The following is a 55,758-nucleotide window of genomic DNA, read 5'->3' as shown; positions in this document are numbered from 1 at the left end:
TGCAGCTCATCGTTATCATCATAGACCTGAATGAGGCGAGCGAACCGGCCGCCCGTCAAATCGGAAAACACCTCACCGGCGCGTGTCATGACAGGATCGGCCTGCTGCTGGCGATAGGTTTCCATCGAATGGGAAAGCAGCGACCCTGCGAGCTTCAGCACCACCCAGCGACGGGCGAGCTCCTTGGCTTCCTGCTCGGCCGCCAGTTTCTCGAAGACGGCGCGTTCGGCGCCGGTGCCCTTTTCCAGCTCCTGCCTGCGCCGCAGATTATCCGCCTCGCCAGCGCGCAGATCGGCAAGACGATTGACCTGCCTGCTGTCTTCGGCCTCCAGCCGCTCGATTTCGACAACGGCGGATATCCTGTCAAAATCGACCAACGCGGCTCTCACCGCCTCTTCGTCCAGACCATCCGCCTGCTCGATAAAACGATTGCGGCAGAGTTCCTCGCTCGCGAGAAGCTTTCTGCGCTCCACAAGGTCCACAAGCACCGCAGTGAGTTGATCCGGCTGAACGGAAGCGGCACCTGCCAAGTTCTGCCGTTGGGCATCCAGCCCGACTGCCTCGGTGATGTAACGGGCATGGGCAAGCTCGTTGCGCTCCAGAGCAGTCGTCAGCGTCTTGCGCTGGTTATCGGCAGCGCGCGCCTTCGTCACACGGTCATTCAGCATGCCAGCCGCAACATCTGCCGGGATGGAGCAGAGATCCGGCGCAAGCGAGCCCGACAGGGTGGCTACCTCTCCCTCGAAGGCTTCCATGTCGCGGGCCATGCCGCGCACACGCCGATTGCGGTTCTGTCTCTCGGAAAGAAGGTCCGGCAGCGTGCGCCAGATATCCAACGCAGCATTGGCCATATCGATCGTCGCATCTTCGGCAAGCCCGGCTGATGCGGCAGCGGCAGCGAAACCGGATCGCCAGAGATCGACCTTTTTGCGCAGATCCGTCTCGTCGGCTTCCAGTCGTGCCAGCGTCTGGCTTGCCGTATCGCGCATCCGCTCGATGGTGCGTCCCTCGCTCCACTGACGGCTGATTTCCTCCAGGCGAGTCGAAATTTCCCGTGCAAGGCTACGCGGTGGCAGGACACCGGAGGATGCGCCTGTGGCGTCTGCCAAAGCGTCCAATGCCGGCCGCACCGCCTCTTCCCGTGAACGCAGGATCTCGTAGTCGTCTTCCGCGGCATTCAGGGTGGAGGAAAGCGCCAGCAATCCATCGACCATACGGCGCCATTCGATCATGCGCTCGGGCGCGCCGGGCGTCACCGGAACGGCGTGGAAAAGATCTTCGAACTCGGTCACCGCATCGGAAGCGGCAATAGCAGCCTCTTTGGCCGCGCGTTCGGCCGCGGCAATCGCATCGGCAATTTTACGCTGTTGCAGTGTCAGTTGCGCATGGCGCGAGACGCGTTCGGCATCGGAAAGCGCCATATCGGCTAGCCGATCCGCGTCCTGCACGGAAGACTTTGCTGCCTGCAAAGCCACGTCTGAAGGGTTGGAGGCCAGAGCCTCGATGAGGCCATCGCGTTCCTGTCGTGCAAGCTCGATCGTGTCGCGCGAAACGATCCTGCCCTCGCCTTCGAGAAGCGCAAGCTGGGCCTGAAGCTCATCCGCGTCACCCTTCAGACTTAAGAGCTTTTGCACTGCCTGCGCATTTTCCTGCCTTGCAGCTTCGATCAGGCGGCGATGATGAACAAGCGTCTCCATGTCCGGCAGCGGAACGGATAGAAGAAGGCCCAGATCCCGCACAGGAGGATCAAGGCGTGCTGACGCTGTATCGAGATCGCTCCTGGCGCGGGCGGCGCGTACTTTCAGCGTTTCGAGATTGGCGAGTTCCTCGATCTCGGGACGCAGGGCGGCAAGCTGGTCGCTCAGCGGCTTGGGGTCGACAATGCGGGCGAGCGGCGCATCGGCTTCGAGCTTGCGGAGCGCATCGGCTTCCTCGTCGATGCGCTTGCGGAGCTGCCGCATCTCGCGATCGAGTTCGCCGCCCTCTTCCACCAGTTGGCGAAGGCGGACAAGATCGGCATCGGCCGGCTGCATGCGCTCAAGATCGGAAAATTCCCTGAAGCCGAGACGGCGCGAAGCCTGCAGCAGTTTCTGGTCAAAATCGTCCACTTCGGCACGAACCCGCGCGATGTCCTCCCTCGCCTTGAGATAGACGCCGCTGCGGCCATAGGCTGCCAGAATGTCCGGTGCAGCGACGAGTAGCGCGTCATCCACCTTGATGGCGTCGATCTCTTCACGAAGCCTTGTCAGCTCGTTTTCGGAGGCAACAAGCGCGTCGGCATTTTCCTGCCCGGCTTTAAGCGTCGTCGCTAGCTTTTCCTCGAAACCATCCGGCAGGCTGGCCAGCTCCTCGTGCTGCGCCAGAAGCGCACGTTCGCGGTCCAGTTCGCGTAATAGAGGTTCAAGCGCGATTTGCCGGCGCAGACGGTCGAGCGCGCGCCTGGTCTCTTCGCGCCCGTGCTGGAGCGTGTGGATCTCGGAGCCGAGTTCCGCCTCCTCCTTAAGCAGCGCCTTCCAGTCGCCGGCCTTCAGCTCGTTGTCGCGCTCCGCCTTGCGGGCTGCATCATGGGCATCGAGAGCCTGATAAAAGCTGCGGTCCTTCGACCGGCGCTGAGAATAGATGGCGTCCGCATCCGCATCCAGCGACTTGCGCAGGCTGGACAGGCCGGTCAGGCCCGAAGCGGCGGAGAACAGCAGGCTGCCGATCTCGCCACCGCTTTTAAGCATGGTCTCGCCACCGGCGCGCAGCGAATCCGAATTGAGGCCGAAGGCGCGTTCGAACACATCGCGGGAAAGATTTCCGAGATAGGGTGCGAGCGCATCGTCAGCGAGGTTCTCTTCCGCATCGGAATGTCCGAGCAGCGTGTTCTTGCGCCCCTTGCGGCGGCGGAAGGAGAGCTCCTGCCCGTCGCGTGCAGTCAGCTGCGCTCCGATGCGCAAAGAACCGACATCATGCAAGAAACCGTAAGTCGAGCGTTCGGGAAAACCGAAGAGCAGATCGGAGATGGCCGAGAGCGCGGAGGATTTGCCCGCTTCGTTCGGTCCGTAGACGATATGCAGCTTGGCGCCGGGGCGGAAGACGAGCTGGCGGTCAGTGAGCGCGCCATAGCGCAGGATGTCGAGACGATCGAAACGCATGGTCAGCCGGCCTCCGCGGCGCGGGAAACGAGAAGGTCACGCGCCTCGGCAAGAAGCACATCGATATCATCGCCAAGCGGCAGATCCCCTGCCCCGCTGCCACCCGGCAGTCTGGCGGCGATTTCGGCTATGCGGGCAGACGCCTCCTCCAGAAGTTCCGGCGGGAAGCCTTCCATGGTCAGAAGGCCATCGAGGCCAAGCGTGCCGGTGTTGCGCTCGGATGTTCGGTCATCGGGCTCAAGACGCAGGTCGAGCTTTTCGAGCCAGATATCGGCATGGCCGCGATGGCAGGCGGCCTGCACTTCATCGCGAAAATCCTCGGCCTTCGACAGGAGCTGCTTTCGAACACGGCTCTTGCCGGTGATGCGGACACGCAGCGCCAGCGGCCGGCCTTCCATGGCATCGGCGATAGGCTCGATTGCATCCTCGATACGGCGCAGCAGGGCTGCAGCCGTGTCGTCGCTTTCCACTGCGATCGTCAGTTCGGCAAAGCGGGCGCTGTCGGTGATCAGGCGCTCATAGGCAATGCGGCCATCCTCGACCGTCACGAGCACGGCGCCCTTGGCTCCGGTCTCGCGGATCGAGCGGCCCTGCAGGTTGCCCGGAAAGACCACGAGCGGGTCTTCCGCGACGATTTCGAAATCATGGACATGGCCGAGCGCCCAGTAGTCGTAACCGCGCGAGCGCAGGTCTTCCACGGAACATGGCGCATAGGGCGCGTGCGGCTCACGGCCGGTCAGCGACGTGTGCAGCACGCCGATATTGAACCATCCGGCCTCGGGCCTTGGATAGGCGAGCGCAAGATTTTCATTCGCCGAGCGTTCGGCGAAGCCTTGTCCGTGCAGCGCGACCTTCAAATGCTCCAGCCGGAAGGTGCCGGGCTTGCCGGTCGGGAACTCGCTAACATTCTTCGGCAGCGTGATGGTTCTGGTGATCACACTCTCGGCGTCGTGATTGCCCTTGAGCAGAAAGACCGGGATGCCGGCGCGTTCCAGCCGCGCCACTTCGCGGTTGAAGAACAGGCCGATCTTGTTGTCCTTCCAGTCGCCGTCATAAACGTCGCCGGCGACGATAAAGAAATCAACCTTGCGCTCCACCGCTTCATCGACAAGCGCCGAAAAGGCCTTGCGGCTTGCCTCGACAAAAAGCTCGGCGAGATCGGCATCCTTGAGGGCCAGTCCCTGAAAAGGGCTGCCGAGATGCAGGTCTGCGGCATGGATGAAGCGGAAGGAACTCATCGAATCGTCTCATGCGAACACATCAGGAACGCCAGACTTAAGGTAGCAGGCCCCAAGAAAAAAGGCCGGGTGCGCAAACACCCGGCCTTTTCCTGTTGAAGATGGAGATCCGTCAGTTGGTGACCTTGAGGGTGACCGGCAGGAACAGGGTCTCGCCGGATGAGTCGTCAACGCCGTCATTGTCGGTGACCATGAAGGCCTTGCCGGACTTGTCGAAGGCAAAGCCTTCCAGCTTGTCGAGAACGTAGCCGTTGGTGGCGTTCTTCAGGTCCGGAAGGAAGTCATGGACCTCTTCCTTGGCAACGAGCTGCAGTTCACCGCCGATCTTGGCAGGCTTCATGTCCTTGAGCGAAACGCGGTAGAGCTTCTTCAGCTTGGCGGCGTCGCCGATCAAGTTGTCGCGTTCGACGATATAGAGATGGTCGCCATTGGCGGTGATTTCCGAGAGACCGACCCAGCCCTTTTCAGCCTTTTCGAGCGGATAACGGACGGCTGCCCATTCCTTCGACTTCGGCTTGTAGGAAAGAAGCTTCACCTGGCCCTTGGGATCATCCTTCCATTCGCGCTGGATTGCCATCCAGAGCGTCAGGTCGTCACCGGAACCGGTCGTGGTGACGCCTTCGAGACCGTAACGGCTTTCGCCGGCCAGAAGTTCGGCAGGCAGGCCGATCTCGGCCTTGATCTCGCCCTTGGCATTGACGTTGTAGATACCGTGACCGACCAGCTTGTCGCTATCGCCTTCCGATGCCAGCCAGAAGCCGCCCTTGCCATCGAGTGCGATGCCTTCGATATCGAGCTTCTGCGCCGGCTGGCCGTTGCGGGTGATGCGGACGACATTGGTGATCTCGGCCGGCTTGCTTGTCGTGTCGATGGTGAAGATCGACGGCTGCATGGCATAAACGGAATCGTTCACCGCATAGAGGATGCCGTCCTTCTCGGCGTCACCAACGAGACCCGACAGCGCGCCCCAACCGATCAGCTTCCCATCGACATCCTTGGAAACGATGGTCGGATAGGCCTTCTTGCCTTCGGCAAGCTCATAGATCATCACATGCGAGCGGGGACCTCCGTCTTCGCCGAGATCGGCTTCATTTGCGGATGCAAGCAGGTTGCGGCCCGGAATGGCGACAGCGCCTTCAGGCGATACGCCCGACGGCAGAAGCTGCACGAGCTCCGGCTCGCCACCGGTATCCTTGTAGACCGCAATCATCGAACCGCGCTCCGAGAGCACGAAGAAATACTGCCGGCCATTGAAGATCGCGGCTTCCATGCCTTCCGGCTCGATGCCCTTGTTCTTGGCGCGCTTTTCCGGGAAATGACCGTGGCGGGCAATCTCGTGCTCGAGCGTCATGCCCGCATCGTAGAGAACCTTCCCGGTACGGTCGAAGATGGTGAAGCCGCGCGAACCGCCCTTGTAATCGCCTTCATTGGCGATGACGAGGCGATCAGTGCCGAGCCACTTGACGGCGTCAGGCTCGCGCGGAACAGCGGTCAACTTGCCCGAAAAATTCAGCGAACCATCGGTCTTGGCATCGACGCCTTCGAGATCGACCCTGCCGGCGGTGAAGTGGCTGGTAACCTTGGCGGTCTTGCTATCGATGATGATGACGTGGTTGTTTTCCTGCAACGTCAGGGCGATCTCGCCATTGGCGTTGATGTTGACGAATTCCGGCTCCGGATCTTCCGGGGCGACTGTTGCAAGTCCGGTCACGTCGACGCGCTTGATGCTATCGCAGGCAGGAACTCCGTTTTTCAACGAGACGATCAGAAGTTCGCCTGCCGGAAGTTGCGGCAGGGCGCCGTCATTCAGGTCTTCGTCACGCTGGTTTTCGATGGCGATGGCGGCAAATGTGCCATCCGGCGCCACGACGACAGAATCCGGCTGGCCGCCTAGATCGCAGGTTGTTTCAAGTTTTTTCGAAGCAATATCGATGACACCCAGTTGGCCGGCCGGCTTCGTCAAGTCTTCGGTCTTGTCGATGGTGATGAGTGCCTTCGGACCGGCTGCAGCAACCGAGTTCGGTTCGCCATCTATGGCGATGGATCCACCTGCCTTCGGGGCCTTGGCGTCGGTGATGTCGATGAAGCCGATCGTGCCTCCCGGCGCGTCGGAATAGATCAGTGTGTTGCCATCCGCAGTCGCGGTGATGATTTCCGACGATGTCGCCTTGTCCTCGCCCTTAGGCAGGTTGGCGGCGACCGGGAAAGAAGCGATACGGTTAAAGACCTGCTCGGCGCTGGCGGGAGCTGCCACCGAGGCAAGAAGGATTGCCGTCAAGGCGGCGCGTGTCGAGAATGTCATGGGAAGCCCTCCGTGAAACCACAGGTGGGCTTTTGGGCCAGCCGCATGACACGACAATGACAATTTCATCATCATGAGTTGTATTATCGGCTGATTGAGCCCGCAGCATTCATCGCAATAGAAAAGGCCGGGCAAGCCCGACCTTTTCTATTGCGTAATCGGAAGTGGAGCAGATCACTTCTTCTTGGCGTTGTAAGCCTTGATGGCTTCCGAAACCTCACCCTCAGCATGCGCAGCGTTGTCAAAGCCGTTAAGCTCGACAGCCTTGCGGCCAGCCGGAAGCTGTTTGTAGACGCGGAAGAAAGCCTGAAGGCGTTCCTGCTCGATCTGCGGCAGATCGGTGATTTCCTTGATGTTATCGTAGGTCGGGTCGATCTTGCTGGTCGGTACGGCAACAATCTTGTCATCGACCTCGCCGCCATCGATCATCTTCAGAACACCGATCGGGCGAACCTTGATGATGGCGCCCGGAACGACTGGCTCGCGGGTGTAGACGATGGCGTCGAGCGGATCGTTGTCGCCACCGAGCGAAGAGGTGATCGAGCCGTAGTTGCCCGGATAAACGACCGGCATGGACTGGTAGCGGTCAACCACGACATGGCCGGTCTTGGCGTCGATCTCGTATTTGGTGAAGCTGCCCTGCGGGATCTCGATGGCGACGGCGAATTCCTTGCCGTCATCGGTTTTCTGCGGATAGTCGAGATAGGAAACGTATTCGGCAGAAGCTACGCCCGCGGTAACGAGAAACGCGGCGGCAGTCAGAAGCAATTTCATGGCAGGCCCTTTTCATGATGAGACGTCCCACCTAAGCGAGCTCTGTGACAACGCCGTGACAGATTCCCGTCTACAAAGTTTACCTCTCATACTGAAAAGGCCCGGCATAAACCGGGCCTCGTCCATCGCGAGTATTCCTTAAAAAATCGGCTCAGAACTTGACCGTATAGTTGCTGCGCAGCCAGACGGTCGGGTCCTGCCCCTTCGTCGTGGCGTTGACCATGAAGGAAGCGACCCCCTTGCCGAGATCAAATTCGGCGCCGAGACCGCCACGAGCCCAGAACTGCTGCAGATCCTGACCTTCGAGACTGAAGTCGCTGATCCCGGTCAACGTGCCGCTCGTAGCCGTCGAGCGGTTTTCGAACTGGTAGTCAAGCTCGGCCTTGGCCAGCAGACGGACAGTGTCGTTCAGCGGACGAACGAAATCGGCACCGAGACGGGCGATCGTCGAATGATCGCTGCTGCCGTCGAATTCGACCGGGAAGGAGCCGCCGGTTTCCGTATAGGCGTCAACCTTGGTATGCGCATAGGAAAGGCCGACATAGGGGGTGACAGCCGTGTTGTCGATCGTCACCGCATTCAGCCAGTCGAAGCGGATCTTGGCGCCCCAGGTTTCGGCATTGGTGTCACCTTCGGAATAGTCGGTCACTGCACCGCTCAGATAACCGCGATGGCTATCGATGCTGCTACGTCCCCAGTAACCACCGACCGTCACGTAAACGTTCTTGCCGAGATCGGCGGAGACTTCCGGGGAGAGATAGAAACCGCGCTGGCGCACATCACCGCCGGCATCGAGATCCTGATCGGTATAAGTACCACCTGCCGCGAAGCGCGCCGTCACACCATCGGCAATACCGTAACCGAAGCCGAATTCGCCAAGAGCCAGGCCGCCATCGGCGTGATCGCTGTTGTCATAACCGCCATCGATCGTGCCCCAGACGGATCTCTGGCCGGCGGTCAGCAGATTGCGCATCGGCGCTCCCTGCGCACCGAACATGATTGTGTCGGCACTGTTGACACCGCTCTGAACGATGACGTTGTTGGCCATCGCGACAGTCGGGAAAAACTCGGCGGTATCGATGATACCGCTTCCGCCTTCGCAGACGTCAGCGTTGCATTCGTTGCCGCCTTCCTCGCCCTGGCTTTCGATGACACGCGCGATATAGGTGGAGCCGGTAGTGGTCTCGCCGATGATGACATTGCCGTCAGCCGATACGAGATCGGCGGTTTGCGTCATAGCATCGCCGATGGTGGCACCTTCGGCTGCCAGCCAGTCTTCGACAGTCACCATGCCGGTCGCCTGCGTCCAACGAAAGCCGTGGCTCGTGGACTGGGCGTCTGTTGCCGATCCGACCACGACGCCGCCGTCGGCATTAACCGCACTCGCCGTGGATGAAGTGCCACCGAGAGTTCCGAGATCGGTCATCACGTCTGTTGACCCGACATACCGGTAGGCGTGAGACGACGTGTCGCCGGTCAGGTAGGAACTGCCGACCAGAACATTGCCATCGCCGCTCATTGCGTTCAGGAACGTGTAAGAACCGCCCAAGCTTCCGATGTCGACCATCTCGGTCTCTTTAGTCCATCGGAATACGTGGTATGGCGACGACGAGGATGTATATCCAGATCCGGCGACCACCGATCCGTCGTCGCTGACAAAGTCAGCGCTGGAGTTGTCATAAAGCGTATCGATGTTCTCCATCGTGCCGCTGTCTACAGTCCATCGAAATGCGTGATAATTTCCGTCTAGTGTGTCGGCCTCGCCGACAACAGTTTTCCCGTCGGTGCTCACAGCGTATGCGTACGAATCCCGCCCACCAAGCGTGCCTAGACCGATCATTCCCTCAGAATATGTCCAGTAAAAAGCTTCGGCCATGAAGCTCATGACGCTTACGTATCCCGCAACGGCGGTTCCGTCGCCACTTACAGACTGAGCAAAGCTACCGGTGGTGTCAGTGTCAACTACACCCAAGTCGACGAAACCATTCGCTGCAGTCCATACGAAGGATGTCTTGCGACCGGTCACGGCATCAGAATAGTAGCCCGTCACGGTCTTACCGTCGGCGCTCAAACCACTCAAATTGAGATAGGTGACGCCGGACGGTGGCGTGATTGACTGAATGTCGCCGGTTGCTGTCGATATAAGTGAATAGGTGTAGGTCCCGGCATTCTGGTCGTAATCAGTTTTGAGTACGACCGAACCATTACTGCTCAAACCGATAACTTCGGGTCCGGAGGCAGCATGTGCAACGGAAGCAACACTGACCATAGCCGAGAGAGCAGAACTCGCAAGAAGACAAAGGGTCTTTGATTTAAGAAACATTTCTGGATGACTCGCTGATCGTTTAAGACGGATGCCGTCAGCGACGCCGAGATATGAAATGCCTCATAAAAATAAGAACTAATCATATTTCTAAATTAAGAATCGCTTGTGCCCCCACTGACGAATTGGCCGTGATGCACTCGATCTGACAAGTAGTTCGAAATCTACCGGCCGGCGTTTCTCTGACAAATGACAACAAAGCGGAAGCACTGTTGCCGGGCGGCACCACTGCCCAATAACCGTTAATTGTTGCAAGTCCGCAGCATCCACCGGGAGTGGAGATGATGTGTTATGCAACAAAAAACCCCGGAAGTTATCCGGGGTTTTAAGACCATGGCAGGGATACTGCCCGGTGAAGTCTTACTTGCCGTTTACGGCGTCCTTCAGGCCCTTGCCGGCCGAGAACTTCGGAACGTTGCGAGCCGGAATATCGACTTCTGCGCCGGTCGACGGGTTGCGGCCCTTGGAGGCTTCGCGGCGGGATACGGAGAAGCTGCCGAAGCCAGCGAGGCGAATGTCGCCGCCGTTCTTCAGTTCGCCCTGTACGGTTTCGAATACTGCGTCCACGGCGGATGCGGCGTCAGCCTTGGAGAGACCAGCCTTTTCGGCAACTGCGGAAACCAGCTCGTTCTTGTTCATGTTTCCATCCCTTTCTACGGTTTTGGAACGACTCGATTAGTCGGCGCCGACAATAGTTTTGCGTCGGTGCTTGGCAACCCAAAAGCTCTGAGATCGCCTGAAAAACAAGGGGTTTCATGCATTTTTCACAAAAAAAGCCGGCTTTCGCCGGCTTTCTCCACAATTCAAACTCGGTTGACCCGAGGGATCGCTCAATGGGCGATGCCTGTCACACCGTCCTCGGCCCCCTCGACCGTTGCGATAACGGGTGTCTCAACCGTACCATCCCACTCGATCGGTTCAGGACGACGAACCAGAGCATGCTTGATCACCTCGCCCATGCGGGACACGGGGATGATCTCCATGTTGTTCTTCACGTTGTCCGGAATGTCCGCCAGATCCTTGGCGTTTTCTTCCGGGATCAGAACCGTCTTGATGTTCCCGCGAAGGGCTGCAAGCAGCTTTTCCTTCAGGCCACCGATCGGCAGGACGCGACCGCGCAGGGTAATTTCGCCTGTCATGGCGACATCCTTGCGAACCGGAATGCCGGTCATGATCGAAACGATCGCCGTTGCCATACCGACGCCGGCAGACGGGCCGTCCTTCGGGGTGGCGCCTTCCGGCACGTGAACGTGAATGTCCGACTTGTCGAAACGCGGCGGCTCGATGCCGAAATCGACGGCACGGGAGCGGACATAGGATGCCGCAGCCGAGATCGATTCCTTCATCACGTCCTTCAGGTTGCCGGTAACGGTCATGCGACCCTTGCCCGGCATCATGACGCCTTCGATGGTCAGGAGCTCGCCGCCGACTTCCGTCCACGCGAGACCGGTGACAACACCGACCTGATCCTCACCTTCCGCTTCGCCATGGCGATAACGCGGAACACCGAGGTAATCCGAAATGTTGGCAGCCGTGATGGCGACCGACTTCGTCTTGCCCTTTATGATCTCGGTCACGGCCTTGCGGGCGAGCTTCATCAGCTCGCGCTCGAAGGAGCGAACACCGGCTTCGCGGGTGTACTGCTGGCTAATCGCCATCAGGGCATCGTCGGAAACCGAGAATTCGTTCGGCTGCAGTGCATGTTCCTTGATCGCCTTCGGCAGAAGGTGACGCTTGGCGATCTCGCGCTTTTCATCTTCGGTGTAACCGGCGATGCGGATGATCTCCATGCGGTCCATCAGCGGACCCGGGATGTTGAGCGTGTTCGCCGTGGTGATGAACATCACGTCGGACAGGTCGTATTCGACTTCAAGATAGTGATCCATGAAAGTCGAGTTCTGTGCCGGATCCAGGACTTCGAGCAGTGCCGCCGACGGATCGCCGCGGAAATCCGAGCCCATCTTGTCGATTTCATCGAGCAGGAAGAGCGGGTTGGACTTCTTGGCCTTCTTCATCGACTGGATGATCTTGCCAGGCATCGAGCCGATATAAGTGCGGCGGTGACCGCGGATTTCGGCTTCGTCACGAACGCCACCGAGCGCCATGCGCACGTATTCGCGGCCGGTCGCCTTGGCGATCGACTGGGCGAGCGACGTTTTACCGACACCCGGAGGGCCAACGAGGCAGAGGATCGGGCCCTTGATCTTGGTGGCACGCGCCTGAACCGCCAGATATTCGACGATACGCTCCTTGACCTTGTCCAGACCGAAGTGATCCTGCTCGAGGATTTTTTCGGCGTTGTTGAGGTCGGCCTTGATCTTCGACTTCTTGGCCCACGGAATACCCAGCAGCCAGTCGAGATAGTTGCGCACGACGGTGGCTTCCGCCGACATCGGGCTCATCTGGCGCAGCTTCTTCAGTTCGGCATCCGCCTTTTCGCGGGCTTCCTTGGAGAGCTTGGTCTTGCCGATGCGTTCTTCCAGTTCGGCCATCTCGTCACGGCCTTCTTCGCCGTCACCGAGTTCCTTCTGGATCGCCTTCATCTGTTCGTTCAGGTAATATTCGCGCTGGGTCTTCTCCATCTGGCGTTTTACACGCGAGCGAATGCGCTTCTCGACCTGAAGGACGGAAATCTCACCTTCCATGAAGCCGAGCGCCTTTTCCAGACGCAACTTGATCGACACCGTTTCCAGCATTTCCTGCTTTTCGGTGATCTTGATCGACAGGTGCGAGGCGACCGTGTCAGCAAGCTTCGAGTAGTCCTCGATCTGGCTGGCGGCGCCGACGACTTCCGGCGAGATTTTCTTGTTCAGCTTTACGTAGTTCTCGAACTCGGAGACGACCGAGCGAGACAAGGCCTCGACCTCGACTGCGTCCTCTTCAGGCTCGTCGAGAATGTCGGCCTTGGCCTCGTAAAACTCCTCGCGGTCCGTATAATTGCTGATCTCGGCACGTGCTCGACCTTCGACGAGAACCTTGACGGTGCCGTCGGGAAGCTTGAGGAGCTGCAGCACGTTAGCGACCGTGCCGATTTTGTAGATCGCATCAGGCTCCGGATCATCATCGCTGGCATTGATCTGGGTGACGAGCATGATCTGCTTGTCGGAGCCCATAACCTCCTCAAGCGCGCGGATGGATTTCTCACGTCCGACGAACAGGGGAACGATCATATGCGGGAAGACCACAATGTCGCGCAATGGCAGGACCGGATAGGTCGCAGAGCCGGATGCTGCAGACGTTGAACTTGTCATCTTGTTTCCTTTCCATCGCCCCGTTTCCGGGATGGCTTGAGCAATTACCCAAGCACTTCACTCCCGCTCAAGGTGGAGTTTTCCTATGTCATTTTCAAGCCTTGCAGCAGCCCAGTCGTCGCCAACATGACAGGGATATTACAAAGCACTCGCATAAATGTTTGACGTTGCCATTATCCGCCCGACCAGCTCCGGCCATCGACGGAAACGTGAATGGCTTTCAACCTCACACCGAAGCCGAAAAACCGAAGCAGCGAGAACAATCATGATCTGCGTGCTTCACGTCTAAAGCAAGCTGAATATCGCGCAACCGTCCGCATTAGGAATTTCCCCAGAACGCAGCGAGCAACCACAGCTTACCTACGAAAAGAGGCCCCAATACGGGGCCTCGATCAAATCTATACTACTGGTCCCGGCTTAGGCCGAGACATTGGCTTTCTCGTCCTGGCGATCCGCATAGATGTAAAGCGGACGGGCATTGCCCTTCACCACATCGTCGGAGATGACGACCTCGCGGACGCCATCAAGGGCCGGAAGCTCGAACATCGTGTCGAGCAGGATCTTTTCCATGATCGAACGGAGGCCGCGGGCGCCGGTCTTACGCACGATCGCCTTGCGGGCGATTTCGCGAAGGGCGTCCTCGTGGAAAGTCAGTTCCACGTCTTCCATCTCGAACAGGCGCTGATACTGCTTGATCAGTGCGTTCTTCGGCTCGGACAGGATCTGGATCAGCGCATCTTCATCGAGATCCTCGAGCGTTGCCAGAACCGGCAGACGACCGATGAATTCCGGGATGAGGCCGAACTTGACCAGATCTTCCGGTTCCAGTTCGCGCAGCACTTCGCCGACGCGGCGGTCGTCAGCAGCCTTGACCGATGCACCGAAGCCGATCGAGGTCTTCTCGCCACGGGCCGAAATGATCTTGTCCAGACCAGCGAATGCACCGCCGCAGATGAACAGGATGTTCGTCGTGTCGACCTGCAGGAATTCCTGCTGCGGATGCTTGCGGCCACCCTGCGGCGGAACCGAGGCAACCGTGCCTTCCATGATCTTCAGAAGCGCCTGCTGCACGCCTTCGCCAGATACGTCGCGGGTGATCGACGGGTTGTCCGACTTGCGCGAGATCTTGTCGACTTCGTCGATATAGACGATGCCGCGCTGGGCGCGTTCGACATTGTAGTCGGCGGCCTGCAGAAGCTTCAGGATGATGTTTTCGACGTCTTCACCAACGTAACCGGCTTCGGTCAGCGTCGTTGCATCAGCCATCGTGAAGGGAACGTCGATGATGCGGGCGAGCGTCTGGGCAAGATAGGTCTTGCCGCAGCCGGTCGGGCCGACGAGCATGATGTTCGACTTCGCAAGCTCTACGTCACCGCCCTTGGAGGCATGCGCGAGGCGCTTGTAATGGTTGTGAACGGCGACCGACAGGATGCGCTTGGCCTGCTGCTGGCCAATGACGTACTCGTCAAGAACCTTGATGATGTCCTGGGGCGTGGGAACGCCGTCGCGGGACTTGACCATCGAGGTCTTGTTCTCTTCGCGAATGATGTCCATGCACAGTTCGACGCATTCATCGCAGATGAATACTGTCGGTCCTGCAATCAGCTTGCGGACCTCGTGCTGGCTCTTTCCGCAGAAGGAGCAGTATAGGGTATTCTTGGAGTCGCCGCCGTTGCCGCTGCTGACTTTGCTCATATCACTTTCCTTCCAGCACTCTGCGCTCACGTAAAGACGGGCGCAGTCCACTCAACCGCTGCCGGCACGTGACACCGACGGGCTTCACGTGCCTGCCCTGTTCCGGGGGTACTCTACCGGTCCAGATAACGGTCCGGCGGCAACGAAACCCCTAAGAAACGAATGCTATGTCATAAAAGTTCAACACAGCATTAATAGTTACTAATAGCGCTTTCCGGTCGACTTGAAACCCCTTTTTGCTCACAACAGGGTTACAGTGACCGAAAGGCTACAACCCGATCAGCCTTCCGAGCCGCCTTCGAGTTCCTGGCGCGAGGTCAGGATCTTGTCGATGACACCCCATTCCAGGGATTCGTCGGAGGTCATGAAGTGGTCGCGATCGAGGGTCTTTTCGACTTCCTCGAGGGTGCGGCCGGTATGCTTCACATAAACTTCGTTCAGGCGGCGCTTCATCTTGAGGATGTCGCGGGCATGACGCTCGATGTCGGACGCCTGACCCTGGAAGCCGCCGGACGGCTGATGCACCATGATGCGGGCATTCGGCGTTGCAAACCGCATGCCCTTTTCACCTGCGCAAAGGAGCAGCGAACCCATCGAGGCGGCCTGGCCGATGCAAAGCGTCGAAACGGCCGGCTTGATGAACTGCATCGTGTCGTAGATCGCCATGCCGGCGGTGACCACGCCACCCGGCGAATTGATGTAAAGCGCGATTTCCTTCTTCGGATTTTCGGCTTCGAGGAAAAGCAGCTGGGCGCAGACGAGCGACGCCATGTGATCTTCCACCGGACCGGTCAGGAAAATGATGCGCTCCTTCAACAGGCGCGAATAGATATCGTAAGAGCGCTCACCGCGATTGGTCTGTTCGACGACCATAGGCACCAGGGCCATTGCGGTATCAACTGGATTTTTCATGTCCGTCCTTTGTCAAATGCCTTGCCGAAGGCAACGTGGCGCTCCGGAATCATTGGAATGGGTCAATCCCTACATAGAGTGTCAATGACCGGTACTTCAAGACGGAGAGCCCGATATCCTTAACTCACGATCGTCCTGCCACCCATGCCGGGCTGATCGCATCTGCGCTGTCGCGAATAAATCGCTTCGGCTCAATGATACGGCGGCCCTGCCCACGGCCTTTTTTACCACCAAGGTAAAGCGAAGGTAAATCACACCGGACAATATCGCCCAACGCCAACTATAACGCCAAAAGCGAGCGCCCGGCGCAAACCCGACCTTAAACTTTCGAGGTTATACACACGCCAAGCCGAGGTTCGGCGGGGAGTATTGCGTTGGATATTGTAACGGGTTTCATGATCTGGGCCGCAGAGGCCAGCACGATCGGTGTGCTTTTATGGACACGCTGGTTTTACGAGCGCCAGCCGTTTTACTTCACCTGGGGAACCGGCTTCCTCTTTCACGGCATCGGCGTCGGCATGGTCGCGCTGCGCGGCACCCTACCCGATTTCGTCTCGATCGAGATTGCCAATGTCATGGCGCTTAGCGGCATCGGGCTTTGGGTTGCCGGAATGCTGCAATTCGACAAGCGGCGCGTGGAAGCGTTTATCGCCATTCCATCCCTGATCTTCGTCGCCGGCATGCTGCTTGAGCCGGTGCGGACCAACTTCAGCTATCGTGTCGCCCTGTTCCATGGCGCTGCATCGGTAGGATATCTTATGCTGATCGCCACCGTTCTTTGGGGCGAAAACGGCCGCTCGCAGACCCGCAGGGTTTTCGCCGCATGTGTCGGCGTCCAGGTTCTGTCGAGCACGGTAGTCGCGATATTTGCCCTGATCAGCAAACCGCAATCCTTTGCGGCAGGCAACAATTCCTTCCTGCTGCTTCTCGTCGCCGCCTTGTGCTTCATCGCCGCTATCATGAGCGGCAGCAAGCTCATCAACGAGCGCAATGAAGCCAAGCTGAAACTGCTCGCCGTCACCGACCCACTGACCAACCTTCTCAATCGCCGCGGATTGATCGACCAGTTCCACACGCTGAAGCGAATCCACTCGGGCGAAGGCGGATTACTGGCTCTGATCCATCTGGACCTAGACGGTTTCAAGCAGATCAATGATCTATACGGCCATCAGGCTGGCGACGAGGTGCTAGTCGCCTTCGCAAAAATCGGCACGGCCGCGCAGCGGGGACGCGGATCATTCGGCCGCATGGGCGGCGAGGAATTCGCATCAATCATGTATGTCGCCAACATGATAGAGGCCGCAAGCGTCGCAGAGGCGATCAGGACTACGCTGAAACAGCAGCCGATCAACGTCGGAGACCATCAGATACCCGTTACCGTCAGTATCGGCATTGCGCTGGCGGAAATCCGATCGGCCAACCTGGACACGCTTCTCAGCACGGCAGACCGCGCACTCTATGTAGCCAAGACAAACGGCCGCGACCGCACGGCGATCGGCACCGAGAGTGATGTATCGATCGTTCCCGCGATCGACCACGCTGATACGCAGGATGCACCGGTCCAGGCCAGCATGACGCAACAGGTAGCTGCACTGAGACGGATCGTGGCGATCGGCAAGTAAGCATTATGCATCGAAGGAGGCGGCTCCGTTTTTCGGCGCCGCCCTCTTGTCTTCGTCCACCCGATCACCCAAATCCCTCCCACACAAAAATGAGAGAGCGGGATATGGCGAAGAGACTTTACGGGGCTGTGGTCATCAGCCTGCTATCGATTTCGTCCGCACCTGCGCAGCAGGCCTCCGACACGGTTGCCCCCGAGAAAGCCACCGGCACTGCAAGCGCCAGCCGCGTGGAAGCGCGAGACTTCATGGTCGCAGCCGCCAATCCGCTGGCAGCGCAGGCGGGTCGTGAAATTCTCGCCAATGGCGGCAACGCCATTGATGCGATGGTGGCGGTGCAGGCTGTGCTCGGCCTTGTCGAGCCGCAGAGTTCCGGCCTCGGCGGTGGCGCTTTCCTCGTCTATTACGACGCGGCCGCGAAACGGCTGACCACATTCGACGCCCGCGAAACGGCGCCGATGGAGGCGACGCCGAAGCTTTTTCTCGACGATGCAGGACAGCCGCTGAAGTTCATGGACGCCGTTGTCGGCGGCAGGTCGGTCGGCACGCCCGGCACGGTGCGGCTGCTGGAGGATGTCCAGATCCGCTACGGCAAGCAAAGCTGGCCGGCCCTCTGGAAACCCGCCGCCAAGCTGGCCCGCGAAGGCTTTGCAGTCTCCCCTCGCCTCGCTTCGCTGATTGCGACGGAAGGCGACGCGCTGAAACGTTACGAAGGTGCAAGGAACTATTTCTTCGATGAGACCGGTGCGCCGCTGAAGGCGGGGCATATCCTGAAAAACCCCGAATATGCGAAAACGATTGAGGCGATTGCGACGGGCGGTGCCGATGCATTTTATCGCGGACCTATCGCCGAAGATATCGTCAAGACGGTGCGCGGTGCGCGCGACAATCCAGGTATTCTGTCCCAGACCGACCTTGCCATCTATCACATCAAGGAACGGGAGCCGGTCTGCTTTGCCTATCGCGCTCTCGACATCTGCGGCATGGGACCACCGTCTTCGGGCGGAATTGCTATCGGTCAGATGCTGGGCATGGCAGAGAATTTCGACCTCAAGGGCCTTGGTCCGGAGAATGTCGAAAGCTGGCGGATCATCGGCGACGCACAGCGCCTCGCCTTTGCCGATCGCGAGCGTTACGTCGCGGATACAGATTTCCAGCCGCTGCCGATCAAGGGGCTTCTTGAGAAGACATATCTCGGCGAACGGGCAAAGCTTTTGGATGGCGACAAGGCGCTTGCCAAGGATGCCGTCAAGGCAGGCGAACCCGAATGGGATCACGCCATGCTGCTCGGCCGGGATGCCGCGATCGAACTGCCGTCCACCAGCCATTTCGTCATCGTCGACAAGGAAGGAAACGTCGTCTCGATGACGACGACGATCGAGAACGGCTTCGGTTCTCGGCTGATGACGCATGGCTTTCTGCTCAACAACGAGCTGACCGATTTTTCCTTCAAGACCCATGATGGTGCACTCGCGGTCGCCAACCGTGTCGAACCCGGCAAACGGCCACGCTCCTCCATGGCTCCGACGATCGTGATGAAGGACGGCAAGCCGCTGCTCGCGATCGGCTCGCCGGGCGGTAGCCAGATCATCGGCTATGTGGCGCAGGCGCTGATCGCCTATATCGACTGGGGGATGCCGGTGGAACAGATCGTCGCCCAGCCGCATCTGATCAACCGTTTCGGTACCTACGACATCGAAGCGGGTACGACAGCCGAGAGGTTCGCCGAGCCACTGAAGGCGCTTGGCTATGAAGTCAAACCGGGCCAGATGAATTCCGGGCTGCATGCCATCGAGATCACCGGCACCGGGCTTGTCGGCAGCGCCGATCCGCGTCGCGAGGGCGTTGCTCTTGGCGAGTGACGGCAACCAGCTTATCCCGATTGCGCAGCGCCGGAATTTCGCGCTACGCATCGGGAATGACATCGCTTCCTGATTTTCTCCGTATCGATACCGCCAGCCGGCATGTTTCGCTTGATGGCCGCAATCCGGCTTTCTACAGCGACCCGAACCAGGTCTATTCAGCCCTGCATCAGCATTGTCCCACCTTCTACTGGGAGGAACAGCGGCAATGGTTCTTTACCGGCTATGAGCATGTGAATGCACTGTTGCGTGAGAGGCGTTTCGGGCGACAGATCCTGCATGTGGCAAGTCGCGAGGAACTGGGGCTGCCGGAGCCGCAGGCGCATCTTGTGAATTTCGATCTCGCAGAGCGCCATTCGCTGCTGGAAATCGAGCCGCCGGAACACACGCGGCTTCGAACGCTCATCAACCGCGCCTTCGTATCCCGTCATATCGAGAGGCTGAGGCCGGAGATTGCCGATCTGGCAGAAAGGCTGATCGACGGTTTCGAAAAGGATGGAAAGACTGAGTTGCTTTCCTCCTTTGCCGACATCATTCCCGTCACGATGATCTCGCGGATGATCGGCATTCCGGACGAGATGGGACCGCAGCTCTTGAAATGGAGCCACGCCTATGTCGGCATGTATATGTTCAAGCGCTCGAAAGAGGACGAATATGCGGCCGACCGGGCGGCGAAGGAGTTTGCCGATTACGTCAGGACGCTTATCGCCGAGCGCCGCAGGATACCTGCGGAGGACCTGCTCAGCCATATGATCCACACCGAGCATAAGGGCCACCACCTTACCGACGACGAACTGGTATCGACGACCATCGTGCTGCTCAACGCCGGGCATGAGGCGACCGTGCATCAGATCGGCAATTCGGTTCGGGTCATTCTCGAAAGCGGCCTTTCTCCGGCCGAACTTTTTCGAGATGAAACAGCCACGGAACGGACGGTGGAAGAAACGCTGCGCATCTGCGCACCCGTCCATATCTTTCAGCGATGGGCCCTGGAGGATTTAGAGATCGATGGCGTCAGCCTGAAGCGCGGCGACAAGGTCAGCCTGATCCTGGCGGCGGCCAATCTCGACCCGAAAGTGTATTCTGATCCGCTCACCTTCAAGCCGGAACGAAAGGAAGCTCAGAACCTCTCTTTCGGAGCGGGCATCCATTTCTGCATAGGCGCGCCGCTGGCGCGGCTGGAGCTCAATACGGTTCTGCCGATCCTGTTTCGACGCCTGCCCGACTTGAGGCTGGAGACGAAACCCATGGTCAAAGATGTCTATCATTTCCATGGGTTGGAGCGACTGGATCTCGTCTGGTGATGCAAAATCAGGCATCGAGCGACAGTACGCCACATCGAAAACACATGGCTCTTATGCAATCTGTTCGATTGTTTAGCGGAAACAGTACCTTATAGTACGGCTGAGGGAGGATCGTTGAACAGGACCCCTTCCGTGACCAAGCGCAAGACCGCGATTTTCCTGCATAAAAGCCTCCACGGCAACCGTTTCGCACAGGTTGCGCTGATCGTGCTTCTTTGGCTTGCCGGTGAAGCCGTGTCGCGCGGCACAGGTCTGCCGATCCCCGGCAGCGTGCTTGGCCTGTTTGCACTCCTCTATCTGCTGATCACCGGCACTATCCGTCTTTCCACCATGCGGCGCGGTGCCAATGTCCTGCTGGCAGACATGCTGCTCTTCTTCGTGCCCGCCGTTCTTGCCGTCCTCGACCACTCCGAATTTCTCGGCCTTGTCGGGCTGAAGGTTCTTGCGGTCATCTTTGCCGGGACGCTGATGGTCATGTGCATGACCGCGTTGGCGGTCGATGTCGGCTACCGGTTGATGCTCCGCATGGAGAGCAGACATGCCGTCTCTTGAGACGATACTGATCACCGTCTTCTGGTCGGCAGCAACGATCGCTATCTATCTTCTGTCCAAGCGAACCTATCGCCGCTGGCCGGCAATCTGGTCGTCGCCGCTGGTTTTGACCCCGGTCCTTCTCGCTGCGCTGGCGCTGTCGCTGCACACGACCTATAGCGAATATATCGGCGCCACCCGCTGGCTGATGGCCATTCTCGGCCCGGTGACCGTCGCGTTCGCAATCCCGATCTACGAGCAGCGGGCGATGATCATGCGCTATTGGCCTGTGCTGGCATTCGGCATCGTGGTCGGCAGCGGCACCGCAATCCTTACCGCCTGGGCCCTGGCGAGCCTGCTTTCCATTGATGGCACGCTTCGCCTGAGCCTGCTTCCCCGCTCGGTCAGCTCGCCGTTTGCCATGGCGATTTCGGAGAAGGTTGGCGGAGTGCCGGACCTGACGGCATTGTTCGTCGTCATAACCGGCGTGGCGGGCGCTGCACTGGGTGAGAAGCTGTTGCGGATCCTGCCGCTGAAATCCTCGCTGGCGCGAGGCGCGCTGTTCGGCATGGGAGCGCATGGCGCAGGCGTGGCCAAGGCCAACCAGATCGGCGCCGAGGAAGGCTCGGTCGCCGGACTGGTGATGGTGCTGGTCGGCCTCGTCAACGTGCTTGCAGCACCGATCCTCGCCTATATCCTGCGATAGAGCATTTCCGCCTTTCTTCGAAACGCGAAGCTGCTCTATCCTTTTGGCTCAGCGCGATTCCGCACGCAAAGCCGGTTTCCACTTTTGCTGGAATTGCGTTAGCTCGAAACGCCGTAACGGGCAGCCGGCTTGCGCAGCGACAGATGCGGGCCGAGAGCACCGCGGGCGGCCAAATAGGCATTCCAGATGCCGTCATCCGCAAGTGCCGGTATCGTTACAATCTCGCCCTGATCGAAACCTGCGAGCGCGGCATCCACCAGATCGGTGACATCCATGACCATTCCCTGATCCAGATCGTCGAAGGAGCGGCCGACACGATCGAAGATTTCGGTGCGCGTCAGGCCCGGCAGGACGGCCTGGATGCGGACGTTCTTGTCCTTGAGTTCGGTGGCAAGAGATTCAGTCAGGCTCAGGACGAATGCCTTAGTCGCAGCATAAGTGCCGTTGAATATCTGCGGAGCAAGAGCCACGACGGAGGCCGTGTTGATGATCGCCCCTGCCCGGCGCCTGGCAAATGTCTGGGCGGCAGCGACGGCAAGACGATTGGCGGCCGTGACGTTGAGCGCCACCATCGTGTCCAGATAATCGACATCGCTTTCAAGCAATGACGTAACAGGCCCAATGCCGGCGTTATTGACGAAAAGCGTGATCGCCTCATCCGTCCTCAACCGATCCTCGACCTTGAGGACGTCGGCGCGATCGCTGAGATCGGCGCGCAGTACATCGGCTCTGATGCCGTAGGCCTTTGCCAGTTTGTCGGCCAGCTCCCCGAGCCGAGCGGCATCACGCGCGACGAGGATGAGATCGTAACCGCGGCGGGCAAGCCGATCGGCATAGGTTGCGCCGATCCCCGAAGATGCGCCGGTTACGAGTGCAGTTCCAAGCTTGGATGTCATGGCAATTCTCCTGTTTCGATGATGACTGGAATTTGCTGGTATATGCCACTATATTTGAGCGAGGATTTTGCGAGTGCAAGTAGGCAGATGAAATTTTGTGGAGCGTCGGATGGAACAGAGCTTCTCAGACGTTGCCTGAACCGACAAGGTCGGGAATGATCGGAACATGGAAAAGCAGGAAGACAGTATCTGGGCGCATTGCAGCAGCAGTTCCGTCCGCCGGGCATCGCGCCAGCTTGGGCAACTCTATGACGATGCGATGGGTCCGAGCGACCTGCGCGGCACGCAGTTCTCGCTCATCACCCAGATAGCCTACCTCAAGGAGCCAACCCAGAAGGAACTGGCGAAGGCGATGGTCATGGACCTGTCAGCGCTCGGTCACACGCTGAAGCCACTGATCCGCGACGATCTGGTGGAACTGGTGCCGGACGAGAAGGATCGTCGCGCCAAACGGGTGCGGCTGACGCCACGCGGTCGCGAAAGGCAGGCGGAAATGGTGGCGAACTGGCGGGAGGCCCAGAGGCGCTTCGACGCCGTGCTGGGCGCGGAAAAATCGGCGGAGCTTCGCCGAACGCTTGCCTTCATCGCTTCGGAGGATTTTGCGAAGGCCTATGCGGCTGCGGGCAAGAAGGGCGACTGAACCGTCGCCCAAAGTCTCAGGGGCTTAAAGCCAGTTGCGCCCATCGTCACCGGCCTGGCAGCCGTATGGCGGCAGGACATTGCCGAATGTGGCATGCAGCCTGTCGCAGCCCCATTTGCGCAATGGCGTCGGAAGGCGACTGTTGATCTCGATGCCGACCTCGTCATAGGGGCTGTCGGTGTTACCGACATAACGGTACCAGCGGAAGCCGATGACGACCGAGATGGCTATGACCACGGTCAGGAGAAGTCTCAGAATGCGCATTGCAATGTCCGGATTGTTATCGATCCCGGATGTCTATCGCGATCGATATCGGGACAAAACCCTTGGCCCAAGCTTTCCCCAGTTCGCGCCGAAGCATGATAATTCTAAAGCCGGATGACGTAATCCTTACGAGTCGTTTCAACGACTTGCCAGGTTCCCTTGAAGCCCGGCCTGAGCACCATGCGGTCGCCGGCGCGAAGATGGAGCGGCTTGCCGCCCTCCTCCGTCACGATGGAATGGCCGGAGAGAATGTGGAAATATTCCCACTCGTCATAGACGATCCGCCAGGTTCCCGGCGTTGCCTCCCAGACGCCCGCATAGATACCGCCTTCGGCCTCATCGACATTCCAGGTGCGGAACTGCGGGGCTCCCTCGATGAGCCGATCGGGTGCCGGAGCGCCGTCTTCCGGCTCTATTGCTGCGAGATCGAATGTCGTCCAGGCCTGCATCGTCGCTCCTTGTTTCCGCTATTGCTTCCGCCCAACGCGGCCCACGGTCAGGCGGCGCTTTCCAGGCGGCTTTTGAGACCTTCCGCGGCTATCGCAGCCATGACACGCAGGCGGGCTGTCGGCATGCCGTTGCGGGCGCTGGCCGACAGGCCGGCAAGAGACATCATCACATAGTCGGAGGCAAGATCCGCATTGCCTGCATCGAGGCTTAAAATCCTCTGATGGATATAGGACCGGCTGGCCTCCATGCGTTCTCGCGCCTTTTCGCCGGCGGCCGCATCCGCCGTGCCCCTCGCCGCCTCGATCACCATGCAGCCGCAGGCGTCTCCGCTTGCATATGCATCCGCCGCGTAACGCAGGAGCTTTGCCACGCCATCGGAAAGCGGCGTACCTGGCGCAAGAGCCGTATCGACGTCCAGCCCCTCGGTCTTTTCGTAGCGCCGCAATGCTTCATCATAGAGTTCAAGCTTGCTGCCGAAAGCGGCGTAAAAGCTTGGAGGGTTGATGCCGAGTGCCTGCGTCAGGTCGGCGACGCTCAGCGCATCGTATCCCTTCGCATGAAACAGGGCCTGAGCCTTGGCTAGCGCCTCTTCACGATCGAACGCGCGGGGTCTTCCTCGCCTCGCCGTTGCCTGGGTATTTATTTTTGTATCACTCACTACAAAATCCTTGACGCAGTCAATCCGTAGATTTATGTAATGCCCACTACATTAAATCTCAAGCCTGATACAGGGAGAATGACAATGACAGACTTCCATGGAAAGAAGGTACTGGTTCTCGGCGGCAGCCGCGGCATCGGCGCCGCAATCGTTCGCCGCTTCGCAAATGACGGTGCCGAGGTGACGTTCACCTATGCCGGATCCAAGGATGCAGCCGACGCCCTTACAGCCGCGACCGGTGCCAAAGCAGTGAAATCCGATGCAGGTGATCGCAGCCAGACGATCGAGACGGTCAAGGCCGCTGGGCCGATCGATGTTCTCGTCGTCAATGCCGGGACGCTGGTTCTCGGCGATCCGCTCGAAACCGATCCCGATGCAGTCGACCGGATGATCGACATCAATGTGCGCGCGCCTTACCATGCCTCGGTGGAAGCCGCCCGCCTGATGCCGGAAGGTGGCCGCATCGTCATCATCGGATCGGTAAACGGCGACCGGATGCCTTTTGCAGGTGGTGCTGCCTATGCGCTGACCAAATCGGCAGTTCAGGGCATGGCGCGCGGGCTCGCCCGCGATTTCGGTCCGCGCAACATCACCGTCAACGTGATCCAGCCCGGCCCGATCGATACCGACATGAACCCGGCCGACGGCCCGATGAAGGACACGATGCATGGTTTCATGGCGCTGAAACGCCATGGCCGCCCGGAAGAAATCGCAGGCCTCGCCGCCTATCTCGCCGGCCCGGAAGCAGGCTTCATTACCGGCGCGATGCACACGATCGACGGCGGCATGGGGGCCTGACCCGACGCCTGATCTTCAACGATAACAGGGTGTTCGACTATGTGGGAACACCCTGCCGAACCTGTCTTCTCGAAAAAATGAACAATGTCCCGATGCAATTGTGGCAATAATCGGCTATAGCGCTTCGCCATGGACAGCCGATTGCGTGTGTCCGGCCTGACTGTCCAATCGAAATCGGCAAGGACATCGGACCGGACGTTCCACATTCCAGGTCGAGAGACGACCGCGCCCCGACGAAAGCCGGGAGCGCCCAAACACGCCATCCCCTCTATTCATAGTCTGCTGCCGTCCCCGTTCTGGGGCGGCATTTTTTGTTTTCCCTTTCAACCACAGAAGGATTGGCCACCAGAAACGGTGCGCCGCTTGTCATCATGATATTCGAATGGATGTCCGACCCCGCCGCATGGGCGGGTCTCGCCACCCTTATTGTTCTAGAAATCGTTCTCGGCATCGACAATCTCGTGTTTATCGCGATCCTTGCCGACAAGTTGCCCGAACACCAGCGGGAGAAAGCACGCCTTATCGGCCTCGGCCTGGCGCTCGGCATGCGCCTTATATTGCTTGCCTCCGTCGCCTGGATCGTGACGCTGACGGCACCGCTTTTCACCGTCGCCGGCCTCGAAATTTCCGGCCGTGACCTGATCCTTCTGTTCGGCGGCGTGTTCCTGCTGTTCAAGGGCACGATGGAACTGCATGAGCGGCTCGAAGGTCATTCCGGCCACAAGGAAGGCAAGATCGAACATGCGGTGTTCTGGCAGGTTCTGGTGCAGATCGTCGTACTCGACGCGGTCTTCTCACTCGACAGCGTTATCACCGCCGTTGGCATGGTCCAGCATCTTTCCGTCATGATGATTGCCGTCATCGTTGCCGTCGGCCTCATGCTTTTGTGCTCGAAGCCGCTGATGGCCTTCGTGTCGAAACATCCGACCGTCGTCATCCTCTGCCTCGGCTTCCTGATGATGATCGGTTTCTCGCTGATCGTCGAAGGCCTCGGCTTCCATATCCCGAAGGGCTATCTCTACGCCGCGATCGGCTTCTCGGTGCTCATCGAAGCCTTCAACCAGATCGGCCGTCGCAACCGCGAGCGCTTCATGAGCACTGGCGACCTGCGCGACCGTACGGCCAGCGCCGTGCTTTCGCTGCTCGGCAGCCGCCGCAGCGAGACCTCGCTGGGTGACACTGCCGACGTGATTGCCGAACGCGCTTCGGAAAACGAGCTGTTCACGCCGGTCGAACACGAGATGATCGAAAGCGTCCTGACGCTTGCCGATCGTCCAGCGAAGTCGGTCATGACCCATCGGCTCGACATCGACTGGCTGGATATCGAAGACAGCGACGAGGAACTTCGCCGCAAGGTTCTGGAATCAGGCCATTCCCGCTTCCCGATCGCCCGCGGCAGTCTCGACGAGTTCCTCGGCGTAGCCCTTGCCAAGGACCTGCTGCGCGACTTCATCGAAACCGGCAAGATCGATTTTGAACGCTCGCTGCGCCAGCCGCTTGTAGTACATGAAAGCGTCAATGCGCTGCGTCTGCTCGAACAGCTGCGTCAGTCGCCGCTGCAGGTGGCGATCGTGCTCGACGAATACGGTTCCGTAGAAGGCATGGTCACGGCAACCGACCTGCTGGAAGCGATTGCCGGTGATTTTGCCGATGACGACGAGGAACAGTTGACGGTGGAGCGGGGCGAAGACGGCTCGCTTCTGGTCGATGGCTGGATCGACATCCGCCACGTGTCGCGTCTTCTCGACAGCGATCTGGTGGACGACGCCGACCGCTACTCGACGCTGGCGGGCCTCATCCTCTGGCGCCTCGGCCATCTTCCGGAACAGGGCGAGACATTCACCTTCGGCGGCCTGACCTACGAAGTCGTTTCTCTCGACGGGCGCAATATCGACAAGGTGCGTATCAGGGCGGAATCGTCCGTCAACGCAATGGCCGAGACGGCGTAAACGAAAATCTGAAAACAAAAAATGCCGCGGAACGATTTCCGCGGCATTTTCATTTGTCGAGACAAAGATCAGGCGCTCTGACGCTGCGCCTGCCCGGCGGCACGCTCCTTGGCCTTCAGCACACTTCCGACGGTGGAAAGCAGCAAGGCTGCGGTGCAGGGCTTTGCCAGCTTGTGCGCGACATCCGGGAGGCCGTCCAGATCACGGTGGCTGCGGGCCGACGATACGATGATGCTGATTTTCGGTGCGCATTCGGCAACCATTTTCGCCAAATCGATGCCGTTCAGGCCACCCGGCATATCGATATCGGTGAGGACAAGATCGATATGTTCGTGCTGGCCGAGCTTGCCGACGGCTTCCAGAACAGTTCCCGCCTCCAGCACCGCATAACCCGCATCCTCAAGCGCATCCGCGATCGCAAAACGGATAAGCGCCTCATCCTCCACGACCAAAATCGTCTTCTGCCGGAAGCTGTCCATATGCAATGCCCTCGCTCTAGGTTCTGCCTATCAACGCATATGGATGGGAAAGGATTACGGCAGAGCCTGTGCCAATTCGAAACATGTTTAATAAAATGCGAATGAATGACTTCAGCGACCGATAGGGGTGGCGCTCAGTCCGCCCATTCCGGATCGCCGGTGAAGACGATTGTCAACCAGCGATCAGGCCCCTCGCCGCCGATCGCCTCGCCGATCTCGTCACGGATAGCATCCCACTCGGAGAGATGACGCGGCGGCCAGTCGGATGGGGCGATGAAGAAGAGCTCGATCTGCCGGCCGCGGCCGACACGGGCGACATAGGCGCGATAGGAGAGAAACCCGTGGCGCTCGACAATGGCTTCTGCGACCGCATCGACATGCTGTTTGAGCTCGACCGGTGTGACCAGAAGGATGTCGGCAACCGCCTGGCGAACATTCGAAAACGGCACCGGCGCGATGATCAGGCAGATGAGCGCGAGCGCACCCGGATCGATATAGGGGCTGAGCCATTCGAACTCCGTCCCCTCGATTGCGTGGCCGACCGCAAAGGCGACCAGCAAAGCCGAGGTCAGTGCTGCGGTCATCGCCCATGCCTGACTGTCGAGCGCGACGAAGCTGGAATTCAGCGCCCGGTTGGCGCGACGGCAGAACAGCCACATGGCGAAGGAGACAGTCACGGTGACGATCGTGAAGATAACCGCGGGGCCGAAATCGATCGGCCGTCCGCCAGAAAGCAGGCTGCCGACGGCGCTGATGAAAGCGTAGACCGCAGCGCCCATCAGAAGCGTACCGTTCAGGCCAAGCACCATCGGCTCGAGATGCCAGAAGCCGACGCTGAAGCGATCGATCAGCTTTCCTTTTGCCGTCGGCTCCGCCGACGTGACGATCAGCCTTGAGACCAGCAGGGCCAAGATCGTCATGAAGGCGTCGGTCAGGGAATAGAAGCCATCGAAGACGATGGCGAAAGAGCCGGACACGAGACCGACGGTAATGCCGAATGCAGCCAATAAGGCCGTGACGGCGATGGACAGCCGAAGAAGTGACTGCTCGCTCACGGGTATTCTCCATTGGAGCAGCGGCGCACGCCCCTGCCCTTTCTCTGATTTTTCCTCTGCAGTCTGCCAATTCCCCTCTGGCCTGCCGGCCATCTCCCCCACAAGGGAGGAGAAAACCGCCGCAGCCGCCTTGGCTCATTTGAGCCTCTGCGGCGCAACGGGGTTGGCCCTCCCCCTTGTGGGGAGGGTTGGGAGGGGACTTTCACAGAACCGCACAGTCAGCCGATAGCGGCCGACCATGTAGAAATGATAACATGAGCGGCTTCTATAGAAGCGTCAGCTCACTTTCGACAAGGCCTGTTCGATGTCGGCAATGATATCGGCGGCATCCTCGATGCCGATCGACAGGCGCACGACATCCGGTCCGGCACCCGCCGCGATCTGCTGCTCTTCGGTCAACTGGCGATGCGTCGTCGATGCCGGATGGATGACGAGCGAGCGGGTGTCGCCGATATTGGCAAGATGGGAGAAGAGCTGCAGTCCTTCGACAAAACTCTTGCCGGCCTCATAGCCGCCTTCGATGCCGAAGGTGAAGACCGAGCCTGCACCCTTGGGCGAATAATGCTTCTGCAGCAGATGGTTGGGATTGTCCTCAAGGCCCGCGTAATGGACCCAGGCGATTTTCGGATGCTGTTTCAACCATCTGGCAACCGCCAGCGCATTGTCGCAATGCTTCTGCATCCTGAGCGGCAGGGTCTCGATGCCGGTCTGGATCATGAAGGCGTTAAAGGGAGAGATTGCCGGTCCGAGATCGCGCAGGCCAAGCACACGGGCAGCGATCGCGAAGGCGATATTTCCGAAGGTCTCGTGCAGGACGATGCCGCCATATTCAGGCCGCGGCTCCGACATCATCGGATATTTGCCGGATTTCGACCAGTCGAAGGTTCCGCCATCGACCAGAATGCCGCCCATCGAATTGCCGTGGCCGCCGAGGAATTTCGTCAGCGAGTGGACGACGATATCGGCGCCGTGCTCAAGCGGCCGCAACAGATAGGGACTTGCCATCGTATTGTCGACGATGAGCGGCAGGCCGCGGCGGTGAGCGATGTCGGCAATTGCCGAGATATCGACGAAGGTGCCGCCCGGATTGGCGAGGCTTTCGATGAAGATCGCACGGGTCTCCCCGTCGATCGCTGCTTCGAAACTTGCCGGGTCATCGGTATCGGCCCAGCGCACATGCCAGTCGAAATTCTTGAAGGCGTGGCCGAACTGGTTGATCGAACCGCCATAAAGACGCCGTGCGGCAACGAAATTCGCGCCGGGCTGCATGATCGTATGGAAGATCAGCATCTGCGCCGCATGGCCGGATGCGACGGCAAGTGCCGCCGTGCCACCCTCAAGCGCCGCCACCCTCTCCTCAAGGACGGCCTGAGTGGGGTTCATGATCCGTGTATAGATGTTACCGAACTGCTGGAGGCCGAAAAGTGCTGCCGCATGGTCGGCATCGTTGAAGACGAAAGACGTCGTCTGGTAGATCGGCGTTGCCCGCGCGCCGGTGGTCGGATCAGGCGCCGCACCGGCATGGACGGCAAGCGTGGAAAATCCCGGATTGAATGGCGGCATTAGACCCTCCCCAAAATGTGACTTGTTTTATCTTGTCGCAGCAAAGCGCGGACGTTGACGGGGATCAAGGAATATAATTCCTCCGGGCGCATCTTTCTGGAAACGAAGGAGGACGTCATGGGAAGGATGGCATACGAGGAACATACCAGCATTTCGCGGAGGTTCCTGAGCTGGTGCGCGGAGGCATGGTCGGCTGCGGCGGAAGCCGAGGAAATCGCGATGCTGGACGAGGCAACGATCCGGCAGATTTCCAAGGATTGCGCAATTGCGCCGGATGATCTGCTGCAGCTGGTCAAGGCAGGACCACACGCTGCGGATGAAATGATCGAGATGATGCGTGCCCTCAACATCGATCAAAGCGATGTCGCGGTCCTACATCCGGCTCTATATCGGGAGATGCAGCTGACCTGCACCAAATGCAAATCCAAGACCCGCTGTCGCCACGATCTCGAGGCCGAAGTCGCCGGCCAGGAGTTCGTTGGTTACTGCGGCAATGCGGTCAACCTGAACACGATGCGCGCCGACCCGGAACTGCTGCAAGGCTGAAACATGCCGCGTTCAATGCGAGCAGTGAGGTTGAATTAAAGCGTGCCGACGATCCGAGGAATCCCGGCACGCCTCTACGTTGTCAGCCAACAAGTCTCGGATATTCGATCGCCGGGCAACGGTTCATCACAACCTTGATGCCTGCCGCTTCGGCCTTGGCGGCGGCTGCGTCGTCACGCACACCGAGCTGCCCCCAGATCGCAGCCGGCTGTGTTTCCAGCGCCAGCGTTTCATCGACCACGCCATCCAGATATTCCGGCGCGCGAAAAACGTCGATCAGGTCGATCGGCTCCGGGATATCGGCAAGCGTCGCATAGGTCTTGCGGCCGAGAATATCCTTGCCGGCCTGCCCCGGATTGACCGGATAGACATTGTAACCCCGTTCGAGCAGGAAACGCATGACGCCATAGCTCGGCCGATCCGGCTTGGGCGATGCCCCGAGCAGCGCAATCGTGCGGGCTTCCTTCAATATCCCGGCTATATAGTCGTCGTCATAACGGTCATGGTTCATACACGGCTCTCCCGGCGGTTCTGTCCGCCTATCTGGTCGTTTGTGTGCTCTATCTAGTCTTTTGACTGCGCCATCGCCAACATGTTGCGGCGCTTCACATAGTCGCGAGGACCAACCAAGGGATGCATTCAGGAATTTGCCTCATTTGTTGCGGGAACATTCCAGCTTTGTTCGCAACACTTTAGCGGAGCCTAACAGTCTAACGAAAGATTACCGACATGGATGGATTGCCGCCGCTCTCAGTCCCCTTACAAGGATGAAAGGCCGGCAATCTCAAGTCGACAAAATTGCGGTATTAAAATACCACATAATTAACTAATTGTTTTTGCTTGATTTATTTTTCGAACCCTCGGATCACCAACATTGACCGTCTGCGCGCGTCACGCTATAAGCGCGCCAGATTGCGGACCTTAACGGGCCCGCATTCTTTTTGGCGCCTGAAAGGCTGCCAATACAAGCAACAAGAAACGCCCCGGCGACCGGTTTCCGGCCTCGGGGATCAAACGAAAGAGAAAACCATGTCTACCTTCGTTCAGAAGCCTGCAGAGGTGGAGAAGAAGTGGGTGATCATCGACGCCGAAGGGCTCGTTGTCGGCCGCCTCGCCACCATCGTTGCCAACCGCCTGCGCGGCAAGCACAAGGCTACCTACACCCCGCACGTTGACGACGGCGACAACGTCATCATCATCAACGCTGAAAAGTGCGTCCTGACCGGCAAGAAGTACACCGACAAGAAGTACTACTGGCACACCGGTTACCCGGGCGGCATCAAGGAGCGCACCGCACGCGCCATCATCGAAGGCCGCTTCCCGGAGCGCGTTCTCGAGAAGGCTATCGAGCGCATGGTTCCGCGCGGCCCGCTCGGACGTCGCCAGATGAAGAACCTGCGCGTTTACGCCGGCTCGAACCATCCTCATGAAGCACAGCAGCCGGTCGTTCTCGACGTGGCTTCGCTGAACAGCAAGAACACAAGGAGCGCCTGATAATGGCTGATCTTTCCTCTTTGAAGGACCTCGCTCCGGCTGAAGGCCAGGCAGCACCGGTTCACGTCCGCAAGGTCGATGCGCAGGGCCGTTCCTACGCAACCGGCAAGCGCAAGAACGCCGTCGCCCGCGTTTGGGTCAAGGCTGGCTCCGGCAAGATCATTGTCAACGGCAAGGATTTCACCGCCTATTTCGCACGTCCGGTTCTGCAGATGATCCTGCAGCAGCCGCTGGTTTCGGCTGCCCGTAGCGGTCAGTTCGACATCATCGCGACCGTTGCCGGTGGTGGTCTTTCCGGTCAGGCCGGCGCCGTTCGTCACGGCCTGTCCAAGGCCCTCACCTACTTCGAACCGGGCCTGCGCTCGGTCCTGAAGAAGGGTGGCTTCCTGACCCGCGACAGCCGTGTTGTTGAACGTAAGAAGTACGGTAAGGCCAAGGCTCGCCGTTCATTCCAGTTCTCCAAGCGCTAATCGTTTCGGGATTTATACCTATCGAAAGGCGGAGCTTCGGCTCCGCCTTTTTCTTTGGGCGCTCGACAGCTCAGCAAGCGGTATAAATGAAAAAGCCGCCGCCCTCCTTTCGGAAGGCAACGGCCAGAATAACAGGCACGACCTGACGTGGTCAGTTGATCAACCGCACGGCGCTCGAACTCGAACTTGAACCCGGCTGACTGGAGGACGAGCCTCCTTCATAAGGCTCGATATTCCAGTTGGACGAGTTCATGATCATCGTGTTGACGACCATGTTGATGCGGCTCGTCTGGTTCGTCTTCGAATTATAAGTGACGTTGCGGTTCGGCAGATAGATGATGCCGCTCAAAGTCTCGCTCACCGATCCGTTGAAAATATACTGCTGCTTGTTCGAGTTGTTCGAGGCGCTGCTGGTCGACTCAAACATCAGAAGGCCGCCATAGGGCCCTGAGGTGGGGGCTGACGCATTGAAGGTCAGGCCGCCATTGGCGCGGATCTCGCTGTTGACGTCCGGGAAGTAGAAGGTTGCGCTCTCTGCGTTTACCGTCGCCCCGGAATTGATGATCATCCGGCCCTTGATGATGTGAAGGCCGGGCAGGAAGGTGATCTTCGGGCTGCCGTTGAAGGTCACATCACAATGCATGCCGGCCTTCAAAGTGAAGGTCGAGCCGTTCGGCACGCCGGACGTCTCACATTTCGATGGTAGCGTCGGCTCCGCAAACCTACCGGCGTAAGGGTCGGCGGCGGCAGCACAACCGGTCTTCAGGTTGGTGAGCGTGCCGCCATTCTTGATGTAGTTCGTGCCCTTGACGCAGAAGCGCGGCGTCTCGATCTTGGCTCCGGCATTCATGATGAAGGCCGGGTTGGAAGTGGAAAGAACATCCACTCCACAGTTCTCCGATTTCACGTTCGCACCGGAATTGATCAGCACGGCCTGAGACGTGTTGGCAAGCACGTGAATACATGCCGCCCCGTCATTAACGGCCTCCCCTCCAGATTTGCTGGTTGCCATGGCCGTCGCGGTGACAACCAGCTTGAAATTGTCGATGCCGACAATACCGAGAAAGGAATTCGGCATCGTGTAGGTATAGGTGCCGGTTACACTGCCATCGCTGTTATTGGTGACAACAAGAGGGTTTTCGCCCGTGCCGGCCGATGCGGCAGGCATGAAACCTGCCGCAGTGGACTGGCGCTTGGCACTGTCGCTCTGACCGGCTGCGGCCAGAACGGCTGCATCGAGTTGCCCCTGGATCCTGCTTCGCTCTAAGTAGGCGGAAGATGCATCAACAGCACCGCCACCGGCCACAATCAGGACCGGCAACATGACCGCAGTGGCGATTGCAAAGTTGCCGCTACGATCGCCGCTCAATCTGCGCACACCGGTCAAGGCTACATTCAAAAACGCTAACATTATCAACACCCAACCCGAAATCATGATATGGTGTCCGAATAAGCGGGAGGCTTTAAATGTGCCTGAATGAAATATTTCCGATTTTAAGCTTCATTACATTTTAACCATCAGACACGGCGGAAACCGATGAAAAGGTCTCGCTCCGATACAGAAATCGAGGCGAGCAAGGTGGTGGTTTGCCGCTTCCGATCCATCAAGATTTGAGATTTGCTTATCACGCCCCGATCGCCAACGTGACGGATTGCGAAACGATGAAAGAGCGATACATGTCCAGCCTGCCGGCCACTTCTTTTGCCCAACTTCCCGCCCCGCCCTATTATGTCGTCGCCTTCTCGTCCTGTCGCACCGAAGGCGACAATGGATATGGCAATATGGCCGATGCCATGGTCGAGCTTGCCAGCCAGCAACCGGGCTTTCTCGGCGTAGAGAGTGCGCGTGGCATTGACGGTTTCGGAATAACCAATTCCTATTGGAAGGACGAAGACAGTATCAGGGCATGGAAGGCCGTGGTCTCGCATGCCGCGGCCCAGAAACTGGGTAGGGAGCGCTGGTACGAGGATTACCAGGTGCGGATCGCACGGGTGGAACGGGCATACGGTTTCGAGAGATAGGATGGGGATGGCAAGCAAATCGATCGACAACGCCTTTACGGCGAAAGCTTTTCGGGGCGCGGCGACCGACCCGACCTATGCGGGCGCACTTTCCTTCATGCGGCGGCCTTATTCCAAGGATGTCGAGGGTGCCGACGCGGTAGTGCTCGGCATTCCCTTCGATGCCGCCGTCTCCAACAGGCCCGGCGCCCGTTTCGGGCCGCAGGCGATCCGTCGCGCATCGGCGATCTTCGACAATGATCCGCAATATCCCTTCGCACGCGACCTGTTCGAAGCCATGGCCGTGGTCGATTACGGTGATGTCCTGCTCGACTATGGCAATCACCAGAAGACGCCGGGACTGATCGAAGAGACGGCATCAGAGATCATCACCTCCGGTGCCTTCCTGTTGTCGCTGGGCGGCGATCATTTTGTCACCTGGCCTCTTTTGAAGGCCCATGCAGAAAAGCACAGCCCCCTCGCCCTCGTTCACTTCGATGCCCATCAGGACACATGGGATGACGATGGTGAGCGGATCGACCATGGCTCCTTCGTCGCCCGCGCGGTGCGGGAGGGCGTGATCGACGCTGCGCACTCGATCCAGATCGGCATCCGCACCCATGCACCGGAAGATTTCGGCATCCGCATCCTGCACGGCTATGATGTGGAGGACATGGGGGCGCAACAGATCGTCGATGCGATCCTTGCGCATGTCGGCAACCGCCCGGCCTATCTCACCTTCGATATCGATTGTCTCGACCCGGCGTTTGCGCCCGGCACCGGCACGCCGGTCGCCGGCGGGCCGTCGAGCGCGAAGATCCTGTCAGTCTTACGCAAACTCGGCAGCCTCGATATCCGCGGTGCAGACGTGGTGGAGGTGGCGCCGGCCTATGACCATGCCGATATTACCGCCATTGCCGGGGCAACCGTTGCAATGTATATGCTCGGGCTCAGGGCCGAGCGTCTGTCCCGGCTTTAACAAACTGATTCAACGGGCTGGTAAAGTGATTCCGGCTCCTTCTCCAGGGCACTGATTTAACAGGATAAAGGCAATGACACCGAAGATCTTCATCGATGGCGAACACGGCACAACGGGACTGCAGATCCGCACCCGCATGGCCGGCCGCCGCGACGTCGAGCTTCTGTCCATCCCGGAAGCCGAGCGGCGCAACGCCGCGATGCGCGAAGATCTGCTCAACAGCGCCGATATCGCCATCCTCTGCCTGCCGGACGATGCTTCGAAGGAAGCCGTCGGCATGCTGTCCGGCAACAACAGCGTTCGGATCATCGACACGTCGACCGCCTACCGGATCGCGCCTGACTGGGCCTATGGTTTTGCCGAGATGGACAAAGCTCAGACAGACAAGATCAAGGCCGCCCGGCATGTCGCCAACCCCGGCTGCTATCCCACCGGCGCGATCGGCCTCATCCGCCCCTTGCGCGCTGCCGGTATCCTGCCGGACGGCTATCCGGTCTCGGTCAATGCGGTCTCCGGTTACACCGGCGGCGGCAAGCAGATGATTGCACAGATGGAAGACCAGTCCCGCGAGGATGCGATTTCTGCCAACAATTTCGTCTACGGCCTGCCGCTCAAGCACAAGCATGTACCGGAAATGAAGACCCACGGCCTGCTCGACCGCGCACCTCTGTTTTCGCCCTCTGTCGGCCGTTTCGCACAAGGCATGATCGTGCAGGTGCCGCTTTTCCTCGACGATCTTAAGGACGGCACGACGATCGAAAGCATCCATGCGGCACTGGTCGCGCATTATGCCGGCCAGGATATCGTCACCGTCGTGCCGCTTGCGGAGAGCACCAAGCTCGGCCGCGTCGATGCGGAAGAACTGGCCAATACCGATCGCATGAAGCTCTTCGTGTTCGGCACTCCGGGCGGCGCGCATGTGAACCTCGTCGCCCTGCTCGACAATCTCGGCAAGGGCGCGTCGGGTGCAGCCGTGCAGAACATGGACCTGATGCTGTCCGCCTGATGACAATTGCGACCCCATCCCTCCCCGCAGATCTTGTGGAGCGATGGGGCATCCGGTCTTCTGCACTGATTGCGGATACGCGCACGAGCCTCGTCCATCGCGTTCTTCGACGAGATGGCTCTCGGGCGATCACCAAGCAACTGAAACCCGAAGGACTGCACGAACTCTCCGGCATCGACTTTCTCGACTGGCGTAAAGGGTGCGGCAGCGTGCTGGTTCTGGATCGCCGGAACACGGCCTGCCTGCTTGAAGACGCCGGAACGCTGATGCTGAAGGATTACAGGCTTCAGCATGGCGAGGATGCCGCCAACAACATCATTCTGTCGGTTCTGGGAGAGCTGCATTCGGCCACAGTCGACGCGCCGCCTGACAGCCTTATTCCGCTGCGGTCGCATTTCCAGCCCTTGTTCGAGCGGACATCCGGGGAAGATAAGCCCGATCTTTCGGCAGCTCTTGCCTATAGTGCATCGATTGCAGATGACCTGCTCTCGTCGCAGAGCGACATCCGCCCGTTGCATGGCGACCTGCATCACGAGAATATTGTCAGCGGATCGGAGCGAGGCTGGCTTGCCATCGACCCTCAGGGGCTTCTCGGCGATCCGGCCTATGATGTCGCCAATGTCTTCGGCAATCCGGACGGCGCTTTTGCGGATATCATCGACCCGCAGCGGATCACCCGACTGGTCGACCTGTTCGCGCCGGCCATCGGCTGCGAGCGGGAGAAAATCCTGCGTTACGCCATCGCGCATGCTGGTCTTTCGATCTGCTGGTCTCTGGAGGGTGGCGACAGGATTTCGGGAGACGGCAATGCGATGGAGCGCCTTGCCTTCCTGAACGTCGCAAACAGACTGCTCGACGAGCGCGCCTTTAGCCTCTGACTTCGATCGCTGCTTCCCGCTGATACTCGCCGAAGAAGGCGCGGAAATGCGCGACGGCGAAGCCGAGGACGATCAGCGCCATGCCCTGATGCGCAAGCGCCATGTCGAGCGGGACTTGAAAGATGAGTGTCGAGATGCCGATTACCGCCTGAATGAGGACAAGGATGAACAACAACACGGCACGACGGGCATGGGTCGTCGCCGGGGCCTTCGACAGCGAAATGATCATGTGCAGGAAGACGGCTGCGAGGAGAACGTAGGCGCCGCAACGATGCACAAACTGCACCGTCTTGGGGTTCTCGAAGAGATTGATCCACCAAGGGTTCTGGATGAACAGGTCGCCGGGAATGAAGGCGCCATCCATCAGCGGCCAGGTATTGTAGCTCAGGCCGGCATCGAGACCGGCGACGAGTGCGCCGAGATAGATCTGGAAGAGCACAAGGAAGGCGATCGCGCCGGCAGCCCATTTCGACCGGTCCGTCGGCGCGCGGTCCTTCGCATGGGGCGCTAGCCCCCGCATGATCCAGACACAGGCGGAAAAGATCAGACAGGCGATCACGAGATGGGTGGCAAGACGGTATTGCGAGACGCTGACCAGCTTGGTGAGGCCGGACGAGACCATCCACCAGCCGATGAAACCCTGAAAGCCGCCAAGCGCCAGCGTGCCGAGCAGCGGCAGGCGCACCCGCCTTTCGATACGGCCGGTCAGCCAGAAAAAGGCAAGCGGAAGAGCGAAGATGAGACCGATGGACCGGGCGAGGAAGCGGTGTGCCCATTCCCACCAGAAGATCGACTTGAATTCATCGACCGTCATATGGCTGTTGAGCAGCTGATATTGCGGAATGCGCTGGTAGAGTTCGAACTCTTCCTGCCACTCGGCAGCATTGAGCGGCGGGATGACGCCGTGGATCGGCTTCCATTTGGTAATCGACAGGCCGCTGTCGGTGAGCCGCGTGGCGCCGCCGACCAGGACGAGACAGAAAAGCGTGAAGATGACGAGACCCAGCCAGATGCGGACCGCCTTGCGGTTCCGGTCCAGCCGTCCGGTTTCGCGCGTCGCTTCGATGATGATCGTGTCCGTTGCCGACATGGTGACGACTCCTGCCATTCATGGCTTCATTCGGGCCGCAATCGGGGGTGCTCATCGGCCCGTTTTCATGGGACGCCGTGAGACAACGCGCCACAGCGGCAGATCGTCTCCGGTTTCCACGTTGCTTTGCCCCATGGACCCGTGCAAAACAAGCCCCAAGGCTTTGCGGCATCCGGTCGCGGCCATAGGGCATGGAGGATGTTCGGTGCCGCGTTGGAGAAGTTTTGTCGGTACCATCCTGATCATCATCCTGGTGATCACCTATGCGCTTGCGGCAACGACGATTGCAACGCTGACACTCGCCACCTCCCCGTGGTGGGTGCATTTCCTTTATTTTCTTCTGTCCGGCCTGCTGTGGATTCTGCCTGCGATGCTGATCATCAAATGGATGGCCGGTCCGAGACCGAAGCGATAGACGTATACCGCAGGTTAACCAGACCCAACGCTTCCGAGCGGCCTGTCAGTGGGATAAACTCATTCTTCTTGCTCACCGCCCAATATAGCAGCGATCATATGGGTGATGGATGACCGCAAGGGCAAATCATAACGACACGCATACTCCAGTGGCTCTCTCCGGGACGGTGGAGAAGCCGGTGGCGCGTTTCGATGAACTCGACATCACCCTGATATGCGACATCTCTTCCATCGAAACCGAATGGCGGCGCCTCGAAAACCGCGAATGGAATTCACTCAATCAGGGCATCGATTGGTGCCGTGCCTGGACTTCGGCGCATCAGAGTCCGCTTTTGGCTGTCACCGGCTCGGTCGGCTCCAGCATCCTGTTCCTGCTGCCGCTGGAGATCTCCCAAGGCAGGTTCGGGCGCATTGCGCGGTTACCGGGCGGGCGGTTCAACAATCTCAACACGGGGCTTTGCAACGAGGCGCTTGCTTCTCCGGATGCGAATGCGTTGCGACGGTTCAGAACCGATATAACGAGGTCGCTGCGTGGTGTTGCCGATCTTCTGGTGATCGATGAAGTGCCACTGTACTGGAAGGGCATCAATCATCCACTCGGTGATCTGGCCTCGATCGAAAACCAGAACCATTCGTTTCAGTTGCCACTCCTCGACACGATGGAGGCAACGCTTGCGCAGATCAACGCCAAGACACGGCGCAAGAAGTACCGCGTCCAAGTCCGCCGGCTGGAGGCGATCGGCGGTTTCGATTATGTCGTGGCCACTACGCCGGACGAACAGCACACGCTTCTTGAGCGGTTCTTTTCCCAGAAAGGCGAAAGGCTAAAAGCTTTTGGCCTACCGGATGTGTTTGCCCCTGCCCCGACACGTGATTTCCTGCACCGGCTGCTCGATACACCGGCGCAGGGCAATCACAAGCCGCTATCCATGCATGCGATACGCCTGAAGGGAGAACATGACGGCCATATCGCCGCCGTGACCGGCCTTTCGCGCAAGGGCGGTCACGTGCTTTGCCAATTCAGCTCCATCGACGACAGCATCGGAGCCGAGGCAAGCCCGGGGGAGCTGCTTTTCTGGCTGGCGATAGAACGCTGCATCGAAGACGGGGCGACGCTTTTCGATTTCGGCATCGGCGACCAACCTTACAAGCACAGCTGGTGCAACCAGGAAACCGTGCTGCACGATATGCTGCTGCCAATCAGCACCAAGGGCTCTGTGATTGCTGGCCTGTATCTGGCGCAGACCGGCATAAAGACTGCGATCAAACGGAACCACAGGCTCTATGCGCTGGCCCAGCGCTGGCGTTCCCGCCGCGACGGTCAGGATTGACAGAGTTTCAAGCGGCGCTGCGGCGGCGTGATGACGGCGACTGGCTGTCGTCCGGCTGAGCCATGACGAGCAGATTGCGGAAACCGGCATCGGCATAGGTGACGACAAGCTCGGCAATGGCATCTTCGGTAAAGCCCGGAACAGAAAGAATGATCTCCGTTCCATCGGCGCGCACAAGACGCTTCAGGCTGCCTGTATCGGCAGGACCACATTCGATCAACACAAGGTCATAGGCGTCGGAAAGCGCATCGATGATCATCGTCAGGCGATCTGCGGCACGCATCGCACGAACAGGATCGGAGATGCCCTGCGGCACGATATGGGCTTCCGAGAGTCGATCGGGATGGATAGCCTCGCCGAAGGCGGTTTCTCCGCAGAGAAGATCAGTGATCCCCGGTAGCCGGTCATGCTCGGCCATCAGACGCGTCGGGCAGGCCGATCCGGTCAGATCGATAAGGATCACGTTTCGGCCGGCTTCAGCCACTGCGCGCGCCAGCATGACGCTGGCCGTCGAGCCGCCATCACCATTCGGAGATACGGCGACAGCAACAGGGACAGCGTGACGCTGGAGGTAATGAGCAACGGAGCCGATCGTGAAGCCGGTATCGACGACGGGAACGACTTCATTCTCGTCGGATCCGACAGGTTGCGGGCTGGCTACATTGATCTCTTTTGCCGGTGGAGCGGCAGCCGGTGCGGGCGGTAGGACGGCGGTGCGAACCTCCTCCTTCCGTTCAATCACGGCTCTCTGTTCCGCCAGCGCCGTGGTTTCGACCCGCGTTTCGCGCGAGACGGTGGCGACGGGTGGCGCAGCGGCCGGCAACGGCGCTTCTGCAATCTTCTCCCGTTCCTGAACCGGCGCAGGCTCCAACGAAACCTCGCGATTGATCGGCCGTAGTGCCCGACCGCTGAACAGTTCGGAAATCATCACAATCAGGCAGCTGACGATGAGTGCAGCGAGCGTCACGACGGTGACGATCGGGATAACCTTGGGGAAATAGGGCTCGGACGGCTCAACTGCTTTCGAGACGACGCGGGCGTCGGCTGGCGAAGCATTGCCATCAAGCCGGGAAGTCGCCTCACGATAACGAGCAAGATAGGTCTCAAGCAATTGCCGCTGGGCGGCGGCCTCGCGCTCCAGCGCGCGAAGCCCCACCTCTTCCTCTCCGGCGCGAGCGGAATCTGCCTTCAACGTATCGAGCTGCGCCATCAGCTGCTGCTCGCGCAGGCGAGAAACCTCGGCCTCGCTGTCGAGGCTCGCCAGAACTTTACGGGTTTCGCTGGCAATCTGCTGTCGGATTTGCGCCAGCTGTGCCCGCAGGCCCTTGATCCGGGGATGGCCGTCGAGAAGCGATGTCGCCTGATCCGAAATCTGCGCCTGAAGATTTGTCTCAGCTTCCTTGAGCCGCTGGATGACCTGCGATCCTGCAACATCCGCGATTGTGTCGGGTGCGCGTCCCGCACCCAGCGCGGTGCGAACATTTTCCACTCTCGCCTCGGCATTGGCCCGCTCTCCGCGCACACGGGTGAGTTCGGTCGAGATATCGTTCAATTGCTGACTGGAGAAGCTGTTGGTTTCATTCGTCCGAAACAGGCCATTTCTGGATCGATATTCAGCAACCTTGCTTTCGGCCTCCCTGACCTTCTGCGTCAGATTGGCGATCTCCGGCTCGAGCCACTTGGCCGTTTCCGAATGCGTATCGAGCTTGGCGCCACTCTGGAGCTGAAGATAGACCTCTGCCATCTTGTTCGGAATGGTCGAGGCAAGGATCGGATCGTGCGAGGAGAATTCGACGCCGATGACGCGGGAATTCTCAACCGCGTAGACTTCCAGCCTCTCGCGGAATTTTTCCACGACCCGATCTTCGGGATCGAGCGCCATGGGGTCCGGCTTCAGCCCCACCATAACCAGAAGATCAGGCAGAAGTGATCGCGCCGCCGGATCGAATTCCTTGTACTGAGCAAGGTTCAAATCGCGGGCAACGCGGCGGATCAGATCGGTCGATTGCAGCAACTGGGCCTGGCTGGTGATGTTGAGACTGTCCAAAACCGGATCGTTACCGGCGGCTGCGCCCGCCCCGCCCGTAAGGTTCGGGGAGCGCGATTCGATCAGAAGTCGGGTCTCGGCTTTGTAGCTCGGCGTCATCATGCTGGTAACGACAAGAGTGGCTACGGCCGCAAAGGCAGTAACAGCAATGATCCGCCCTTTGCGCGCCCATACCGCGGCGATCACGCGGCCCAGATCGATATCCACGTCCTGGTAATTGCCGTTGGCACCCGACATCACACACTCCAGCGTCTCAATTCAGCGAATGGTAAAGGACCATGGTAACGCTGCGGTTAACGACCCCATACTTGCGAAGTTGCTTATATTGAACTCCCCCTTTACCCGCCATTAACCCTAACAGATCCATAACGAACAAAATGATACGAACAGCCGGAGCCTGAGTGGGACATGGTCGTTGCCCGACGCAGACAAGTGCAGACCCGTAAGGTGCTGGCAGCGGCGTTGGCCGTCACAGCCGCACTGCTGAGTGGCTGTGCCTCCAGCCCGCCGCCGGCAAAGGGCTTTGAGGCAGCTGCATTGCAGCCCTATCGGCTGGATAGCGGTGACCGTCTGCGCGTCACCGTGTTCGAACAGCCGGGACTGACAAACACCTACACGGTCGATCAGGCCGGCTACATCGCATTCCCGCTGGTCGGACAGGTCGCGGCCCGCGGCCAGACCCTGCCGGCGCTCGAAGGCTCTATCGCGGGCCGTCTGAAGCAGGGCTATCTGCGAGATCCCGACGTCAGCATCGAAATCGATCGCTATCGCCCCGTTTTCGTCATGGGTGAAGTCGGACGGCCGGGCCAATATTCCTACGTGCCGGGCATGACGGCGCAAAATGCGATCGCCATTGCCGGCGGGTTCACCCCGCGCGGCAACGAGCGGGACGTCGACGTGACACGCAAGGTCAATGGACAGGTGGCGACCGGCCGCACGGCAATCACCGCCCCGATCCTTGCCGGCGACACGATCTATGTCCGCGAGCGCCTGTTCTGACCCAAGATGCGACCCCTTCCCCCCTTGCGCATCCTGCATTGCTTCCGCAATCCGATAGGCGGGATCTTTCGGCATGTGCGCGATCTGGTGGAAGAGCACAGCGCCGCTGGTCATCAGATCGGCATTCTCTGCGACAGTTCTACGGGCGGCGCCTACGAGGACGCGCTGTTCGAGACCATCAGGCCGAAACTCGCCCTGGGACTGACGCGCCTACCGATGCGGCGAGCCATTTCGCCTTCGGACATGATCGCTCTTGCCAAGAGCTATCAGCATATAAAAAGTTTGCAGCCGGACATCCTGCATGGACATGGCGCCAAGGGTGGCGCAGTGGCCCGGATGATCGGCTCAGTGTTGCGGGTAAACAGGTATCGCGTAGCCCGCGTCTATTCTCCGCATGGCGGCAGCCTGCATTTTACCCGGTCATCACCGACCGGGCAGATTATCCTCAGGCTTGAGCGCCTCCAGGAGAATTTTTGCGATGCCATAGCCTTCGTCTGCGATTACGAGAGGCGGACCTACGAGGCCAAGGTGGGAACACCAAGACCACATTCGCAGGTCATTTATAACGGTATAAACGAAGCCGAATTCGCGCCCGTCTCGCTGGAGCCGCAGGCTACGGACTTTCTCTTCATCGGCATGATGCGCGACATGAAGGGGCCGGACGTGTTTATCGACGCCTTTCTGCGCACCGAACGCCGCATCGGCCGGCCTTTGACCGCAATGATGATCGGCGACGGTCCCGATGAAGACAAATACCGGGCCATGATCTCGGAGCTCGGGCTAGATCGACGCATGCAGATGTTGCCCGCCATGCCTGCTCGCAAGGCTTTTGCGCTGGCCAGAACAATCGTGGTTCCGTCCCGTGCGGAGGCGATGCCCTATATCGTGCTCGAAGCACTCGCGGCAGGCAAACCCGTTATTGCATCCAGGGTTGGCGGCATACCGGAAGTGCTGGGTGAAAGCAGCGAGGCGCTTGCCATTCCAGGTGACGCTCAGGACCTCTCCAGCATCATGACAGCCGCCGCTACACAGCCTGATTGGCGTATCCGCACCATGCCGAAACCCTCCGCCTTCAAATCAGTATTCTCCGCACAGGTGATGGCGCGCGACATGCTCGGCCTCTATCGGGATGCCCTGCAGGCCGGCAATGGAAAGCCAGCCTAAAGGCTTCCTTAGCATCTTCCTGATAAGCGATTTCTCATGATCTCTCCGTTGACAACCGGGAGACAAGGGACCGTTTCATGAGCGACTTGGGCAATCGGCCGGACCTGGACCTCGAGGCATTGCGCCGCAGCGTCGCGGAGGGCGGATCACATAACGGACCGGCAACTCCCGTCGAGCTCAATCCGTTCGCCAAACAGATAGCCGACCAGTTCAGCGACAACAATTATTCACCGACTATGCTGATCGGACAGTTTCGCCTGTTCGAATTCGTATCGCTTCTCGCGATAGGCCTGCTTGCGTGCTATTTGCAGCCGGTTCCCGCTGACAGTCATTTCCTCACTCGTTTCGTTGTAACTGCCGTTGGCGCATCGTTGACGGTGCTGTTCCTGCAGCTTGCCGATACTTATCTCATCCCATCTATCCGCGCAGCACGACGGAATGCCAGACGAGTACTCGCCGCCTGGGCGATGGGCTTCATTTTGACCTATCTCGGCATCTCGATCGCCGAGGGTGTGCTTTACCCCGTCGGCGCCGCAACGATCTGGTTCCTCTGCGGCTGCGCCTTCCTGCTAGGCGAACGCCTTCTGACCGCCTATGCGATCCGCCACTGGGCGCGCAACGGCGTGATGGAGCGCCGTGCCGTCATCGTCGGCGGCGGCGAGCCTGCGAAGCAGTTCATCCGCGCATTGGAACAGCAGCCAGACAACGACATTCGCATCTGCGGCATCTTCGATGACCGCGGCAGCGACCGTTCTCCGAGCGTCGTGGCCGGTTACCCCAAACTTGGCACATTCGCCGAACTGATCGAATTCGCGCGCCTCGCGCGCATCGACATGCTGATCATCGCCTTGCCGGCAAGCGCAGAGGCGCGAATCCTGCAGCTCCTTCGCAAACTCTGGGTGCTTCCCGTCGACATCCGGCTCGCGGCTCATGCGAACCGCCTGCGTTTCCGGCCCCGCTCCTACTCGCATGTCGGCTCGGTGCCGATGTTCGACATTTTCGACAAACCGATCCGCGACTGGGATTCCGTTGCAAAACGTTCCTTCGACATCGTTTTCACACTCATTGCTATCGTACTTCTGTGGCCGATCATGCTGGCTGCCGCGATCGCGGTCAAAACGACGTCAGAAGGACCGATATTGTTTCGGCAAAACCGGCACGGTTTCAACAACGAGACCATCAAGGTCCTCAAGTTCCGTTCCATGTATACGAACATGAGCGACCAGACGGCTGTCAAAGCGGTCACCAAGGGTGACCCGCGCGTTACCCCGGTGGGACGCTTCCTGCGCAAATCATCGATCGATGAACTGCCGCAGCTCTTCAACGTGCTGAAGGGCGAACTTTCCCTGGTCGGCCCGCGTCCTCACGCCGTTCACGCTCAAACGGGCGAACGCAAATATGTCGATGTCATCGAAAGCTATTTCGCCCGACACAGGGTCAAGCCCGGCGTCACCGGATGGGCACAGGTCAAGGGCCTGCGCGGCGAACTCGATTCGGATGAAAAAATCCGAGCCCGTACCGAGCATGACCTGGACTATATTGAGAACTGGTCATTGCTCTTTGATCTGAAAATCCTGTTTCTGACCCCGATCAGCCTGTTCAACACGGACAACGCGTATTGAGTACGGCGAATTTCGAAACCCGGGCCCAGCGCCTTTCCGCAGCACAGATTGCCCGGCTTCTCGGGGCCTGCCTGCTGGCGTTCGGTGTCTTCCTGTCGGGTTTTGTCATCTCGGAACCTGCCCCATACGAACTCGTCATGGTGATTCAGATCGCCATCTGGTTCCTGCTTGGCCTGCGCATTTCGCGCACTGTCTGCCTTCTGCTTGCGCTGCTTATGGTCTTCAATATTGGCGGCATGTTCTCCATCACCGTCATGAAGGATATGAGCGGCGCGCCGATGTATATCGCCGTCTCGATTTTTCTTGCGTTAAGTTCGGTCTTCTATGCCGCGATCATCGAGGATGATCCGGGCAGATTCGAACTGATCTTTCGGGTCTGGGTGGTGGCGGCGATCATCACGGCGCTTCTCGGTATCCTCGGCTATTTCAACGCCTTTCCGGGCGCCCATGTTTTTACCCGCTACGATCGCGCCATGGGTGCGTTTCAGGATCCGAACGTGTTCGGGCCTTATCTCATCGCCCCGATCCTCTACATGCTCTACCGGCTGCTGACAGGTCGCATCATGGAAGCGCCGTTTCTGATCGCCGGCATACTGGTATTGGTCATCGGCGTATTCCTTTCGTTTTCCCGTGCAGCCTGGGGGTTACTGCTTTTCAGCGGCATTGCGCTTGTCGTTGCAATGCTTTTGAAAGAGCGGACAACCGCATTCCGGCTGAAGATCCTGATCATCTCAGCCATTGCAGCGCTGGCGCTCATTCTTGCCCTGGTCATCGCGCTTCAGATTCCCCAGATCTCAGACCTTTTCACCAACCGTGCCAAGCTGGTGCAGTCATACGACGGAGCAAGGTTCGGCCGTTTCGAACGGCACCGGATCGGCTTCCTGATGGCTATGGAGCGGCCCTTCGGGCTGGGCCCAATGGCATTCGGCAAGATCTATGGCGAGGACGAGCATAATATCTGGCTTAAATCACTCACGACCTACGGCTGGCTGGGTGCGGTGACCTACCAGATCATGATCTGGTCCACGATCTGGATGGGTTTCCGTTATCTCCTGCGGGAGCGACCATGGCAGCCCTATCTGATGATCTGCTGGGTCATGATCCTTGGCCATTCGCTCATCGGCAACGTCATCGACACCGACCACTGGCGACACTTCTATCTGCTTCTCGGCCTCCTGTGGGGCTGCTACGCGCTCGAGCATAAACATATGCGGCGGCAACGTGCCATAGACGCTACGGCAGGTGCTGCAGGCGCTTGACTTCGGCCGGAGTCATTCCAATTCATAAGCATGATTACCACATCGCAATTGCGCGCAGCCCGCGCCATGATCGGGCTTTCGATCGAAGAGCTTGCCAAGGCGGCCGGCGTCTCCGGCAACAGCATTCGTGATGCCGAGGCTTCAACAGGCAATGCCGAGCCGGAGCTTTCAAGAAAACTGAAGCGGGTGCTTGAATCCCGCGGCATCATCTTTGTTTCCGCCGGTCAGCAGGACGCATCCGGTCCCGGCGTCCGCCTGCATCACCAGCCAATAGACGAAGGCATCAGACCCCAGAATCTGAATTCGACCAATGACGACTAGATTCCATAAATTTTCTGGAACCATTTGAGTTGAAACGCGTTTCTCCGCCGAAATCTACATCGGGGACATGCATGACACGCAGCAACAACCTTTATCTCATCATCGGCGCACTGATCGTCGTGGTCGCTGGCCTTAGTTTCTATCTATACCGCGAAGAAACAAAGCCTGAAGGCGTATCAATCAGCATCGGGGAGAATGGCGTGAAAGTTGAAGGACAATAAAGGTAAAATTGCGTACATAAACTTAACTACATAAGCGCATTCTTTATTTCACATTACCTTTGGCAAAGTCGCTGAACACGAAGAGGGGTTCACATGACATCGCATCTCAGCACTGCTGACATCGAGGAAAAAGGTTTGAGGAAAGTATGGAGCGTCGCCGATTTTTCGCGCCGCTACCGCCTCGATACCGAAGAGGAAGCAAGACTTCTGAAGCTTCTTGGGCCTTTCGCCACCCAGCAGGAACTGCTGATGAACGCCAGCCGGGCTCCTCGCTTCAGATAACACCAGGCAAAACATAGCGAAGCACTCATTGATTGAGTGCTTCCTGTCCTGCGTTTGATTATTTCCCTATACTTAAAAGCAAACTCTCACCGCGGCGGAACTTTTTGATCCACCAGCGGGTTACTTCTCCGTGGATTTATAACTTATGCGCGACGTCACGACTTACGCGCGGAGGAGAAGAGATGTTCAAGATGGTTTCAAAATTCGGACTTGCGGCGGCCCTGTCTGTGGCCACGTGCTCGGTCTTTGCCATGCCGGCCGCGGCACAGGATATGGAGCTTCGCATCGGACCGGATGGGGTACGCCCGGTTATACGGGACCGCGACCGGGATCGTTACGGCGATCGCGACCGGGACCGGGACCGCGGCTGCAGCCCCGGCGAGGCACGTGCCGCGGCACGTGACGAAGGGCTTCGTCGCCCCGAGGTGGTTCGCGTGACATCCCGTAGCGTGACCGTTGAAGGCATGACGCGAAGCGGTCCGGATCGCATCACCTTCGCAAATCGGCGCGGTTGCCCAATCATCTGATTGGGATGCTTTTTCCAAAATTAATCTAGTCCTGCCCTACCTTGCGCGTGCGGCAGGACTTTTTCGTCGGATCATGTGCAACCAGCATCAAGACCGGGATTTTTCGCTTGCGCCAGCAATGTCATGCCAGTATGGAAGTCTTGCTCTCGAAGCAGGTCGGAATGTAGCGCAGCCCGGTAGCGCACTTGACTGGGGGTCAAGGGGTCGTGGGTTCGAATCCCGCCATTCCGACCAATTATCCCCCTGATATCATTTGATATTATTGGAATTTGCTGTTTTGCCAGTATTGGCAAATACGGAACAAAAAGCGCTCAAATCACCAGTTCCGGCGCATAAAGTCCCGAAAAAGTCCCGAACAAATCCAGCTGCGTTCTTGGTCTGTGCTGCAGAATCAAATTGGTTCGTCAGATTGGTGCTCAAGCTCCTCGCCACCTTTCCAACAAAAAAAGCGCGAGGCCCGGTTAGGGGCCTCGCGCTCAATGCTTCTCGCGGATCATCTCTTTCTCGAGAGACGCCAATCCCTTTGTCAGCTCGTCGATAGATTCGGTCATATCCTTCACCGCACGCTCGAGGGACTTGCGATAATTGAGGTTTTCCTCCGTTCCCTCTTCGATCGCCACTCTGACGTCTTTGACGGCATTTTCGAGATTACGGACGGATGAGCTGTCCACTAGGGCCGCTGCAACCTCCAAGGTTTGGGCCGTCGCCCCCCCGTCCCTTCTGCCCCGCCTGAAACCCAGCCCGACCGCCAAGCCGGTCACCAGTATCACAAGAGCATTTGCGATCTTCTCATAGTCCAGCCCGGTCCAATCCATTACCGCTTTTCCATTCCCTGCGAACCAACATCAGCCCATGACCGATGCGTATTGATGATTTCCAGCAGAACCATTGTGGACCAGGCGATCACCCCGGACGCTGCGCCGCCCGAGGTAAGCCAAGCCATGAAGAAACCGAGCGACACTTGAGACCATATCCCTACCCCGATCAGCGAGGCACCCGCGCGGATATGAGGCGAGAAGACGAAACCTCGGAAGGTTCCGTTGATAGTGAGCGCCGCCAGTCGCGCGAGGCCACTGGCAATGACGAATAGTGCCCAGGTGGTTTCATCGGCCCAGTCGGCCAGGACAGTGAAAGATGGCGACGTCTGGAACATCATCGGATCGTTCATTAGGACAAGGTAGAGCCCGAAGGTTGGCCAGAGCATTATCCATTCTGAAGCTCGGATCCTGAAATGGTTGGCAACGCCACCGGCGACACGGCGCAACAGGATCATTGCCCGCCTCCTGTGAAAGGTTTCGACATAGAGTTTTCCATAGTTGACAGGAGCCACGGCACGGGATTTCGATCAGCCATGGCTGATGACTGGGAAAAACAATACGAATGGCGGGTGACATGGCCGGGTGAAGGCCATGAGGATTGGTCCGGTTATGACGGCGATATCTACATCGGCCGGATCATGCGCGACCTGACGACGCACACGCACAAGAACGAGTTCATGTGGTCAGGCGGCGCTCATGGGAGAGATGGCTTTAAAAAGCGCATCATCATGCCCCATCGGGGATGGGCGAAAGAACACTGGCAGGCCGCGAAGGCGGTTGAGGACTGGTACAATCGAATGCGCGAGGTAAACGGGCTGCCGGCCCGTGATTAGGCCAGGTCGGAGAGTAAACTCCCCTCGCGGGCTTTTTCTGCCGCCTCAGAGATGATAATCCTCTCTTCATCGGTAAGCTCGTACGGCACGATCATGGTGACCGGCTCTGCCCATATTAAACGTTGGTTCACCATATGCTCGCCCGAGACGGTGAGTAGATCCCAAGTTCCGGGTTTCCACGCTTTTTGCACCTTCCGAACCAGATTGCGGCCATCCGGCATTTGGACCACGCAAAGCTTGCCATGGATGCTTGGCCGAGGTGGGGTCTTATTGTCCTCATATGCGATTAGCCATCCATCTTCCAAAGCTCCCATGGTGTGCCCCCTAAGAGCCCTCACGGATGTTTTTTCGGTCCATCCAGGAAGCCTGGCCATAAATAACGTGTCTGACAATTTGTGATTTCCCTGCTCGCCTTCGGCCAATTAATAGGCTTTCGGCACCCGTCCCAAATCGGGGTGAACGGCCACAAGCCCTATCCTTTCCCTCCACCTTTTATGCCATACCGAACTAGAAAGGTACCCATGGCGACGGATACACCGATAACGACAATCGTGTAGATCATAGGTTGTTGCTCCCATTGCGCCATCAATGTTGGTTTGCCTGGAAATTCTTCAACCCCATCATATGATGTCAGGGTGCGGGGTCAGTCACTCCCACAAGTGGGCATCTTCCTGAGCCCAGCTTTCTGGCGTGCCACCATGAAGAAGGTACTCGCGCCAATAACTCGGAACAACGTCGTGCGCATAACCGTGCGGTGCGCGACCGAAGGGCAGCTTCTTGTGCCTGAAAGACATTTTGACGATTTCTTCCGTGAAGCGGCGAGAGAACTCTTCTTTGGTCATAGTGGTTTTGTGCGCCCCGGCATTGGAAAAATCGAGGCTCGATGTCAGGGTGATGGGTTTAGACCGATCGGAAGTATTCTTGACTGACCGAGGCAATATGGGTTGGATTACTGACTTGAGACACTTCTTGTTCCCTTCAACTTGGGCTCAAATTGTTCGAAGGTGAGGACAGATTTCGCATTATGAGATTTCGATATGGCTAATCGCTACCCATCTATCAGACCATTTCGCTTCGAGCGGAACATGTCGTGCCCATGCCGAAGCGGAAAAAAAACAAAAAAGTGTTGCCTGCGAGCGAACGAATTTGTCTACAAGGATCCGTATTCCGTAAAATACCCGCCATCGCACCAGTATTCTCATGAGCGATGCTATATGAATTTCCTTGGAAACTGTGACACCAAAATCTCCGTCGAGCACTTTATTTCAGACAGCATTAGCCACAATCAACCCGCCTTAGGCGCCTGGTGGGAAGATCAAAAAGTAGATGATTTGTTCCCACATGCTGTAGGGGCGAAAGTTCTGTGTCGGCGCCACAACAGTGAATTTGCGCACTTCGACGAAGTCGGTAAACGGGTATTTGAGGCGATAACGAGTGGTCCTGATCCTACAAGGGCTAACGTGATCCTTGTGTCAGGGTACGACTTTGAGCGTTTCCTACTCCAGCGTCTATGTGCACATCACTTCGGTGGGATAATCACTATTGGAGGATCCCGAGTAAGCAATCACAAGCTGGATACCGCGGCGCTGGTACAGGGCTTCATGATGAATAGTTACGAGGGAGGTGGCCTTCATCTATGCCGGCCACCGACATATCTCAATGGAATTGCGACACAACGAACTTTCGAGTTCGCGCCAATCCTTAGCCCAGATGGCTTCGTTCTCGGATGCCGCTTCACTATGTGGCCAGTCTCCTTTGCACTGATGCTACGCCCGTTCATTAACGATCGTGATCTCCATATTCACGGCAGGCATCCCTTCGAACTAATTGTGGGCGAAACCGCGAAGACTGCATCCCATATTATTTTCACTTGGCAAATCCCGGATAGCAGCGGCGAAATCTTCCATTTCGTTGACATGTAGCGCCCGACCTTTGCGTGATCGAATTTTAACGACGATCGATGATTGCTTTACCGCAGGAGATATCGGGGCGGTGAGTTAACCTCATCTGATAAGCCTGATCATCGACTCAACTTGCCGCATTGGAATAATTCTGTCAGTGGCTGAGAATACTGATGCTAGTCGTCGCAGACAAGGGGATCCCAACATGAAGGAAAGCGCACGAAAGCCGATAATCGAAAACGTCCAATTACTCCGGTTCGTCGCGGCATTCCTTGTCGTAATTGCACATTCCGTCGACCTCACTCTGAAACAACATCCAGACTTTTCCATACCACAGAATATCGGGAATTTCGGTGCTTCGGGCGTCGATATCTTCTTTGTCATCAGCGGCTTTATCATAACGGCAGTAGCGACGAATTCGACAAAAACGCCCGCCCAGTTCGGAGCGGACCGCATCAAACGTGTAGTCCCTCTCTATTGGATAGCATCACTGCCCTGGATCATTTTTGCGCTGATCGAGGGCACGTTGTGGGTACGCGCGCTTTTCGTGACCATTACGTTCTGGCCTGCGGTAGGCACGCAAACCGTGCTTCCTGTGCTTCCTATCGGTTGGACGTTGTGCTTCGAGCTACTGTTTTATTTCGCGATATGTTTGTTCCTGCTTGCCGGGCGCTCGACCGCTGCTGCATGGGGCCTAGTTGGGACGTTCGCCTTGTCGTGGGCTGGATTGGAACTTACCGACGGAACGTTTTTTCAATTCCTCGGCAATCCCATTATCCTTGAGTTTCTTTTTGGCGTCCTGATTGCGCTTCTCGCCCCTAGAACGCCTCGTTGGACGGCCCTACCGTTTCTGTTGATTTCAGCATTCTGGTTTGCTGCAACGATCGCATTTGGGTTCGGAGACATCTCGGAATCACACCTCATCATCAATGGAGCATTGTCTCTGGATCGTGTACTGCTCTGGGGCGTTCCATCTGCGCTTTTGGTATCCAGTGCTGTATCAAGCGCGAACTGGCTTAAAGGGATCTCAGCTCGTACCTCTGTCTTTTTGGGAGACGCCTCTTATTCGACCTACCTGGTGCATCTCCTTGCACTGGCGGCCGTGGGGCAATTATCGGCCGTCGTCCCAATGGCACCACTGCCACTATTTATCGTGGCAGTGGTTAGCGGTCAGATGGCAGGCTTGATCTGCCATCTTTTTTTGGAGCGTCCTCTTCGGAACTATCTAACGAAAACAAGGCCCGCCGTGGACAGCAGCCAGCTACCCCTCGAAAGCCGCCATTAGATATCCAAGCGTCGTCGCCGTGTCGGCCTCAAACGTAATCTCGGCCGGAAGAGCCGTTCCACCGGTACCACCATAGTAGACGATATCGGAGATACCGAACCCAGCGTTTGCATCGAGATTGCCCACGAGTTTGATTGCATCGGCATCAGCAACAACCGTCTTGAAGCTTGGGGATCCCGCTTTGGAAGCCAAGCTTAAAAACAGGTAGTAGGCCGCTCCGGAGCGCAGCGTGAAAGGGGCAGTTAAAGCCACCTTTTTGAGGCCAGTGCCTGCGTTCAGCGCACCAGAAACAATTCCAGTCGTGGCTAGCTTCGTGCCGCCGCCGCTATAGATTGCCAATTCTATTGTGTCGTTCGACGCGGAAGCAGTCGTGAGAATAAACCCGAGCTGGCCAATTCTCATGTCGCGCGTCGGGACAACCCGGACGCCTCGTGAGTTGCCGGCATTGGGGCCGTTGGTGCCGTATGTGAAGCCCTGCTTCGTGGGCGCCACGATGCAGTTCAGCCCCAGATCTGCTATGCGCGACCGTCGAGCTGCTGCGGCCATGACTGCAGCAGCATATCCAATACCAACATTGTCCGTCGCATCAAGACAAAGGTAACCCGCGTGCCTGGAAAGGCCGTCGGTCTTCCCGACACCTTGAATACCGGCAAAGGTGTTGAGGTCTGAGCTTTCAGCCGTGAGCGGGACAGCGTTGAAATACTTGTCGTAATAGATGCGATAGCTGCCGGACGGTAATTTGATGACTGTGGGGGCTTCGACGTACTTTCCGAACCCAAGCTGGTTGTCGGTCGTCAACGTCGTGTACGGTCCCAAAAGCGCCGTCGCTGTCGCGTGATGGATATAAGAGTTACCGTCCCCACCCTGCACCTTGTAGAAAAGGTGATAGGTGCTGCTTACCTTCGTGATTGTTGCATCGATTGCCGTATTCGGCGTCCCGGTCAATTGAGAAGGCACGCTCCATGCTCCGGCCGGGTCTCCGCTACTAGGGCGAACTTCATAGAACGAGAACGTGGCGCCGGAATCCGAAGACGTGGATACTATGATGTGCAGACCACCCGCATCGTCAACAAACCATTCAGGTGCCCACACTCGGTTTACACCTGACACAGCAGCCAAGGAGACTAAGCCAACCCATTCGTAATTGATGCCGTCCTTCGATCGCGCTATGCCGAAGCCAGTCGACGATCCGAATGACCCGACTGTATGGGCACAATAGATGTAGCCGCCGTATCGGACGAAAGACGGATCGCGGACGGTGTATGGATTTGGCGGGGCGTAATTGGCCTCGATGGTCGAGAATGACAGACCGTCCAATGACGCCCCTACCCAAAGACGTTCGATCTGTGTGTCGCTCGCCCTCCCTCTGAAAAAACCACAATAATAGCGCGGCAACTGCAATGCTTCTGCAGATGGAAGATTGAGCGACGCGCGAATAGCAGCGAAAGCAGCCGGGTTTGCGGATGGATTTTCGACAGGAATAGGCATTACGGCGCTCCATAGGTGAAGGCGACACCACCGAAGGTGAAGGGTTCGCCGTTAAAGGTGAAAGCGAATGTGAGCGACGGATCGACCCCACCGCCCTGTGTTGGTGGACGCGGCTGCGCCTGCAGGCCGAGCCCCATGGAATTAAGTGGTCGCATCCAAGCGCCTCCTGAAATGTGTGATAATTTATTCGGCCCGAAGGCGCTTCTGGTCCGCGCCCCATGCGGCGCAGTCCTCTGCCTGGCGATCACGGATGTCCGCGACCATTTCCCAGCGCTTCAGCGTGACGACGCGTGCCTCGTCGGTCGCAGGCCGAACCCGGCCAGTCTTGACGATGCAGGCCTCAGGAAGATCCGGAAAGGGAGATCTTGCCAACGCT

General features: G+C 58.5%; 56 protein-coding genes and 1 tRNA gene (2 of these 57 running past the window's edge). 29 read left to right on the top strand and 28 right to left on the bottom strand.

All coding sequences use genetic code 11. The annotated features are described in order from the left end of the window. The 9 genes from MRBLMR1_RS24960 to clpP form a co-directional block, all read right to left on the bottom strand. Positions 1-3,137, bottom strand: the 5' portion of a protein-coding gene (locus MRBLMR1_RS24960) for an AAA family ATPase (protein ID WP_500066874.1). It extends 316 nt beyond the left edge of the window; the window shows 3,137 of its 3,453 coding nt (coding positions 1-3,137); the start codon lies at positions 3,135-3,137; its stop codon lies beyond the left edge, outside the window. Positions 3,138-3,139: 2 nt separating this feature from the next. Continuing rightward, a complete protein-coding gene (locus tag MRBLMR1_RS24955; protein ID WP_183827031.1) occupies positions 3,140-4,375 on the bottom strand; it encodes a metallophosphoesterase family protein in 1,236 nt (411 codons plus the stop codon). A gap of 112 nt (positions 4,376-4,487) precedes the next feature. Then, positions 4,488-6,677 carry an esterase-like activity of phytase family protein gene (locus tag MRBLMR1_RS24950; protein WP_500066873.1) on the bottom strand — a complete coding sequence of 730 codons (2,190 nt, stop codon included), beginning with the start codon at positions 6,675-6,677 and terminating at the stop codon, positions 4,488-4,490. A gap of 174 nt (positions 6,678-6,851) precedes the next feature. After that, positions 6,852-7,451, bottom strand: a complete 600-nt coding sequence (locus MRBLMR1_RS24945) for an inorganic diphosphatase (RefSeq protein WP_148147347.1) — start codon at positions 7,449-7,451, stop codon at positions 6,852-6,854. Between the two features lie 151 nt (positions 7,452-7,602). Then, entirely contained in the window at positions 7,603-9,666 is a 2,064-nt protein-coding gene (locus tag MRBLMR1_RS24940; RefSeq protein WP_500066872.1) for an autotransporter domain-containing protein, read from the bottom strand. Between the two features lie 468 nt (positions 9,667-10,134). Further along, positions 10,135-10,413, bottom strand: coding sequence for a DNA-binding protein HupB (gene hupB, locus MRBLMR1_RS24935; protein WP_112457241.1), 279 nt, complete (start codon positions 10,411-10,413; stop codon positions 10,135-10,137). Positions 10,414-10,604: 191 nt separating this feature from the next. Beyond that, a complete protein-coding gene (lon, locus tag MRBLMR1_RS24930) occupies positions 10,605-13,025 on the bottom strand; it encodes an endopeptidase La (protein WP_206826158.1) in 2,421 nt (806 codons plus the stop codon). Between the two features lie 417 nt (positions 13,026-13,442). Then, complete coding sequence (clpX, locus tag MRBLMR1_RS24925; RefSeq protein ID WP_148147344.1) at positions 13,443-14,720, bottom strand: ATP-dependent Clp protease ATP-binding subunit ClpX; 1,278 nt, start codon at positions 14,718-14,720, stop codon at positions 13,443-13,445. Between the two features lie 279 nt (positions 14,721-14,999). Further along, positions 15,000-15,632 (bottom strand): ATP-dependent Clp endopeptidase proteolytic subunit ClpP, encoded by a 633-nt coding sequence (gene clpP / locus MRBLMR1_RS24920; protein WP_206826159.1) that lies wholly within the window; start codon positions 15,630-15,632, stop codon positions 15,000-15,002. Between the two features lie 374 nt (positions 15,633-16,006). Here clpP and MRBLMR1_RS24915 point away from each other — a divergent pair, with 374 nt between their 5' ends. The 5 genes from MRBLMR1_RS24915 to MRBLMR1_RS24895 all read left to right on the top strand — a co-directional run bounded on the left by MRBLMR1_RS24915 (position 16,007) and on the right by MRBLMR1_RS24895 (position 21,654). Next, complete coding sequence (locus MRBLMR1_RS24915; RefSeq protein WP_206826160.1) at positions 16,007-17,254, top strand: GGDEF domain-containing protein; 1,248 nt, start codon at positions 16,007-16,009, stop codon at positions 17,252-17,254. A gap of 104 nt (positions 17,255-17,358) precedes the next feature. After that, positions 17,359-19,113, top strand: coding sequence for a gamma-glutamyltransferase (gene ggt / locus MRBLMR1_RS24910; protein ID WP_500066871.1), 1,755 nt, complete (start codon positions 17,359-17,361; stop codon positions 19,111-19,113). A gap of 56 nt (positions 19,114-19,169) precedes the next feature. Further along, a complete protein-coding gene (locus MRBLMR1_RS24905) occupies positions 19,170-20,417 on the top strand; it encodes a cytochrome P450 (protein ID WP_148147340.1) in 1,248 nt (415 codons plus the stop codon). Between the two features lie 132 nt (positions 20,418-20,549). Continuing rightward, entirely contained in the window at positions 20,550-20,969 is a 420-nt protein-coding gene (locus MRBLMR1_RS24900) for a CidA/LrgA family protein (protein ID WP_148147339.1), read from the top strand. Further along, positions 20,956-21,654, top strand: coding sequence for an LrgB family protein (locus MRBLMR1_RS24895; protein WP_148147338.1), 699 nt, complete (start codon positions 20,956-20,958; stop codon positions 21,652-21,654). Before MRBLMR1_RS24900 ends, MRBLMR1_RS24895 begins: the two co-directional genes overlap by 14 nt. 98 nt (positions 21,655-21,752) lie before the next feature. Here the strand turns inward: MRBLMR1_RS24895 and MRBLMR1_RS24890 are convergent, their stop codons facing one another. Continuing rightward, a complete protein-coding gene (locus tag MRBLMR1_RS24890) occupies positions 21,753-22,550 on the bottom strand; it encodes an SDR family NAD(P)-dependent oxidoreductase (RefSeq protein ID WP_500066870.1) in 798 nt (265 codons plus the stop codon). Positions 22,551-22,716: 166 nt separating this feature from the next. Between MRBLMR1_RS24890 and MRBLMR1_RS24885 the strand changes: the two genes are divergently transcribed. Further along, complete coding sequence (locus tag MRBLMR1_RS24885; protein ID WP_500066869.1) at positions 22,717-23,190, top strand: MarR family winged helix-turn-helix transcriptional regulator; 474 nt, start codon at positions 22,717-22,719, stop codon at positions 23,188-23,190. Between the two features lie 24 nt (positions 23,191-23,214). Here MRBLMR1_RS24885 and MRBLMR1_RS24880 read toward each other — a convergent pair whose 3' ends face one another. The 3 genes from MRBLMR1_RS24880 to MRBLMR1_RS24870 all read right to left on the bottom strand — a co-directional run bounded on the left by MRBLMR1_RS24880 (position 23,215) and on the right by MRBLMR1_RS24870 (position 24,562). Then, the gene (locus MRBLMR1_RS24880; RefSeq protein ID WP_500066868.1) at positions 23,215-23,454 is read right to left on the bottom strand and encodes a hypothetical protein; all 240 of its coding nucleotides are present in this window, start codon (positions 23,452-23,454) and stop codon (positions 23,215-23,217) included. 104 nt (positions 23,455-23,558) lie between these two features. Further along, on the bottom strand, positions 23,559-23,903 hold the full coding sequence (locus MRBLMR1_RS24875; RefSeq protein WP_183827061.1) for a cupin domain-containing protein: 345 nt from the start codon (positions 23,901-23,903) through the stop codon (positions 23,559-23,561). 47 nt (positions 23,904-23,950) lie between these two features. Further along, positions 23,951-24,562, bottom strand: a complete 612-nt coding sequence (locus tag MRBLMR1_RS24870) for a TetR/AcrR family transcriptional regulator (RefSeq protein WP_500066867.1) — start codon at positions 24,560-24,562, stop codon at positions 23,951-23,953. A gap of 84 nt (positions 24,563-24,646) precedes the next feature. Here MRBLMR1_RS24870 and bdcA point away from each other — a divergent pair, with 84 nt between their 5' ends. Continuing rightward, a complete protein-coding gene (gene bdcA / locus MRBLMR1_RS24865; protein WP_183827064.1) occupies positions 24,647-25,360 on the top strand; it encodes an SDR family oxidoreductase in 714 nt (237 codons plus the stop codon). Between the two features lie 371 nt (positions 25,361-25,731). Continuing rightward, positions 25,732-27,309: a TerC family protein gene (locus MRBLMR1_RS24860; RefSeq protein ID WP_183827506.1), complete on the top strand. Its 1,578-nt coding sequence runs from the start codon at positions 25,732-25,734 to the stop codon at positions 27,307-27,309. Positions 27,310-27,377: 68 nt separating this feature from the next. Here the strand turns inward: MRBLMR1_RS24860 and MRBLMR1_RS24855 are convergent, their stop codons facing one another. The 3 genes from MRBLMR1_RS24855 to MRBLMR1_RS24845 all read right to left on the bottom strand — a co-directional run bounded on the left by MRBLMR1_RS24855 (position 27,378) and on the right by MRBLMR1_RS24845 (position 30,406). Next, positions 27,378-27,788, bottom strand: coding sequence for a response regulator (locus MRBLMR1_RS24855; protein ID WP_500066866.1), 411 nt, complete (start codon positions 27,786-27,788; stop codon positions 27,378-27,380). Between the two features lie 134 nt (positions 27,789-27,922). Then, positions 27,923-28,843: a cation diffusion facilitator family transporter gene (locus MRBLMR1_RS24850; RefSeq protein WP_343062577.1), complete on the bottom strand. Its 921-nt coding sequence runs from the start codon at positions 28,841-28,843 to the stop codon at positions 27,923-27,925. A 276-nt stretch (positions 28,844-29,119) separates the two neighbouring features. Beyond that, positions 29,120-30,406, bottom strand: coding sequence for an O-acetylhomoserine aminocarboxypropyltransferase (locus MRBLMR1_RS24845; RefSeq protein WP_500066865.1), 1,287 nt, complete (start codon positions 30,404-30,406; stop codon positions 29,120-29,122). Positions 30,407-30,523: 117 nt separating this feature from the next. Here MRBLMR1_RS24845 and MRBLMR1_RS24840 point away from each other — a divergent pair, with 117 nt between their 5' ends. After that, complete coding sequence (locus tag MRBLMR1_RS24840; protein WP_148145305.1) at positions 30,524-30,952, top strand: DUF6455 family protein; 429 nt, start codon at positions 30,524-30,526, stop codon at positions 30,950-30,952. An 82-nt stretch (positions 30,953-31,034) separates the two neighbouring features. Here MRBLMR1_RS24840 and MRBLMR1_RS24835 read toward each other — a convergent pair whose 3' ends face one another. Further along, positions 31,035-31,463: a CoA-binding protein gene (locus tag MRBLMR1_RS24835; protein WP_148145306.1), complete on the bottom strand. Its 429-nt coding sequence runs from the start codon at positions 31,461-31,463 to the stop codon at positions 31,035-31,037. A gap of 518 nt (positions 31,464-31,981) precedes the next feature. On the opposite strand from MRBLMR1_RS24835, the gene rplM reads away from it, so the two are divergent. Further along, positions 31,982-32,446: a 50S ribosomal protein L13 gene (rplM, locus tag MRBLMR1_RS24830; protein WP_148145307.1), complete on the top strand. Its 465-nt coding sequence runs from the start codon at positions 31,982-31,984 to the stop codon at positions 32,444-32,446. Positions 32,447-32,448: 2 nt separating this feature from the next. Further along, the gene (gene rpsI, locus MRBLMR1_RS24825; protein ID WP_148145308.1) at positions 32,449-32,916 is read left to right on the top strand and encodes a 30S ribosomal protein S9; all 468 of its coding nucleotides are present in this window, start codon (positions 32,449-32,451) and stop codon (positions 32,914-32,916) included. Positions 32,917-33,067: 151 nt separating this feature from the next. Here rpsI and MRBLMR1_RS24820 read toward each other — a convergent pair whose 3' ends face one another. Continuing rightward, positions 33,068-34,294 carry a TadE/TadG family type IV pilus assembly protein gene (locus tag MRBLMR1_RS24820; RefSeq protein WP_500066918.1) on the bottom strand — a complete coding sequence of 409 codons (1,227 nt, stop codon included), beginning with the start codon at positions 34,292-34,294 and terminating at the stop codon, positions 33,068-33,070. 299 nt (positions 34,295-34,593) lie between these two features. Here MRBLMR1_RS24820 and MRBLMR1_RS24815 point away from each other — a divergent pair, with 299 nt between their 5' ends. The 4 genes from MRBLMR1_RS24815 to MRBLMR1_RS24800 all read left to right on the top strand — a co-directional run bounded on the left by MRBLMR1_RS24815 (position 34,594) and on the right by MRBLMR1_RS24800 (position 37,780). Then, positions 34,594-34,938: an antibiotic biosynthesis monooxygenase family protein gene (locus MRBLMR1_RS24815; RefSeq protein ID WP_148145310.1), complete on the top strand. Its 345-nt coding sequence runs from the start codon at positions 34,594-34,596 to the stop codon at positions 34,936-34,938. A gap of 7 nt (positions 34,939-34,945) precedes the next feature. Next, a complete protein-coding gene (gene speB / locus MRBLMR1_RS24810; RefSeq protein ID WP_500066864.1) occupies positions 34,946-35,896 on the top strand; it encodes an agmatinase in 951 nt (316 codons plus the stop codon). Between the two features lie 73 nt (positions 35,897-35,969). After that, a complete protein-coding gene (argC, locus tag MRBLMR1_RS24805; RefSeq protein ID WP_148145312.1) occupies positions 35,970-36,902 on the top strand; it encodes an N-acetyl-gamma-glutamyl-phosphate reductase in 933 nt (310 codons plus the stop codon). Next, positions 36,902-37,780 (top strand): aminoglycoside phosphotransferase family protein, encoded by an 879-nt coding sequence (locus tag MRBLMR1_RS24800; protein WP_500066863.1) that lies wholly within the window; start codon positions 36,902-36,904, stop codon positions 37,778-37,780. The genes argC and MRBLMR1_RS24800 overlap by 1 nt, the downstream gene beginning before the upstream one ends. Here the strand turns inward: MRBLMR1_RS24800 and MRBLMR1_RS24795 are convergent. Beyond that, on the bottom strand, positions 37,770-38,870 hold the full coding sequence (locus tag MRBLMR1_RS24795) for a COX15/CtaA family protein (RefSeq protein WP_500066917.1): 1,101 nt from the start codon (positions 38,868-38,870) through the stop codon (positions 37,770-37,772). The genes MRBLMR1_RS24800 and MRBLMR1_RS24795 overlap by 11 nt on opposite strands. 205 nt (positions 38,871-39,075) lie before the next feature. On the opposite strand from MRBLMR1_RS24795, the gene MRBLMR1_RS24790 reads away from it, so the two are divergent. Together MRBLMR1_RS24790 and MRBLMR1_RS24785 are read left to right on the top strand one after the other, a co-directional pair. Further along, complete coding sequence (locus MRBLMR1_RS24790) at positions 39,076-39,285, top strand: DUF2842 domain-containing protein (RefSeq protein ID WP_183685026.1); 210 nt, start codon at positions 39,076-39,078, stop codon at positions 39,283-39,285. A gap of 178 nt (positions 39,286-39,463) precedes the next feature. After that, positions 39,464-40,615 carry a GNAT family N-acetyltransferase gene (locus tag MRBLMR1_RS24785; protein ID WP_500066862.1) on the top strand — a complete coding sequence of 384 codons (1,152 nt, stop codon included), beginning with the start codon at positions 39,464-39,466 and terminating at the stop codon, positions 40,613-40,615. A gap of 7 nt (positions 40,616-40,622) precedes the next feature. Here MRBLMR1_RS24785 and MRBLMR1_RS24780 read toward each other — a convergent pair whose 3' ends face one another. Further along, complete coding sequence (locus tag MRBLMR1_RS24780; RefSeq protein WP_500066861.1) at positions 40,623-42,899, bottom strand: exopolysaccharide transport family protein; 2,277 nt, start codon at positions 42,897-42,899, stop codon at positions 40,623-40,625. Positions 42,900-43,070: 171 nt separating this feature from the next. Between MRBLMR1_RS24780 and MRBLMR1_RS24775 the strand changes: the two genes are divergently transcribed. From MRBLMR1_RS24775 to MRBLMR1_RS24735, 9 genes are all read left to right on the top strand, one after another. After that, positions 43,071-43,661, top strand: coding sequence for a polysaccharide biosynthesis/export family protein (locus MRBLMR1_RS24775; protein WP_148145317.1), 591 nt, complete (start codon positions 43,071-43,073; stop codon positions 43,659-43,661). 6 nt (positions 43,662-43,667) lie between these two features. Beyond that, the gene (locus MRBLMR1_RS24770) at positions 43,668-44,825 is read left to right on the top strand and encodes a glycosyltransferase family 4 protein (protein WP_183827103.1); all 1,158 of its coding nucleotides are present in this window, start codon (positions 43,668-43,670) and stop codon (positions 44,823-44,825) included. Positions 44,826-44,902: 77 nt separating this feature from the next. After that, on the top strand, positions 44,903-46,447 hold the full coding sequence (locus tag MRBLMR1_RS24765; RefSeq protein ID WP_183827106.1) for an undecaprenyl-phosphate glucose phosphotransferase: 1,545 nt from the start codon (positions 44,903-44,905) through the stop codon (positions 46,445-46,447). Then, a complete protein-coding gene (locus MRBLMR1_RS24760; protein ID WP_183827109.1) occupies positions 46,444-47,706 on the top strand; it encodes an O-antigen ligase family protein in 1,263 nt (420 codons plus the stop codon). Before MRBLMR1_RS24765 ends, MRBLMR1_RS24760 begins: the two co-directional genes overlap by 4 nt. A gap of 30 nt (positions 47,707-47,736) precedes the next feature. Beyond that, a complete protein-coding gene (locus tag MRBLMR1_RS24755; RefSeq protein ID WP_183827112.1) occupies positions 47,737-48,027 on the top strand; it encodes a helix-turn-helix domain-containing protein in 291 nt (96 codons plus the stop codon). Positions 48,028-48,098: 71 nt separating this feature from the next. Beyond that, positions 48,099-48,248, top strand: coding sequence for a hypothetical protein (locus tag MRBLMR1_RS24750; RefSeq protein ID WP_183685025.1), 150 nt, complete (start codon positions 48,099-48,101; stop codon positions 48,246-48,248). A 93-nt stretch (positions 48,249-48,341) separates the two neighbouring features. Further along, positions 48,342-48,530: a hypothetical protein gene (locus MRBLMR1_RS24745; protein ID WP_112457211.1), complete on the top strand. Its 189-nt coding sequence runs from the start codon at positions 48,342-48,344 to the stop codon at positions 48,528-48,530. A gap of 182 nt (positions 48,531-48,712) precedes the next feature. Further along, positions 48,713-49,057 carry a hypothetical protein gene (locus tag MRBLMR1_RS24740; RefSeq protein WP_183827115.1) on the top strand — a complete coding sequence of 115 codons (345 nt, stop codon included), beginning with the start codon at positions 48,713-48,715 and terminating at the stop codon, positions 49,055-49,057. A 157-nt stretch (positions 49,058-49,214) separates the two neighbouring features. Continuing rightward, a tRNA-Pro gene (locus MRBLMR1_RS24735) sits at positions 49,215-49,291 on the top strand. Positions 49,292-49,306: 15 nt separating this feature from the next. Here the strand turns inward: MRBLMR1_RS24735 and MRBLMR1_RS24730 are convergent. From MRBLMR1_RS24730 to MRBLMR1_RS24720, 3 genes are read right to left on the bottom strand one after another with little or no spacing between them, the layout of a single operon-like run. Further along, entirely contained in the window at positions 49,307-49,477 is a 171-nt protein-coding gene (locus tag MRBLMR1_RS24730; protein ID WP_500066860.1) for a hypothetical protein, read from the bottom strand. A 56-nt stretch (positions 49,478-49,533) separates the two neighbouring features. Further along, positions 49,534-49,872, bottom strand: coding sequence for a hypothetical protein (locus tag MRBLMR1_RS24725; protein ID WP_500066859.1), 339 nt, complete (start codon positions 49,870-49,872; stop codon positions 49,534-49,536). Next, positions 49,872-50,330 carry a hypothetical protein gene (locus tag MRBLMR1_RS24720; RefSeq protein ID WP_500066858.1) on the bottom strand — a complete coding sequence of 153 codons (459 nt, stop codon included), beginning with the start codon at positions 50,328-50,330 and terminating at the stop codon, positions 49,872-49,874. Before MRBLMR1_RS24720 ends, MRBLMR1_RS24725 begins: the two co-directional genes overlap by 1 nt. Before the next feature lie 78 nt (positions 50,331-50,408). On the opposite strand from MRBLMR1_RS24720, the gene MRBLMR1_RS24715 reads away from it, so the two are divergent. After that, entirely contained in the window at positions 50,409-50,708 is a 300-nt protein-coding gene (locus MRBLMR1_RS24715; RefSeq protein WP_500066857.1) for a hypothetical protein, read from the top strand. Here the strand turns inward: MRBLMR1_RS24715 and MRBLMR1_RS24710 are convergent. Both MRBLMR1_RS24710 and MRBLMR1_RS24705 read right to left on the bottom strand, forming a co-directional pair. Next, a complete protein-coding gene (locus MRBLMR1_RS24710; protein ID WP_500066856.1) occupies positions 50,705-51,022 on the bottom strand; it encodes a hypothetical protein in 318 nt (105 codons plus the stop codon). The two genes, MRBLMR1_RS24715 and MRBLMR1_RS24710, sit on opposite strands and share 4 nt — an antisense overlap. 333 nt (positions 51,023-51,355) lie before the next feature. Beyond that, the gene (locus MRBLMR1_RS24705; RefSeq protein ID WP_500066855.1) at positions 51,356-51,550 is read right to left on the bottom strand and encodes a hypothetical protein; all 195 of its coding nucleotides are present in this window, start codon (positions 51,548-51,550) and stop codon (positions 51,356-51,358) included. A gap of 372 nt (positions 51,551-51,922) precedes the next feature. Between MRBLMR1_RS24705 and MRBLMR1_RS24700 the strand changes: the two genes are divergently transcribed. Next, on the top strand, positions 51,923-52,630 hold the full coding sequence (locus MRBLMR1_RS24700; RefSeq protein ID WP_500066854.1) for a hypothetical protein: 708 nt from the start codon (positions 51,923-51,925) through the stop codon (positions 52,628-52,630). A 184-nt stretch (positions 52,631-52,814) separates the two neighbouring features. Continuing rightward, complete coding sequence (locus MRBLMR1_RS24695; RefSeq protein ID WP_500066853.1) at positions 52,815-53,894, top strand: acyltransferase family protein; 1,080 nt, start codon at positions 52,815-52,817, stop codon at positions 53,892-53,894. On the opposite strand, the gene MRBLMR1_RS24690 is transcribed toward MRBLMR1_RS24695, so the two are convergent. The 3 genes in view from MRBLMR1_RS24690 to MRBLMR1_RS24680 are tightly spaced (at most 28 nt apart) and all read right to left on the bottom strand, a layout consistent with a single transcriptional unit that may run on beyond the window. Next, positions 53,871-55,382 carry a glycoside hydrolase family protein gene (locus tag MRBLMR1_RS24690; RefSeq protein ID WP_500066852.1) on the bottom strand — a complete coding sequence of 504 codons (1,512 nt, stop codon included), beginning with the start codon at positions 55,380-55,382 and terminating at the stop codon, positions 53,871-53,873. The two genes, MRBLMR1_RS24695 and MRBLMR1_RS24690, sit on opposite strands and share 24 nt — an antisense overlap. Beyond that, positions 55,382-55,537: a hypothetical protein gene (locus MRBLMR1_RS24685; protein WP_500066851.1), complete on the bottom strand. Its 156-nt coding sequence runs from the start codon at positions 55,535-55,537 to the stop codon at positions 55,382-55,384. Before MRBLMR1_RS24685 ends, MRBLMR1_RS24690 begins: the two co-directional genes overlap by 1 nt. Before the next feature lie 28 nt (positions 55,538-55,565). Beyond that, on the bottom strand, positions 55,566-55,758 hold the 3' portion of the coding sequence (locus MRBLMR1_RS24680) for a hypothetical protein (protein WP_500066850.1). Its footprint extends 110 nt past the window's final position; the window shows 193 of its 303 coding nt (coding positions 111-303); its start codon lies off the right edge, out of view — the gene reads right to left on this strand; the stop codon is at positions 55,566-55,568.

Source organism: Neorhizobium sp. LMR1-1-1.1 (assembly GCF_040675795.1).
GTDB classification, from domain to species: Bacteria; Pseudomonadota; Alphaproteobacteria; order Rhizobiales; family Rhizobiaceae; genus Neorhizobium; species Neorhizobium cellulosilyticum.
The sequence above is the reverse complement of the archived record's forward strand: the minus strand, read 5'-3'. Positions and strand labels throughout refer to the sequence as shown.

What these genes read in the sequence shown, in the direction of transcription:
- MRBLMR1_RS24955 (WP_183827031.1), bottom strand. Translation starts at nt 4,375, where the DNA reads ATGAGTTCCTTCCGCTTCATCCATGCCGCAGACCTGCATCTCGGCAGC.
- MRBLMR1_RS24950 (WP_500066873.1), bottom strand. Translation starts at nt 6,677, where the DNA reads ATGACATTCTCGACACGCGCCGCCTTGACGGCAATCCTTCTTGCCTCG.
- MRBLMR1_RS24945 (WP_148147347.1), bottom strand. Translation starts at nt 7,451, where the DNA reads ATGAAATTGCTTCTGACTGCCGCCGCGTTTCTCGTTACCGCGGGCGTA.
- hupB (WP_112457241.1), bottom strand. Translation starts at nt 10,413, where the DNA reads ATGAACAAGAACGAGCTGGTTTCCGCAGTTGCCGAAAAGGCTGGTCTC.
- lon (WP_206826158.1), bottom strand. Translation starts at nt 13,025, where the DNA reads ATGACAAGTTCAACGTCTGCAGCATCCGGCTCTGCGACCTATCCGGTC.
- clpX (WP_148147344.1), bottom strand. Translation starts at nt 14,720, where the DNA reads ATGAGCAAAGTCAGCAGCGGCAACGGCGGCGACTCCAAGAATACCCTA.
- clpP (WP_206826159.1), bottom strand. Translation starts at nt 15,632, where the DNA reads ATGAAAAATCCAGTTGATACCGCAATGGCCCTGGTGCCTATGGTCGTC.
- ggt (WP_500066871.1), top strand. Translation starts at nt 17,359, where the DNA reads ATGGCGAAGAGACTTTACGGGGCTGTGGTCATCAGCCTGCTATCGATT.
- MRBLMR1_RS24905 (WP_148147340.1), top strand. Translation starts at nt 19,170, where the DNA reads ATGACATCGCTTCCTGATTTTCTCCGTATCGATACCGCCAGCCGGCAT.
- MRBLMR1_RS24895 (WP_148147338.1), top strand. Translation starts at nt 20,956, where the DNA reads ATGCCGTCTCTTGAGACGATACTGATCACCGTCTTCTGGTCGGCAGCA.
- MRBLMR1_RS24890 (WP_500066870.1), bottom strand. Translation starts at nt 22,550, where the DNA reads ATGACATCCAAGCTTGGAACTGCACTCGTAACCGGCGCATCTTCGGGG.
- MRBLMR1_RS24885 (WP_500066869.1), top strand. Translation starts at nt 22,717, where the DNA reads ATGGAAAAGCAGGAAGACAGTATCTGGGCGCATTGCAGCAGCAGTTCC.
- MRBLMR1_RS24880 (WP_500066868.1), bottom strand. Translation starts at nt 23,454, where the DNA reads ATGCGCATTCTGAGACTTCTCCTGACCGTGGTCATAGCCATCTCGGTC.
- MRBLMR1_RS24875 (WP_183827061.1), bottom strand. Translation starts at nt 23,903, where the DNA reads ATGCAGGCCTGGACGACATTCGATCTCGCAGCAATAGAGCCGGAAGAC.
- bdcA (WP_183827064.1), top strand. Translation starts at nt 24,647, where the DNA reads ATGACAGACTTCCATGGAAAGAAGGTACTGGTTCTCGGCGGCAGCCGC.
- MRBLMR1_RS24860 (WP_183827506.1), top strand. Translation starts at nt 25,732, where the DNA reads ATGATATTCGAATGGATGTCCGACCCCGCCGCATGGGCGGGTCTCGCC.
- MRBLMR1_RS24855 (WP_500066866.1), bottom strand. Translation starts at nt 27,788, where the DNA reads ATGGACAGCTTCCGGCAGAAGACGATTTTGGTCGTGGAGGATGAGGCG.
- MRBLMR1_RS24845 (WP_500066865.1), bottom strand. Translation starts at nt 30,406, where the DNA reads ATGCCGCCATTCAATCCGGGATTTTCCACGCTTGCCGTCCATGCCGGT.
- MRBLMR1_RS24840 (WP_148145305.1), top strand. Translation starts at nt 30,524, where the DNA reads ATGGGAAGGATGGCATACGAGGAACATACCAGCATTTCGCGGAGGTTC.
- MRBLMR1_RS24835 (WP_148145306.1), bottom strand. Translation starts at nt 31,463, where the DNA reads ATGAACCATGACCGTTATGACGACGACTATATAGCCGGGATATTGAAG.
- rplM (WP_148145307.1), top strand. Translation starts at nt 31,982, where the DNA reads ATGTCTACCTTCGTTCAGAAGCCTGCAGAGGTGGAGAAGAAGTGGGTG.
- rpsI (WP_148145308.1), top strand. Translation starts at nt 32,449, where the DNA reads ATGGCTGATCTTTCCTCTTTGAAGGACCTCGCTCCGGCTGAAGGCCAG.
- MRBLMR1_RS24815 (WP_148145310.1), top strand. Translation starts at nt 34,594, where the DNA reads ATGTCCAGCCTGCCGGCCACTTCTTTTGCCCAACTTCCCGCCCCGCCC.
- speB (WP_500066864.1), top strand. Translation starts at nt 34,946, where the DNA reads ATGGCAAGCAAATCGATCGACAACGCCTTTACGGCGAAAGCTTTTCGG.
- argC (WP_148145312.1), top strand. Translation starts at nt 35,970, where the DNA reads ATGACACCGAAGATCTTCATCGATGGCGAACACGGCACAACGGGACTG.
- MRBLMR1_RS24800 (WP_500066863.1), top strand. Translation starts at nt 36,902, where the DNA reads ATGACAATTGCGACCCCATCCCTCCCCGCAGATCTTGTGGAGCGATGG.
- MRBLMR1_RS24795 (WP_500066917.1), bottom strand. Translation starts at nt 38,870, where the DNA reads ATGTCGGCAACGGACACGATCATCATCGAAGCGACGCGCGAAACCGGA.
- MRBLMR1_RS24780 (WP_500066861.1), bottom strand. Translation starts at nt 42,899, where the DNA reads ATGTCGGGTGCCAACGGCAATTACCAGGACGTGGATATCGATCTGGGC.
- MRBLMR1_RS24775 (WP_148145317.1), top strand. Translation starts at nt 43,071, where the DNA reads ATGGTCGTTGCCCGACGCAGACAAGTGCAGACCCGTAAGGTGCTGGCA.
- MRBLMR1_RS24770 (WP_183827103.1), top strand. Translation starts at nt 43,668, where the DNA reads ATGCGACCCCTTCCCCCCTTGCGCATCCTGCATTGCTTCCGCAATCCG.
- MRBLMR1_RS24765 (WP_183827106.1), top strand. Translation starts at nt 44,903, where the DNA reads ATGAGCGACTTGGGCAATCGGCCGGACCTGGACCTCGAGGCATTGCGC.
- MRBLMR1_RS24755 (WP_183827112.1), top strand. Translation starts at nt 47,737, where the DNA reads ATGATTACCACATCGCAATTGCGCGCAGCCCGCGCCATGATCGGGCTT.
- MRBLMR1_RS24750 (WP_183685025.1), top strand. Translation starts at nt 48,099, where the DNA reads ATGACACGCAGCAACAACCTTTATCTCATCATCGGCGCACTGATCGTC.
- MRBLMR1_RS24745 (WP_112457211.1), top strand. Translation starts at nt 48,342, where the DNA reads ATGACATCGCATCTCAGCACTGCTGACATCGAGGAAAAAGGTTTGAGG.
- MRBLMR1_RS24740 (WP_183827115.1), top strand. Translation starts at nt 48,713, where the DNA reads ATGTTCAAGATGGTTTCAAAATTCGGACTTGCGGCGGCCCTGTCTGTG.
- MRBLMR1_RS24725 (WP_500066859.1), bottom strand. Translation starts at nt 49,872, where the DNA reads ATGGATTGGACCGGGCTGGACTATGAGAAGATCGCAAATGCTCTTGTG.
- MRBLMR1_RS24720 (WP_500066858.1), bottom strand. Translation starts at nt 50,330, where the DNA reads ATGATCCTGTTGCGCCGTGTCGCCGGTGGCGTTGCCAACCATTTCAGG.
- MRBLMR1_RS24715 (WP_500066857.1), top strand. Translation starts at nt 50,409, where the DNA reads ATGGCTGATGACTGGGAAAAACAATACGAATGGCGGGTGACATGGCCG.
- MRBLMR1_RS24710 (WP_500066856.1), bottom strand. Translation starts at nt 51,022, where the DNA reads ATGGGAGCTTTGGAAGATGGATGGCTAATCGCATATGAGGACAATAAG.
- MRBLMR1_RS24705 (WP_500066855.1), bottom strand. Translation starts at nt 51,550, where the DNA reads ATGACCAAAGAAGAGTTCTCTCGCCGCTTCACGGAAGAAATCGTCAAA.
- MRBLMR1_RS24700 (WP_500066854.1), top strand. Translation starts at nt 51,923, where the DNA reads ATGAATTTCCTTGGAAACTGTGACACCAAAATCTCCGTCGAGCACTTT.
- MRBLMR1_RS24695 (WP_500066853.1), top strand. Translation starts at nt 52,815, where the DNA reads ATGAAGGAAAGCGCACGAAAGCCGATAATCGAAAACGTCCAATTACTC.
- MRBLMR1_RS24690 (WP_500066852.1), bottom strand. Translation starts at nt 55,382, where the DNA reads ATGCCTATTCCTGTCGAAAATCCATCCGCAAACCCGGCTGCTTTCGCT.
- MRBLMR1_RS24685 (WP_500066851.1), bottom strand. Translation starts at nt 55,537, where the DNA reads ATGCGACCACTTAATTCCATGGGGCTCGGCCTGCAGGCGCAGCCGCGT.